The organism is Microcoleus asticus IPMA8, assembly GCF_013179805.1.
Lineage (GTDB): Bacteria > Cyanobacteriota > Cyanobacteriia > Cyanobacteriales > Microcoleaceae > Microcoleus > Microcoleus asticus.
In genome coordinates, this window is record NZ_SRRZ01000045.1 from 1 (window position 1) to 50,150 (window position 50,150).

General features: G+C 46.5%; 41 protein-coding genes and 1 pseudogene. 19 read left to right on the forward strand and 23 right to left on the reverse strand.

Going from position 1 to position 50,150, the window contains the following annotated elements; genetic code table 11:
- Nucleotides 1-421: 421 nt before the first annotated feature.
- On the reverse strand, nt 422-1,099 hold the full coding sequence (locus E5S67_RS33370) for a transposase (protein WP_339382865.1): 678 nt from the start codon (nt 1,097-1,099) through the stop codon (nt 422-424).
- Nucleotides 1,100-1,864: 765 nt separating this feature from the next.
- Here E5S67_RS33370 and E5S67_RS13760 point away from each other — a divergent pair.
- A complete protein-coding gene (locus E5S67_RS13760) occupies nt 1,865-2,644 on the forward strand; it encodes a fumarylacetoacetate hydrolase family protein (protein WP_172188059.1) in 780 nt (259 codons plus the stop codon).
- A gap of 77 nt (nt 2,645-2,721) precedes the next feature.
- On the opposite strand, the gene E5S67_RS13765 is transcribed toward E5S67_RS13760, so the two are convergent.
- Both E5S67_RS13765 and E5S67_RS13770 read right to left on the reverse strand, forming a co-directional pair.
- A complete protein-coding gene (locus E5S67_RS13765; protein ID WP_172188061.1) occupies nt 2,722-3,195 on the reverse strand; it encodes a Tic20 family protein in 474 nt (157 codons plus the stop codon).
- A gap of 142 nt (nt 3,196-3,337) precedes the next feature.
- Entirely contained in the window at nt 3,338-3,535 is a 198-nt protein-coding gene (locus tag E5S67_RS13770; RefSeq protein ID WP_172188063.1) for a hypothetical protein, read from the reverse strand.
- A 168-nt stretch (nt 3,536-3,703) separates the two neighbouring features.
- On the opposite strand from E5S67_RS13770, the gene glyA reads away from it, so the two are divergent.
- The 7 genes from glyA to E5S67_RS13805 all read left to right on the forward strand — a co-directional run bounded on the left by glyA (nt 3,704) and on the right by E5S67_RS13805 (nt 13,220).
- Nucleotides 3,704-4,987, forward strand: a complete 1,284-nt coding sequence (gene glyA, locus E5S67_RS13775; RefSeq protein WP_172188065.1) for a serine hydroxymethyltransferase — start codon at nt 3,704-3,706, stop codon at nt 4,985-4,987.
- Between the two features lie 454 nt (nt 4,988-5,441).
- Nucleotides 5,442-6,497, forward strand: a complete 1,056-nt coding sequence (locus E5S67_RS13780) for a glycosyltransferase family 4 protein (RefSeq protein ID WP_172188067.1) — start codon at nt 5,442-5,444, stop codon at nt 6,495-6,497.
- 137 nt (nt 6,498-6,634) lie between these two features.
- Nucleotides 6,635-7,891, forward strand: coding sequence for a competence/damage-inducible protein A (locus tag E5S67_RS13785; protein WP_172188069.1), 1,257 nt, complete (start codon nt 6,635-6,637; stop codon nt 7,889-7,891).
- Nucleotides 7,892-8,190: 299 nt separating this feature from the next.
- Nucleotides 8,191-8,328: a hypothetical protein gene (locus E5S67_RS13790; RefSeq protein ID WP_006631912.1), complete on the forward strand. Its 138-nt coding sequence runs from the start codon at nt 8,191-8,193 to the stop codon at nt 8,326-8,328.
- Between the two features lie 119 nt (nt 8,329-8,447).
- Complete coding sequence (gene aroQ, locus E5S67_RS13795) at nt 8,448-8,888, forward strand: type II 3-dehydroquinate dehydratase (protein ID WP_172188071.1); 441 nt, start codon at nt 8,448-8,450, stop codon at nt 8,886-8,888.
- A 183-nt stretch (nt 8,889-9,071) separates the two neighbouring features.
- The gene (locus E5S67_RS13800) at nt 9,072-10,220 is read left to right on the forward strand and encodes an ADP-ribosylglycohydrolase family protein (RefSeq protein ID WP_172188073.1); all 1,149 of its coding nucleotides are present in this window, start codon (nt 9,072-9,074) and stop codon (nt 10,218-10,220) included.
- A gap of 444 nt (nt 10,221-10,664) precedes the next feature.
- Entirely contained in the window at nt 10,665-13,220 is a 2,556-nt protein-coding gene (locus E5S67_RS13805; RefSeq protein WP_172188075.1) for an HD family phosphohydrolase, read from the forward strand.
- Nucleotides 13,221-13,589: 369 nt separating this feature from the next.
- Here the strand turns inward: E5S67_RS13805 and E5S67_RS13810 are convergent, their stop codons facing one another.
- Entirely contained in the window at nt 13,590-14,456 is an 867-nt protein-coding gene (locus tag E5S67_RS13810; RefSeq protein ID WP_172188077.1) for a carbohydrate ABC transporter permease, read from the reverse strand.
- 66 nt (nt 14,457-14,522) lie between these two features.
- Here E5S67_RS13810 and rpsF point away from each other — a divergent pair, with 66 nt between their 5' ends.
- The 6 genes and pseudogenes from rpsF (at nt 14,523) to E5S67_RS34745 (ending at nt 20,052) form a co-directional block, all read left to right on the forward strand.
- Nucleotides 14,523-14,858 carry a 30S ribosomal protein S6 gene (gene rpsF / locus E5S67_RS13815; RefSeq protein WP_006631907.1) on the forward strand — a complete coding sequence of 112 codons (336 nt, stop codon included), beginning with the start codon at nt 14,523-14,525 and terminating at the stop codon, nt 14,856-14,858.
- 433 nt (nt 14,859-15,291) lie between these two features.
- Nucleotides 15,292-16,824 (forward strand): right-handed parallel beta-helix repeat-containing protein, encoded by a 1,533-nt coding sequence (locus tag E5S67_RS13820; RefSeq protein WP_172188079.1) that lies wholly within the window; start codon nt 15,292-15,294, stop codon nt 16,822-16,824.
- A 602-nt stretch (nt 16,825-17,426) separates the two neighbouring features.
- Nucleotides 17,427-17,621 carry a glutamine synthetase inactivation factor IF7A gene (gene gifA / locus E5S67_RS13825; protein ID WP_172188081.1) on the forward strand — a complete coding sequence of 65 codons (195 nt, stop codon included), beginning with the start codon at nt 17,427-17,429 and terminating at the stop codon, nt 17,619-17,621.
- A gap of 61 nt (nt 17,622-17,682) precedes the next feature.
- Nucleotides 17,683-17,823, forward strand: coding sequence for a hypothetical protein (locus tag E5S67_RS13830; protein ID WP_172188083.1), 141 nt, complete (start codon nt 17,683-17,685; stop codon nt 17,821-17,823).
- A gap of 313 nt (nt 17,824-18,136) precedes the next feature.
- Complete coding sequence (gene argJ, locus E5S67_RS13835) at nt 18,137-19,378, forward strand: bifunctional ornithine acetyltransferase/N-acetylglutamate synthase (RefSeq protein ID WP_172188085.1); 1,242 nt, start codon at nt 18,137-18,139, stop codon at nt 19,376-19,378.
- Nucleotides 19,379-19,732: 354 nt separating this feature from the next.
- Nucleotides 19,733-20,052: pseudogene (locus tag E5S67_RS34745) on the forward strand (transposase).
- Here E5S67_RS34745 and E5S67_RS34020 read toward each other — a convergent pair.
- Both E5S67_RS34020 and E5S67_RS13845 read right to left on the reverse strand, forming a co-directional pair.
- Nucleotides 20,018-20,152, reverse strand: coding sequence for a hypothetical protein (locus tag E5S67_RS34020; protein WP_281363539.1), 135 nt, complete (start codon nt 20,150-20,152; stop codon nt 20,018-20,020). The pseudogene E5S67_RS34745 and the gene E5S67_RS34020 overlap by 35 nt on opposite strands.
- A gap of 268 nt (nt 20,153-20,420) precedes the next feature.
- Complete coding sequence (locus tag E5S67_RS13845; protein WP_172188123.1) at nt 20,421-21,422, reverse strand: zinc-dependent alcohol dehydrogenase family protein; 1,002 nt, start codon at nt 21,420-21,422, stop codon at nt 20,421-20,423.
- 92 nt (nt 21,423-21,514) lie between these two features.
- Between E5S67_RS13845 and E5S67_RS13850 the strand changes: the two genes are divergently transcribed.
- Complete coding sequence (locus tag E5S67_RS13850) at nt 21,515-22,768, forward strand: RNA-guided endonuclease InsQ/TnpB family protein (protein WP_172188087.1); 1,254 nt, start codon at nt 21,515-21,517, stop codon at nt 22,766-22,768.
- Nucleotides 22,769-22,924: 156 nt separating this feature from the next.
- A complete protein-coding gene (locus E5S67_RS13855) occupies nt 22,925-26,473 on the forward strand; it encodes a sensor domain-containing protein (protein ID WP_172188089.1) in 3,549 nt (1,182 codons plus the stop codon).
- Between the two features lie 113 nt (nt 26,474-26,586).
- Here E5S67_RS13855 and E5S67_RS13860 read toward each other — a convergent pair whose 3' ends face one another.
- The 6 genes from E5S67_RS13860 to E5S67_RS13885 all read right to left on the reverse strand — a co-directional run bounded on the left by E5S67_RS13860 (nt 26,587) and on the right by E5S67_RS13885 (nt 29,749).
- Complete coding sequence (locus E5S67_RS13860; RefSeq protein WP_172188091.1) at nt 26,587-26,952, reverse strand: four helix bundle protein; 366 nt, start codon at nt 26,950-26,952, stop codon at nt 26,587-26,589.
- A 111-nt stretch (nt 26,953-27,063) separates the two neighbouring features.
- Complete coding sequence (gene ilvN, locus E5S67_RS13865) at nt 27,064-27,582, reverse strand: acetolactate synthase small subunit (RefSeq protein ID WP_172188093.1); 519 nt, start codon at nt 27,580-27,582, stop codon at nt 27,064-27,066.
- Nucleotides 27,583-27,738: 156 nt separating this feature from the next.
- Entirely contained in the window at nt 27,739-27,924 is a 186-nt protein-coding gene (locus E5S67_RS13870; RefSeq protein ID WP_172188095.1) for a hypothetical protein, read from the reverse strand.
- Nucleotides 27,925-27,931: 7 nt separating this feature from the next.
- A complete protein-coding gene (locus E5S67_RS13875) occupies nt 27,932-28,744 on the reverse strand; it encodes a carbon-nitrogen hydrolase family protein (protein WP_172188097.1) in 813 nt (270 codons plus the stop codon).
- A gap of 270 nt (nt 28,745-29,014) precedes the next feature.
- Nucleotides 29,015-29,143: a photosystem I reaction center subunit IX gene (gene psaJ / locus E5S67_RS13880; RefSeq protein WP_172188099.1), complete on the reverse strand. Its 129-nt coding sequence runs from the start codon at nt 29,141-29,143 to the stop codon at nt 29,015-29,017.
- Between the two features lie 117 nt (nt 29,144-29,260).
- Nucleotides 29,261-29,749 carry a Photosystem I reaction center subunit III gene (locus tag E5S67_RS13885; protein WP_172188101.1) on the reverse strand — a complete coding sequence of 163 codons (489 nt, stop codon included), beginning with the start codon at nt 29,747-29,749 and terminating at the stop codon, nt 29,261-29,263.
- 331 nt (nt 29,750-30,080) lie between these two features.
- On the opposite strand from E5S67_RS13885, the gene tsaD reads away from it, so the two are divergent.
- A complete protein-coding gene (gene tsaD, locus E5S67_RS13890) occupies nt 30,081-31,154 on the forward strand; it encodes a tRNA (adenosine(37)-N6)-threonylcarbamoyltransferase complex transferase subunit TsaD (protein ID WP_172188103.1) in 1,074 nt (357 codons plus the stop codon).
- Nucleotides 31,155-31,214: 60 nt separating this feature from the next.
- Nucleotides 31,215-31,706, forward strand: a complete 492-nt coding sequence (locus E5S67_RS13895; RefSeq protein WP_172188105.1) for a GNAT family N-acetyltransferase — start codon at nt 31,215-31,217, stop codon at nt 31,704-31,706.
- Between the two features lie 274 nt (nt 31,707-31,980).
- Here E5S67_RS13895 and E5S67_RS13900 read toward each other — a convergent pair whose 3' ends face one another.
- A complete protein-coding gene (locus tag E5S67_RS13900; protein WP_172188107.1) occupies nt 31,981-32,721 on the reverse strand; it encodes an HAD family hydrolase in 741 nt (246 codons plus the stop codon).
- 421 nt (nt 32,722-33,142) lie between these two features.
- Nucleotides 33,143-37,351, reverse strand: coding sequence for a chemotaxis protein CheB (locus tag E5S67_RS13905; protein ID WP_172188109.1), 4,209 nt, complete (start codon nt 37,349-37,351; stop codon nt 33,143-33,145).
- A 714-nt stretch (nt 37,352-38,065) separates the two neighbouring features.
- Here E5S67_RS13905 and E5S67_RS32415 point away from each other — a divergent pair.
- Nucleotides 38,066-38,263: a hypothetical protein gene (locus E5S67_RS32415; RefSeq protein WP_216670437.1), complete on the forward strand. Its 198-nt coding sequence runs from the start codon at nt 38,066-38,068 to the stop codon at nt 38,261-38,263.
- A 57-nt stretch (nt 38,264-38,320) separates the two neighbouring features.
- On the opposite strand, the gene E5S67_RS13910 is transcribed toward E5S67_RS32415, so the two are convergent.
- The 9 genes from E5S67_RS13910 to E5S67_RS13945 form a co-directional block, all read right to left on the reverse strand.
- Nucleotides 38,321-38,479, reverse strand: coding sequence for a hypothetical protein (locus tag E5S67_RS13910; protein WP_172188111.1), 159 nt, complete (start codon nt 38,477-38,479; stop codon nt 38,321-38,323).
- A gap of 164 nt (nt 38,480-38,643) precedes the next feature.
- The gene (locus E5S67_RS33375) at nt 38,644-38,811 is read right to left on the reverse strand and encodes a response regulator (protein WP_246276780.1); all 168 of its coding nucleotides are present in this window, start codon (nt 38,809-38,811) and stop codon (nt 38,644-38,646) included.
- Nucleotides 38,812-38,960: 149 nt separating this feature from the next.
- A complete protein-coding gene (locus tag E5S67_RS13915) occupies nt 38,961-42,692 on the reverse strand; it encodes a chemotaxis protein CheB (protein WP_246276781.1) in 3,732 nt (1,243 codons plus the stop codon).
- A gap of 260 nt (nt 42,693-42,952) precedes the next feature.
- A complete protein-coding gene (locus E5S67_RS13920) occupies nt 42,953-44,362 on the reverse strand; it encodes an adenylate/guanylate cyclase domain-containing protein (protein WP_172188113.1) in 1,410 nt (469 codons plus the stop codon).
- 482 nt (nt 44,363-44,844) lie between these two features.
- Nucleotides 44,845-45,984, reverse strand: coding sequence for a 30S ribosomal protein S1 (locus E5S67_RS13925; RefSeq protein WP_172188115.1), 1,140 nt, complete (start codon nt 45,982-45,984; stop codon nt 44,845-44,847).
- Between the two features lie 832 nt (nt 45,985-46,816).
- On the reverse strand, nt 46,817-47,374 hold the full coding sequence (nrdR, locus tag E5S67_RS13930; protein WP_246276782.1) for a transcriptional regulator NrdR: 558 nt from the start codon (nt 47,372-47,374) through the stop codon (nt 46,817-46,819).
- 194 nt (nt 47,375-47,568) lie between these two features.
- Nucleotides 47,569-47,664, reverse strand: coding sequence for a photosystem II reaction center protein T (locus tag E5S67_RS13935; protein ID WP_083622085.1), 96 nt, complete (start codon nt 47,662-47,664; stop codon nt 47,569-47,571).
- A 142-nt stretch (nt 47,665-47,806) separates the two neighbouring features.
- Nucleotides 47,807-49,336 (reverse strand): photosystem II chlorophyll-binding protein CP47, encoded by a 1,530-nt coding sequence (gene psbB / locus E5S67_RS13940; protein ID WP_172188119.1) that lies wholly within the window; start codon nt 49,334-49,336, stop codon nt 47,807-47,809.
- A gap of 198 nt (nt 49,337-49,534) precedes the next feature.
- Entirely contained in the window at nt 49,535-49,864 is a 330-nt protein-coding gene (locus E5S67_RS13945; protein ID WP_172188121.1) for a hypothetical protein, read from the reverse strand.
- Between the last annotated feature and the right edge of the window lie 286 nt (nt 49,865-50,150).

Here is a 50,150-nt window from a genome sequence, read left to right on the forward strand (position 1 = left end):
AGCAGCTAAAGTACCATAAGACAAGACTGAAGGAAGGTTAGGGTGATTTAAAATCAAATCCCGGTCTAAATCTAACTTATCAATAAAGGTAGAAAGTAGATGCTTATTGAATTCCAACCGTTTATAAGAGACCATTGAAAACACAAAAGACTTGGCAAATGAATGACAACTAGAGAGTTGATGTTTGGCTAAATTTAAGGCAATAAGACTGGCATTAAAATGAAAATCAAGCCGCGGTAAATGACGAGCTTGACAATCAGAGAATCCCGTAAATTGCTTGGCATCACGAAAAATAAATTCAATCTGGAAGCGAGCCTGATAATATTCAACAATTTACTCAGGTGGTAGGTGAATATTAGTGCTAAACAATAAAGCATTTTTGATTTTGCCATTGGCTTGAACCTCAGAAATACAAGCCAAACTAATGTGACAATTTAAACAACAACTCGCCTTCCACCAATGTATATAATGAAACTCCCGGTTTGAGATTTTTCACAAATTTAAGACGACTCAAATCATTAGAGTCAAATTTACCATCATATTTGCGAGGTGCTCCCAGTCTCTTTTGTTCACCTGTATAAAGATAGCGTAGGTTAGCATCAACTATTAACTTGCCAATAAAGTCTAAATTTAACTCCCGCACAGCATCCCAGAATTTAGAGCGGTAGTAATAGCCATCAGCCACCAAATAACGTACAGAAGTGGGGAAGAAATAACGAGTATTCTTTAGATGTTGTGCATAGTCATCAACTCTTGTGATGTCAGGCGTTGAGCTTTGAGGCTCCTGTTTTTTGCGAGATTTCTTAGACCAGCACTTCTTCGGATTTTGTGGCAGTTTTTTCACCGGCTTTATTTGAGGACGTGACGGAGTTTGTTGTACGCTTAAGCTATAAGATAAACGAGTCTCAATTTCGACAATAGAAATCACAGAAATTTCCAAGCCCTGTTCCGATTTGCCAGCTACACCATTATAAAAATAAGCTTTACCGTCAGTTTTTTTGCCACTTTTTCTGAAAAAAGAACAATCAGTAACAGCAATAACTGTGTGTTTAGGATTTAAGGCAACACGCGAAAAAATATTGATTAAATTGTGGAAAATTAAAGCTTTTGAGAAAGTGACGACGGTAGGTTTTTTCGCTCAAATAACTATAATGACTGAGATTCGTGAAGTTGATCTTGCCTTCTTGCTAGCAAAATAGTTGAGAATAAAGTGATTAAAAACTTCTTTTGGGGTTGACTAATCCCTGGCATTTGTTGTAAGATGGATTCCATAATATTCATAAGGCAATCTGTTGAACTTGTGTGTTTTTATAGCTTAACCGAAAAGAGTGCCTTTTTTTCTGTTTATTTTGGGTTCAGATTGCAGTCACTGTTTTCACTTCTCTGCTGTATTGCGTAAGCGTTGCTTGCCGAAGGCATCGCATCCCTCTTTAAAAACTGTCCGGAGTATTGGTATTAACGAGACCCTTATTTGTTATCACAACTGGGTACTTTTCCCCCTCTTGGGAGCTTTGTGTCAACAAGCTCAAATTTTTGTCGCCGGGTCGATCTCGCGAAAAGCTTTGCCTGTAATAGTTCGGGGGCGCTTGTCGCCCCCTGAATTTTGATCGCGTAAATATTGCGTAGGCCAATCGAGGTAATCGCTCAACTCAGTCTTTGCACTGAATTCCCGGTAGAAACCTAATTGTTATGAAACGATGACATAATATCGTACAAGCCGCATCTTAAGGAAATAGGGCAAACGATCGCTCATTACCATGATTTGCCCGTCGAAACCCTGACGATTGTTGAGAGAACATCGTACTGCAAGTCCTATTCCGCTATCCTTTTAATCTAGAATCTAAAACCTAAAATCTAAAATACTATGGCCCAGCGCTACGTTCGAGTTAAAACAACACAAGGACACATCCATTACGGTTTACTGCAACTCAGCCACAGCGTTCAAGTATTTGATGCACCGCCCTGGTTAAAAGGACAACCAACCGATTTGGAACTTTCACCAGATACTTACCAAATTCTCGCCCCGTGCTCTCCCTCAAAAATGGTAGCCGTAGGCAAAAATTATGTCGATCACGCCGCCGAGATGGGAACCCCAGTACCGGAAGAACCCCTGCTGTTTTTCAAGCCTCCGAGTGCTGTAATCCCTGCAGGTGCAGCGATTCGCTATCCGCAGCAGTCGGAAAGGGTAGACTACGAGGGAGAATTGGCCCTGGTAATTGGCGAACATTGTACTAACTGCACTCCCGAACAAGCACACAGCAAAATTTGGGGATATACTATCGCCAACGACGTAACAGCCAGAGATTTGCAAAAGCGGGACAACCAGTGGGCGAGGGCCAAAGGGTTCGATACATTTTGTCCCTTGGGGCCTTGGATTGTCCGCGAACTGAGTCCTGCTGCACAATTGCAGACTTTTGTCAATGAGAGCGAGCGACCGGTACAGTCATCCCAGATCGATCGCATGGTATTTTCCCCAGACTTTCTCGTCTCCTACATCAGTCAAATAATGACTCTAATTCCCGGCGATGTGATACTGACTGGAACGCCGCAAGGAGTAGGGCCGCTACAAATAGGCGATCGAGTCAGAATTGAAATAGAAGGCATCGGCAGCCTTGAAAATACCGTAGTAATTGGTAATTGGTAATTATCACCAACAACTAACAACTACATTGCCCTGAGCGAAGCCGAAGGGTCAACTGCCAACTGCCAACTGCCAATTGACTAACGAACCTGCATATAAACAGCATCCGAAAGCGGAGGAATCTCTGCATAGCGTCCCAAAAGCGACTGAACGACTGCATAGATAAATGCAGCAAAAGCGCCCAAAAACACCATGTTATACAGAGTTTCGGCAACAAATGCGACTTGCAAGCCTTTAGAAAAAATCGGCAAAACTAAACCGCACAGCATCAAAACAATGTCTAAAAGAATCGCCTGCATCGCATTAAAACGAATGAAGTGACTGATGTTTTCGTTTCTAACTACTCCTAAATACAGGGCAAAGAAGATAATCAAGCTAGCAAAGGGCAAACTATAAATTTGCATCAATGGAGCTAGCGGTATCAACAACAGTTGCAGGACAGGAAACTGTGTAAACAGAAACCTGCCAAAGGCAAGCCCGTCAATCAACGGGAGCAAATAAGGCAAAGAAGCAAAAATCCGGTCTGGAACAGTTGTAGATCCGCGCCAAGTCATAATGAACTCTCCTGAGTCGATCGATTAACTATGAATTCCATTAAACTCAGGATAACGCAGCAGCAGGGTTTGTGTTCCGACTCTGCCGGAACTTGCTTTTGACTCAGCGGGGAGTAGCCTCAACTACCCGATGCACGCTTTCTTATTTAATATTGGCAATGACGAAGCCCATTTGACACTCGTACCGATCGGGCAACTTTTCCGTAGGTTTAGCAACTGGATGTCCACAGCGAAGCTCTCCACCGCTCCAACGCGGTTGGCCTGTGCGATCTGCCAGCAAACAACTTTGGCAAACACACTGAGGGGCAAGCATCTGATTTTCCATTAAAATGACTAACATTTGATACCTCCGGCAGGTTTCACACCAGTAATTTCATTGTATGTCAGGAGTTGGGGACAAACCGCTTAACCTGAACACAACGTAATATTTATGTCAATAGTGCGAAATCCGTAGTACGGTATAAGATCCCCAATTCCCAATCCCAAATTTGTCAAGAGGTTGATTATTGTGACGGACAGTAACTTAGAATTCCTTTCCAAAACCGATCCGCTCATTGCCGATTTAATCGGGCAAGAGCTTCAGCGCCAGCGAGACCACCTAGAACTCATCGCCAGCGAAAACTTTACCTCCGCAGCGGTAATGGCAGCTCAAGGCTCAGTGCTGACCAATAAATACGCCGAAGGACTGCCCGCGAAACGCTACTACGGCGGCTGCGAATTTATTGACGGCATCGAGCAAATCGCGATCGACCGCGCCAAACAGCTATTTGGAGCCGCTCACGCCAACGTCCAACCCCACTCCGGCGCTCAAGCCAACTTTGCAGTGTTTTTGAGCCTACTGGAACCAGGAGACGGAATTATGGGCATGGATTTGTCCCACGGCGGACACTTGACCCACGGTTCGCCGGTCAACGTATCCGGCAAATGGTTCAAAGCTTTTCACTACGGCGTCAGCCAAGAAACAGAACAGCTCGACTACGACGAAATTTTGGCACTGGCCAAAGAAAACCGACCGAAATTGCTAATTTGCGGCTATTCAGCATATTCGCGAATTATCGACTTTGAGAAGTTTAGAGCGATCGCCGACGAAATCGGAGCCTACCTGCTCGCCGACATCGCCCACATCGCCGGGTTAGTCGCCACAGGACACCACCCCAACCCCCTCCCCCACTGTCACGCAGTCACCACCACCACTCACAAAACCCTGCGCGGCCCCCGTGGTGGCTTGATTATGACTAATGACCCGGAATTAGGCAAAAAGTTCGACAAAGCAGTTTTCCCCGGCACTCAAGGTGGCCCCTTAGAACACGTGATTGCGGGCAAAGCAGTAGCTTTCGGCGAAGCATTAAAGCCTGAATTTAAAACTTATTCCGGTCAAGTAATTGAAAATGCACGCGCATTAGCTGCACAGTTGCAGCAGCGGGGTTTAAAACTCGTTTCCGGCGGCACGGACAATCACTTAATGTTAGTTGATTTGCAATCGGTAAATATGACAGGCAAGCGAGCGGACCAATTAGTCAGCAGTGTGAATATTACTGCTAATAAAAATACCGTGCCGTTCGATCCGGCATCGCCCTTTGTCACCAGCGGTTTGAGACTCGGTTCGCCGGCGATGACCACCAGGGGAATGGGAACAGCAGAATTTACCGAGATTGGCAATATTATCGCCGATCGACTGCTAAATCCAGATGATGAAAGCGTCGCCGCCGACTGCCTGCGACGAGTAGCGGCGTTGTGCGATCGCTTCCCGTTATATCCGCACTTGTACTTGAAAGTGCCGGCATTAGCTTAATTTTCCTGATCGGCAATGGGGAATTGGTAGTTGGAAGTGTACGGGTAAAAGGGTAAAAGAGCAGGAAAAGATTGAGAGTTGCCGGTAGCGATATTGACAAGAGGTTTTTACCAAAAATATCGATCGCCAAGACGGTTTTTAGTAAAGATATTTGTCGGGCGGGGCTGGTTTGAATAACGGTATTTGTAGGTTGCGAAAGATACCGCTCAACTGGACCCGCTCGCCAAATATCGACTTTTTTGCTCGCGAAAGAGTCGATATTTCAAATCGTTAATTCGAGAGTTATGAATGAAAAACCTGACAATTCGCCCCAGGGCAACTGCCATTGCGGCAAATCTCCGACTCCCAAACCCCCAGTCGCTCTTCAAGATGTTTCCTTGTTATAAGCCATCTGAAATGTAGTAGACTCTGCCTGACAGACTAATTGCCCCGCACTATTTAAAATTGATTTCAGATGCCGTACCAGTATCTGTACCACGTAGTAGCTTTTCTGATTTCTGCGATCGTCGTCCTCTGGAGTACGCCAATAGTCAAAAAAATTGGTCTCAAAAGCGGGCGAGTCGATCGGCCAGGCGAGCGAAAAGTCCACCAGCGCCCGATGGTGCGCTTGGGAGGAGTTTCCATCTTTCTCGGCACTCTCAGTGCCCTCTTATTTGTCTGGCTTTCAGGAGGCTTCATCGATGCTAGCGGACAAGTTCTCAATCCCAAAGACGAATACGAAATTTGGGGAGTCACCCTCGGCGGCATCGGATTCTTCCTCATCGGTTTAGCAGACGACTTATTTTCCCTGTCGGCCTTAAAACGCTTGCTCATGCAAATTGGCGTATCCAGCATCGCTTGGATGGCAGGGGTAAAAATTGAGTTTCTCACAGTTCCCTCCTTGGGACTGACAGATATTGGCTGGCTGAGCTTGCCAATTACCGTGATTTGGCTCGTCGGCATGGCCAACGCCATCAATTGGATTGACGGTTTGGACGGTTTAGCTGCCGGAGTTTCAGGGATTGCAGCAGTTGTGATGCTGATTGTCAGTCTGTCGATGCACCAACCGGCGGCGGCCCTAATTGCAGCGGCTTTAGCTGGCGGGGCCTTGGGATTTCTGCGCTACAACTTCAATCCTGCCCAAATCTTTATGGGAGATGGCGGGGCTTATTTTATCGGGTTTACTCTCGCTGGAGTGGGAGTAATTGGGTTGGTTAAAACTACGGCTGTTACTTCTGTGTTGCTGCCATATTTAATTTTAGCTGTACCGATTTTAGATATGTCGGCGGTGATTCTCGATCGACTTCGCAACGGCAAGTCACCGTTTATTGCTGACAAGCGCCACCTCCACCACCGACTTCTACAAGCCGGACTATCCCATCGATTTGCGGTTTTATTTATTTATTCGCTGACACTGTGGGTAGGAAGTTTAGCCCTAGCTTTTTCGCTTCCGAGCGGCGTAATTTACGCTATGGGTGCAACAAGTTTGCTGGGATACGCTAGCTGGAAAGTTTGGAGACACGCTAGGTGAAGGAAGAAGGAAGGAAGAAGGAAGAAGGAAGAAGGAAGAAAAATAATTTCTAATGCTCCATGCCCAATCCCCAATTCCCCAATCCCCCAATTCCCCAATCCCAAATCTAAAATCTAAAATCTAAAATCTAAAATTGCATGGTTGCTGAAATTATTTGTGTTGGCACTGAATTGCTGTTAGGCGATATTCTTAATAGCAATGCCCAGTTTTTAGCCAAAGAATTAGCGAGTCTGGGAATCCCTCACTACTATCAAACAGTGGTGGGGGACAATCCAGAACGTATCAAACAAGTGTTAGAAATCGCCGTCAGCCGATCGCAGATTTTGCTCTTCACCGGAGGTCTCGGGCCCACACCAGACGACCTGACAGTCGAAACGATCGCCGATTTTTTTGGGGTTCCCTTAATAGAAAAGCCGGAAATTATCGCAGATATCGAATACAAATTTGCCCAGCGGGGACGCACCATGAGTCCCAGCAACCGCAAACAAGCTTTAATTCCAGAAACTGCGGACATTCTGCCGAACCGCAGCGGTTCTGCACCGGGCATTATTTGGCAGCCGGTTTCTAACGTGATAGTAATGACATTTCCCGGCGTACCGGCGGAATTGCACTTGATGTGGCGAGAAACGGCCGTTCCTTACCTGAAAAATGGCGGCTGGTGCAGCGAAACTATTTACAGCCGCACATTGAAATTTTGGGGCATTGCTGAGTCGGCATTGGCGGAAAAAGTAGATAGTTTTCTGAATTTAACTAATCCTACTGTGGCTCCCTACGCCAATCACGGCGAAGTCAAACTGCGGATTTCAGCCCGCGCGGAGTCGGAAGTGGCTGCTAAAAATTTAATTGAGCCGATCGAACAACAATTGCGGCAAATTGCCGGCTTAGACTGTTACGGTGCTGATAGCGATACCCTCGCTTCGACTGTCGGTCAATTGTTGCTAGATGCGGGGCAAACTCTCAGCGTGGCTGAATCCTGCACCGGAGGTGGATTGGGGGCGATGCTGACTGGTGTTGCCGGCAGTTCTTGCTACTTTTTAGGCGGGATTATTTCTTACGACAATCGGGTCAAGGAAGGATTATTAGGTGTGAATCCGCAAGATTTAGCCGAGTTTGGGGCAGTCAGCCACCAAGTGGCCAAACAAATGGCTGCGGGGGTGCGCGCCAGCCTCAATACCAATTGGGGATTGAGCATTACAGGCATCGCCGGGCCCGGAGGCGGCACAGACGCTAAACCTGTTGGATTGGTGTATGTCGGTTTAGCGGGCCCCCACGGCGACGCAGAAAGTTTTGAATACCGCTTTGGCGATGCCCGAGGGCGCGATTGGATTCGGAATTTGAGTAGCTGTACCGCGCTCGATCAGTTCCGGCGTAAATTATTGTTTGCAAAAGCGTAAAAAATATCCAGCGTTTTGTCAATTGTCAACAGTCAGTCGTAAGCTTAAGCTTTATTTAACACTCTGTACTCCGAAATAGTTCGGCAATCTTCCGCTGGCCTATTGATTATCTGTAAAGATTCGTTATGATAATAAGATAGGACTGATTGGCCAATATACTGACTCTCTCCATTGCTCAAAATAACCAGCAAGCGAGAAAGCAAGTTTGACCTTGGGTTTAAAAGTCGTGCTTGCTTATTTTCAGATATTTAGCCATCGGTTTAGCAATCTAGACTATAAAAAAAGGAGCTATCCGTTCAATGGAAGACATTGAAAAGGTGCTGGAACAAATTAAAGAATGGGTTCGCAAGCTGATAGAAGGACTGCTGAGTCCCGAACCTGAACCGGAACTCGAACCGATTCGTATTCCTGTCAACCAACCGAGGAATCGCCGGTAGTCGGGAGTGGGTTTGAAGTTTGAAGTTTGAAGTTTGAGGTTTGAGCTTTGAGGTTACAGACTGGTTGTAAATCCAAAGTCAAAACTCTCATAATTTTTGTTGCGCTGGAAATTTAAAAATTGTTAAATATCCTGGTACTTCACGGCCCTAATCTGAATCTATTGGGTCAGCGAGAACCTGGAGTTTATGGTTCTGCGACTTTAAATGATATCAACAAGTTGCTAGAACGAGAAGCGCAAGCCCTCCAGGTGAAAGTCTCAATTCAGCAGTCGAATCATGAAGGGGTATTGGTGGATGCAATTCACTCGATGTTAGGGCAGCACCAAGGCTTATTGATTAATGCTGGAGCTTATACTCATACGAGTGTGGCAATTAGAGACGCGATCGCCGCGGTGAATATCCCTGCGGTAGAAGTTCATCTGAGCAATATTTACCGGCGGGAAGCTTTTCGGCATCACTCGTTTATCGCAGCGGTGGCGATCGGGCAAATCAGCGGTTTTGGCTCACAAAGTTACCGGCTGGGGCTGCAAGCTCTAGTTAGTTACCTGATGGAAAATTAAAAATTAACTGATTGTTCAGAGGAGGGCAGGTTTTATATGGAAAACCAGCCCTTATATGTTTGGTTGTCATTCAAATTAATCAGAAGAGTTAGGCAAAAAGGGAAACCAATAAAAATTATAAATTGCCAATTATAAATTACCAATTACCAATTACCAATTACTAGGAACTTGAGTTAAATTAAAATGCGGCATTCCCTGTTGAGCAAGTTTCAAGGAACCATCCTGGGCGCAGTTTTAGGAGACTCTATCGGTTTGCAATACCAAAGGCAACTCGTGGGTATTCCCCCCCAAACAGGAGACTTGGCGCCGATTTTACAACTGACGAAACACCAACAATTGACACTGAGTGGGCTAACATGGGGGTTGAATTCTCCCAACAGCAAAATCCCAACTGGCAAACAATCATCAGAATGCGGGAGACTTGCGGTGGCGTGCGCTCAAAGTTTAATTCGGGGTAGGGGTTTAGATTTAAAAGATTGGCGCGATACTTGGGAAGCATTTGCCAATTCCGAAATCCATCATCAGCGAAGCAGTGAGTTTCAAAGCCTGCTTAACCCTTCTGAAGCGGCCGTTGCTGCGCTGCCATCCGCGATGTTTTTTCACGAAAATAAAGCCAAGCTGCGAGAAAAAATCATGCTGGCGATAGAGGTTTGGCCCAACGCCAACAAGCCAGAATGGGAGACAGCAATTTTAGCAGTAGGATATGCGATCGCCAGAACTCTCAAAGATAGACTTGACCCCGCGACAGCAATCGAGCAAACAATTGCCTACGTGAAAACAGATAATGCCTTAACAGAGCTGCTGCTGCAAGTGCAAATACTACTAAAACAGGGAGCCGATTTAGAAACAGCCGCAACTCATCTTTGCAAAAGCGCCACAGCTTTGAGAGAAACACAGGGCAAAAGCGAGAAAAAATTACAAACGGAGTCAATTGTCAACCCAGAAAATTTTATTCCCATTGCCTTAGCTTTCTACTGCTTCTTGAACACCCCAGAAGACTTGCGCTTGTCAGTGGTGCGGGCTGCCCGCTGTGGCATAGCCACACAACTTACCTGCGCTTTGACGGGAGCTTTGTCTGGAGCTTACAACGGTGCTGCTGCGATTCCAGTAGAATGGCGACAGGTATCTTCGGCTACGGTTGAACCGCAGGCGTTGGTCTGTGGCGAAGAACCCTCGCTCTGGGGAACGGGCAGCGATGCAAAAATTGTAGAGTTAGCAAATAACCTGTTTGCTGTTTGGGCAGGAGTTTACAGGCCCGATGCCGGCATGGATTCCGCAACGCTAGCCCGAGCGGTGGCTGCACCTTATGTGATTAGACCTCGTAAAGTATAAATTTTTGAGCTTTTAACAGGGAGGGGGAAGCATTAATTAGCAATTAGCAATTAGCAATTAGCAATTAACAAGTCAAAAACGCAAGCCGAAGGAGAGCGACAATTAAAGATTAAAAAGTAAAAAATTAAATCGGACGCGCTTGCCCCAAAACACCGGGTTTCTACGACAAGATGGGGTTGGGAAACGAATAATCAACGGAGAAACAGGGTTTTTAGCCCTCGCGCGCGAGTTTTGTTCAAGATGGACAAGGGAAGCAAAGAAGCTGCTTGTGTTGTTGGCCAAAGTTAGGAAAACAGTCAGAAAACCCAACTGCAGCCGATAGTCAGGCAAAGTAGCCTGGGCGGTTGAATATTCAGCCACGGTAGTTCGGATAAACTCAATCAAGATGCACCGTCAGAATTTCTGACAAAGCTGCTGGATAACAGTGATATATCTTCGACACAAATGAATACGCTCTCCTCATTGATGCGGCAGATTGAGCAGCTAGGGGCTGCGCGCTCACTGCGCCAACATATTGCTAAAGTGCAAAATGGCGGCAGCAAAGCAGATACCTCACGCGCTAGCGGGCCTCTCCTGAGCCGCTTGTCGCGTCAGAAATTGGTTCTGCCCGAGACTTTTACGAGTTTATTTACCAGTAAAACCTCAAAATCAAGCCTCAAAAATCAAGCTCGTTCCCCAATGTTGGCGCTCGTAGCGGTAGTTTCCCTAAGCAGCACTCTGGGCCACCGCTTCTACAACCAGCCGAAACTGGATGTGGGGACGAAAGCTCCTGAGACGATTAAGGCTCCTGCTAGTGCTAGCATCCCCGATTACAAAACTACTGAAGAACAGCGGAAAGCCGCGCGGATCGGGGCTGTAGCGATATTAATGCTCGATCCTGCGGTCGATCGACAAATTTATCAAGAATTGCAACAATTTTTGCAGCAGGGAAGCGAGCTGCGGGGGGCGGTAGGCCCGTTTCCGTTTGCGAGTCCCTCGGCGCTCTCAAATGCGGCTCAGGTTTACTTGCGGGGCTGTCCCGAGTGGGAGTGGCGATCTATTTTGGCGCAAGCGGGGGACAACAGTGCAACTTCCGAGCGGTTGAGTTTGGATTCCCCCGCAATTGCTGGGCAGACGCAGAACAAGTCTCAGCAAGATGCTGTCGCTCAACTGCAAGCTTACAGCCGATCGGTGCGGGCGGCAGACTTTCAAAGCCTGACAGAGAGTATTTCCTCTGCTCGCCGACGCTATCTCAATGCTGTGGAGGCGCTTGGAAAGCAGTCGGTTTTAGGACTCCCACAGATTTACGATACTTCGCTGTTTGATTTGTCCGAAGCAGCTTGGCAGAAAACCCAAACGGGTATGAGTCGCGCGGCAAAAAGGATGTTGGCTCAAGGTATCTTGCAGGGGTTGCCAAAAGAAATTTTGAAAGAAGCTGTGAAGCTGCAAGTGGCAGATGAAGTGCCGTTAGAGTCCCAAGCTTTGGCGATTGAGGGTTTAACAGCGATTTTGCAGCCAAATCTGGTGAGAGATCCCGAGGAAACCAAACAGCTAGCTGAATTAGCGGCGCAAAAGGTCAAACCGGTGATGATCGCAGTAGAGCAGGGCGAGATAATTGTTGCAGAAGGAACAGAAATCGCGCAGCAAGATTTCGTGTTGCTGGACTATTTTGGTTTGAGCCGGCGGGGGGTGAATTGGCTGGGGCTGGCGGGTTTTGTTTGTTTGGTCGGAGGGGCAATTGCGATCGTACTGCTGGTGGAAAGGCACTACCGCTTGCGCCGGAGAGATCATTTGCTATTGCTGCTGCTGACTTTGAGCGCCCCGGTGCTGGTGAGTTTGGGGCTGCCTTGGACGAGTTTGCCCGCGATCGGGATTTTAGCCGGCGGCTTCTACGGTTCGGCGGTGGGAGTGACTGTGGTGGGGCTGCTGTCGGCGCTGCTGCCTGTGGGCTTAAATGTGGAGTTGATTCATTTGGTGGCTAGCGGGGCGGGGGGATTGCTGGGCGCTTTTATGGCGGGGCGGCTGCGATCGCGCGAGGAATTGGCTCTTTTGGGGGTGGCTGTCGGTTTGACTCAGGGCACGGTTTATCTGGTGGGGACTTTGATTGCCAGCGCGGCTGCCGGTGCGATTTGGTACGTCGTGCTCGGTACTGTGGGCGCGCAAAGTTTGGCCGGTTTGGCTTGGAGCGTTGTGGCGATCGGCATCAGCCCTTATTTGGAACACGTTTTTGACTTGATTACGCCGATCCGGCTTGCGGAACTTGCCAATCCCAACCGCCCGCTGTTGAAGAAGTTGGCTGCCGAGGCTCCGGGGACTTTTCAGCACACGCTGTTTGTGGCGAGTTTGGCGGAGGCTGCGGCTCGGGAGCTCGGGTGCAATGTTGAGCTGGTTAGAACTGGCACATTATACCACGATATTGGAAAAATGCACGACCCGCTCGGGTTTTGTGAAAATCAAATGGGCGGAGCCAACAAACACGATCAAATTAATGACCCTTGGGCGAGCGCGGAGATTATTAAAAAGCACGTTACCGAGGGCTTGGTGATGGCGCGGAAGCATCGATTGCCGAAGGCGATTCAGGCGTTTATTCCCGAACACCAAGGTACAATGTTAATTGCTTATTTCTACCACCAAGCGCAGCAAATTGCTGCAAAAGAATCAGAAGATTTAAAGACGGCTTTGGCAGATGCGGATAATGCAAAGTTAACAATCGAAAGTCGGGAAGTGAGGGAGGAGGATTTTCGCTACGATGGGCCGATTCCGCAGTCGCGGGAAACGGGGATTCTGATGCTGGCGGATTCTTGCGAGGCTGCTTTGCGATCGCTCAAGGATGCTACTCATGAAGAGGCTTTGAATATGGTTAATCGGATTTTGAGGGCTCGCTGGCAGGATAATCAGTTGCTCGATTCGGGTTTGACTCGGGAGGATATGTCTCTAATCGCGGAGATTTTTGTGCGGGTTTGGGAACAGTTTAATCACAAGCGGATTGCTTATCCTAGTGCAGTTTTCACTCCCAGGTAGGAGGAAATTTTGAGTTATGAAAAATAGGCTCGAATTTCAGTTGTGGATTAGATTTTATTGCGATGTATCCCGCAAAGCGCCATGCACTTGAGTATTGTCGCTGACAATAACCACAGTTTGTTTGATTCCTGGGAATTCTGAATAGTCGATATCTATTTGGTCTGCTAGATGCGATCGCAATTTATGCCAGTCTTGGGCATCGATCGCATTAAAAGCGATGATAGTATCTACAACCTCAGCGCGGTCAACAATCCAGCGGATTTCTGACCGTTCCTACATAACCAATAAATTTGGTGAGTTGTGAGTTCAAAATATTTGAATTTTTAACCGCAGATGAACGCAGATAAATGCTGATTGTTTATCTTGATTCTATCCCTTGACTCCGGCGGCTGTTTCTGTCGGCACAATGTATTTTTGCAAAAGCAAAAATAGTCCTAAAACTGGAACAATAGAAATAATGGAACCCGCCGCAACTAAACGCCAATCCAAAGAAAATGTCCCGGCTAAATTGGCTACGCCTAAAGGTAACGTGTAGTATTCTGGCCTGTCTAAAACTAGCAGCGGCCACAGAAAGTCGCTCCAAGAACCGATAAATACGAAAATTCCTAAAGTAACTAAAGCTGGCTTAATTGCCGGAATCATGACGTGCCACCAAATGCCTAATTCTGTACAGCCGTCGATGCGGGCGGCTTCTTCTAGTTCTTTGGGAACTGCTAGGAATGCTTGTCGTAATAAAAAGATGCCAAAGGCTGAGGCTAGTCCGGGAAAGATTACGCCTAAATAACTATTTTTTAGTCCGAGTTGTACAGTCAATATGTATAAGGGAATCATGACTATTTGGAAGGGAATCATGATTGTGGAAACGATCGTGATTAAGATGGCTTCGCGGCCTCGAAATTTGAGTCTGGCTAAGGGGTAAGCGGCGAGGGCGCAAAAGAGGACGTTGATGCTAACTGTGAGGCCGGCAATCAGGGTGCTGTTGAACAGGTAGCGGCCGAAGGGGTTGGTTTGCCAAACTTTGATGAAGTTTTCGAGGGTTGGCTGTTGCGGCCAGAGTTGCGGGGGAAATTGAAAAATGTTTTCGGTGGGGGATTTGAGAGAGGTACTCAGAAGCCACAGTAGGGGAAACAGCATTAAAAGTGCGATCGCGCTCATGATGCTGTACGTCCACAGGGTGCTCCACCGCGAGGGAGTGTTGTTTGGGGAATTTGGTTTTTTGGTTTTGAGATTGTTCATTGTTGGGATATGATTATAAGTCCTTGCTTCGTGAGAAGCCTTGTTGTCCATAAGGGGATTATTGCCATGAAACCGTTTATTTACGAAACTATGTACATTCTGCGCCCAGATTTGGGTGAGGAAATGACAGACCAGGCGATCGCTAAATATCAAACTATTTTGCGCGATCAAGGTGCTGAAAGCATCGAAACTCAGCACCGCGGCAAGCGCCGTTTGGCTTACGAAATCGGCAAGCACCGGGACGGAGTATACGTTCAAATGAACTATACAGCTCCGGGCGCTGCAATTTTTACCCTGGAGCGCGCGATGCGTCTGAGCGAAGAAGTGATTCGCTATTTGACAATCAAGCAAGATGTGCCAGATGCACCGGAAGCGGAAGCGGAAGCGGAAGTCGCCGAGTAGCATTCGTGTCAACTTAACGTCTGATGTAGCACCCGTCTACTGTTTGAGGATTAGGGCAGCTTATTCCCCGGCACGCCTTTCTTAAGGGCTACCCTGTACACACAACTTGAAAAACTAACGTCAGAGCCTTTCGCTCCCCCTGGCATCCTCCTGAAAAAGGGGCTAGGGGGTTCTCTGCAATTGTGGGTACAGCATAGTTTCTTTAGGGCGGGACTTGATGTTAATTGAAATTATAAGTAGGTAAGCGGGATTAAACCGAGCTATGTAGAATTATGTAAACAGGGCTAACTTAGCCACGCTTAGGGCTAATGATACTTTACAATCCTTAACATAAGTGTGTTTTACACCCCCTACCTACTTACTAGATTTACAAAATTACGAAAGTGCTTTAATGTTTAAACAGTGAGGATTAAATGCTACCTAAAAAAACTTCATGATCAGAAAAACCGTTCATAGGTTCATCACCTTAGTATTAGCAGGATTTCTATTGGCGATTAGTGGCGAGTTCTGGACATCGCGAAGTTTATCACAAATCCATCCTCATGGTTTTTATGTTTCACCAAATGGCAGTGATACAAATAACGGTTCACTTGAGCATCCTTGGTCAACAATTAATCACGCAGCGTGGGTATTAAAAGCGGGTGAAACAGTTTATATTCGGGCGGGAAATTATCGCCTCACCGAAAAAATTCAAGCTAAAAATTCAGGGACACAAAAGGCTTGGATTACTTATCGAGCCTATCCTGAAGAACGGGTTATTATTGATGCGGATGCAGTTAAAGTAGAGCCTCCCTCTGGTAAGAAATCCCATTATCCTCACGATCAAGGTGCATTTTTGTTACAAAATGTTAGTTATATTCAAGTAGAAGATTTAGAAGTTATTAATTCTCATAATTCTGGGATTACAGTTAGAAATAGCCATTTTATTAACCTTTATAATAATAAAACAGAAAATACGTTTTCCCCAGGTATTGGTGTTTGGGGGGGCGATCACTATAAAGTAATGGGAAATACGGTTATTAATGCAAACGACCTGAAGATGGCTGACTTTTTAAATGATTTTTCAGAAGCTCCCCATGAAGCAATTTCAATCGGTGGGGTTGAAAATTTTGAAGTTGCTTATAACTTAGTTAAGGATGGGAAAAAAGAAGGGATTGATGTTAAAGAAAAGAGTAAATATGGAACCGTCCATCATAACTATATTCACCACATGGCACGACAAGGATTATATGTGGATAGTTGGTTGGGAGTCTTAGAAGATGTTGAGGTCTTTAATAATGTTGTTCATGATTGTAATGGGGCAGGGCTTGCTTTAGCAGTAGAAGGAGGTTCAGAAGCAAAAAATATTCGATTTCACCATAACTTAATTTATGATAACTGGGGAACCGGAATTCTCTTTGCCCGATGGGGAAATGATGGGTTACGGCATAATATTAAAATTTATAATAATACGGTTCATCATAATGGTTATGGTAAACCGAACCCAGGAGAAAGCTTTTTTTGGATTACTGGAGGGTTATATTTATTTTCTGATAATCTTCAAAATGTTGAAATCAAGAATAATATTTTTAGCAATAATAGGGGATTTCAAATCGGTTATAGCGATCGCTATTTGGCGGCTAACTCTGACATCGAAACGATTTTTCGTCAAAAAGATATTGAGATTAGCCAGAACTTAATCTTTGGAGAAAATAATACCACCCGTCCGATTTATGCTGGATGGCTTCCTGATAACTATGCGAATATCTATGGAACGAATGGAACTGCTGCCGTCAGAGAAGAACCTCAATTTGTTAATCCTGAAGAAGGGAATTTTTACTTAAAATCTCCGGTCAGTAACCCAACCCCATTAACTGCTAATTCTCAAACATCTCAGATGAGAGTTGGAGCTTTTCCCAATGGAGAACAACCCCATTTTTGGTGGCAGGGTAAGTTCCCACCTCAATTTCCTGATTTACCCCAATAAACCCTTCATTAAAATAAGTTGTGTCTGTAATAATTAATTGTTAATAGTTGTATTAAGTACCTAAACAAAATTAATTACACAACTCAATAATGATGATTTAAGCAGGTAAGCGGGATTAAACCGAGCTATGTAACAATCTGTAAACAGGGCTAACTTAGCCACGCTTAGGGAATGTGGATACTTTACAATCCTTAACATAATTGGGTTTTACAGCGCCTACCTACTTAGCTACGTATTAAATTTACTGTTAACTAAGGCAACTTCGACTCCCTTGAGAGGCCAAATTCTGCATCCATAACTTTGAACCAAACTATAAAGTTATTTTTGCCCTTGGCAATTACGTAGTCGCTAAAATGTGGCTCTTAGAAGATGAATATTGTCAAATTTTGCCAACTGCTGCTTGAGGTTGGGCCTGAATCCACTAGCCCAAGCCCGATCGCACTCCCTGCACCCTCGATCGAGATTCTCGCCCCATAGCCCAATTGTAAAGTTTTATGACAATTTTGATTTGGTAGCTTTAGATACAGAATTGTCTGTTATAGTGATAGAAGAGAAGAAAAAAACAGCCCAACATTAATCTAAAGAATACGGAGGAACCGCATATGTCTACCGAAAATCAAGCTCGCTCTCTGATGATGCGCCACCACCAACTGGTGAAGAACCGGCAGCAATCCATGCTCAACCGCACCGCCACCGAAGTTGGGATGGAAGATTCGCACTACTGGGGTCACATTCAAGGCAAACCGCAGCCCAGCTTTCAAGCCAGTTACGATCGCAGCAACGCCACTATGAGCTAGGGCAAGCTCAATTTCGACAATTGTCTACGAAGTTATTACCTATAATTTGGAGAAATTAGTTATGTCAACTCAAGAACAAGCCCGCACCCTGATGATGCGCCATCAACACGTCGTCAAAAACCGTCAGGAATCCATGCTGAGCCGTGTGGCTGCTGAAGTTGGTTTAGATGCTGGCTCTCCAGCGAGTATCGATCGCAAATAACCCCTTTTTTCAACGGCGAGATAGTTGAATCGAGTTTGTTGTTTGCCAGCTAAAAATTAATAATGTCAATTACAAAACCATCGCGACTTCTTCTTGAGTTCTCACTCTAGATTGGAAGCCGCGATTAGTTTTATGGGGAATTAGGAATTGGGAATGGGAAATTGGGTTCAAAAGAATGGAGAATCTAAAATCTAAAATCTAAAATCGTTCGACTGAGCGCTCACGCCGAAGTCTAAAATCTAAAATCTAAAATCTAAAATCTAAAATGGTATAATCCCCTTTCAGCAGATTGAAGGCTACTAGGGAGGTCATCATGTCGGACTGGAAAGAAATTGGCGGCGGAGTTACAGCACCCAGAGGGTATCGAGCATCTGGAATTACAGCGGGTTTGAAGCCTTCAGGCTTGCCGGATTTAAGTTTAATTTTGTCAGAGGTGGACGCAATCGTCGCAGGAGTCTTTACTACATCCACTGTCCGGGCCGCTTGCGTGGACTACTGCCGCCAGCGTTTGCAAGCGAAACCCAGCGCGAAAGCAATTTTGTGCAATGCGGGACAAGCTAATGCTGCTACTGGCGAACAAGGTTTGGCCGATGCCCTCGAAAGTGCCAAATTATTGGGAGAAGCGCTGAATATTCCTCCAGAATCTATTCTTTTGGCCTCCACAGGCGTCATCGGACAGCGGATAAAAATGGACCCGCTGAGGGCGGGAATTCCGCGATTAGTTGCTGAGGCATCGGAAACTGGTTCCGATGCGGCTGCTAAGGCTATTTGTACGACTGATTTAGTGCCGAAAACGATCGCCCTGGAAACTATGTTTGGCGATCGACCCGTCCGCATCGGCGGCATTTGCAAAGGTTCGGGAATGATTCACCCGAATATGGCAACAATGCTAGCATTTGTAACTTGCGATGCAGCAGTGTCGTCGCATTTGTGGCAAGAAATGCTGAGTCGGGCGGCTAACAGAAGTTTCAATCAAATTACTGTTGACGGAGATACCAGTACCAACGATTCGCTAATTGCTTTGGCCAACGGTCAATCTCGCACACCAGCGATTACAGAAATGGGTGCGGATGCTGAAAAATTAGAGGCGATGCTGACAGAAGTTTGCGTACATTTAGCAAAGGCGATCGCCCGTGACGGCGAAGGTGCAACTTGTTTGGTGGAAGTGCAAGTTAGCGGCGCGCTGGATGAAGTTTCTGCGAGTAAAATTGCCAAAACAATTGTCGGTTCTTCTTTGGTGAAAGCTGCTATTTTCGGACGCGATCCGAATTGGGGCAGAATTGCGGCGGCGGCTGGGCGCGCTGGTGTACCTTTCGATCAAGAAAATTTGCGGATTGAATTAGGGGATTTTTTGATGCTGGAAAACGGGCAACCGAAAGAGTTCGATCGCGATGCTGCGAGTAATTACATGAAAGCGGCTGCGGAGGGGGAATATTTGAAAGCTGATACGGTTTTAATTCAGGTTAGTGTCGGGAATGGCAGCGGTTTTGCGAAAGCTTGGGGATGCGATTTGAGTTACGACTACGTGAAAATTAATGCGGAGTATACTACTTAAATAAGTCCGGGCGGTTAGAAGGTCGGGCGGTTAGGAACCGCGCCAATACAAACAAAACCCGACGATAGCGGCTTGAATAAATTTAGAACGCGGGTAGAAGTCCGGGGGGTTAGAAACCGCGAAGTTTACGGGCACAAAAACAAAACCCGACGATAGCGGGTAGAAGGCAGCTTTTACACAGTTTAAGAGGAATGAGAGACAATTCCACGCAGTTATACAGCAGATTGCAGGTTTATGAAGTACACCACCGCCTATCGATCGAGCCGCGTAGGGACAAGGGATTGCCCTGTCCCTACTGCTTCATAAACCTGGGATATGCTGTAGATCGATTTTGTTTGAGCAACTTGGGATAGATTGTCTTTGATTACTCCTGATATTCAGCAAGTAATCTATGCAGCAATTATTGCAAAATGCAAGAAATTGGGCTGCGCGGTGATTATCGTTGGCAGTATAGAATATCACATTCACCTGTTAACAGGTTTTCTGACGGCTTTGGGGTAGCTGATATGATTAAGCAAGTCAAGGACTGTTCTTTTCATTTGGACACCCACCAGATTAAACCGGGTGAATTTTTCAAATGGCAAGGCAGCTAGGGAGTATTTACCAGCCATGATGCGATCGACAGTTTAGCTAAATATATCAGAAATCAAGCTGTTCACTACCCTCAAAAATAAATGATTCCTGATTGGGAATTGACTCGTAAATCACTGGGCGATAGAAATCACTCAGCAACTGCTTCAACCCGCTATCGTCGGGTTTTGTTTGTGTAGGCACAATCCCAATCGCCCAACCAACGTTTTTTAAACACGAAACAAAAAAACAAACGCCAACTTATTCAAGTTTTCATCTTCCTTCTTATTCGTCAAAAAAGACTTCTCATTTTCTGGCGGCGTTTCCAAAAGCAATTGCGGGTTGGCGTTAAAAGCAACTTACGCACAAAAACTCAATAAACCGGGTTTTTTAACCAGGAAAAATGGCCTTAACCCGGTTTCTACGCCCATGACTGCACACTATACCGAAGCTACCAGATTGGGTAGAAAATTTAGGAAATTAGCAAAACTATTTTACCGGTTACTGAGCCTGTTTCTAACAGTTCGTGAGCGGCTTGAGCTTGTTCGAGAGGGAAAGTTTGGCTGACGTGAATTTTGAGCAAGTTGCGATCGCACAAACGAGCACACTTCTGCAAAATATGAGCCTGCTGTTCCTGTTCCTCCACCAAACTTTGCAGCATCGGTGTTAACATTAATTCCAGACTAATTCGCAGATTGCGCATTCTCGCTGTGGTCAAATTGCCCACAGCCGGATCGGGTTCCAAAATTGTTACCAAATCTCCATAAATCTTCACAGCCGGAATAGTTTGATAAAAAGTTTCTCCCCCGACTGTATCGAAAGCCAAGTCAACTCCTTGTCCTTGAGTCCAAGTCAAAACTTCATCGACAACATCAGTATTTTTGTATAAAATTACTAAATCTGCACCTAACTGCTTGACAAAATTGGCTTTTTCCTCAGAACTAACAGTAGTGCAAACCTCAGCACCCTGCAACTTGCCCAACTGTACCGCGACGTGACCGACACCGCCGGCACCAGCTTGAATCAGCACTTTTTGCCCGGCTTGCAAGCGCCCTCGATCGTACAGGGATTCCCATGCTGTAATTAAAACTAACGGTGCCGCCGCCGCCTCAGCAAAACTTAAAGCAGCAGGCTTGAGGGCGAGAAAGCGTTGGTCTACAACGGCAAACTCAGCATAAGTACCCCTCGACCCGCCCAAACCGCCGTTGCAGAAAAACACCTCGTCTCCCACTTGGAAACTTTGCACACCAGCACCTACAGCCTCTACGACTCCAGCACCGTCGCACCCCAAAACGTGAGGAGTTTTCTCGGGGTAAAAAGTGCCGCGCGCCCGTAACTTAGTATCTATCGGATTGATACCCGCCGCTCGCAACCGCACCAAAACATCAGTTTCTGTTTGTATAGTAGGGGCGGGGATATCTTGCAGTTGCAATACTGACGGGCTTCCGGGGGTTTCAAAAACGATTGCTTTCATCATGGGTGTTACACTATATCAGATAATCATTGAACTTTATTGTACATTGCTTAGCAAAGCAATAAAAAATTTTTTATTTTACAAAATAAATTATGATTGTCGTTGAAAGGCATTATATAGATCGGCAGCATCAGTTTTTTAAACAGTTTGATAACTTATCGTTTCTGTCCATAAATCTCTACAATCATGGTAACTATTACATGAGGAAACACTTTTTTAAGTCAGGGTATCAAGTTGGCTGTGCCAGGAGTTTCAAAAATTTATACGCCATCCTAAAACCAACAGCCGACTATAAATCTTTACCCGATCAAATTAGCTATCAAGTTCTCAAACAAGTTTTTCACTATGGGGATGCTTGGAAAAAGTCAATAATGGCTTATTGCCGAGATATCCATCAATTTTCATCCTCCCCTAACATCCAAAAAGACAAACCAAAAACCTGTGGACGTAACTTGTTAATTTATGATAACCAATTGATAGGAGAAAGGGGTGAACATAAAAATAATGGGCTACTTGATTTATCTCAAGGTGACATAATAATTATTACAAAAGCCCAAGACCTCATAGAGGTAAGGATAGTTTCTGCAACAGCGATATACGTTGTTGAGGTTGTTTATGAAAAGCCTGTAAGGTTGGTGGATTTAAATCCCCAACTCATAGCAGGTATAGATTTAGAGATTGATAACCTCGTCGCTTTGACATCGAATCAGCTAACATTTACTCCAACTCTCTCTGATGGAAAATATGTCCCATTAATCAATCAATGTTTCAATAAGCGCCGAGCATTTTTACAATCAAAAATTGACCAAGGGAAATATACCGCGCGCCAAATCCAGCAAATCACCTTTAAGCGAAACAAGCGAGTAAAAAACTACCTTCCTAAAACCAGCAGTTTGATTGTCAAGGGGTTGGTGGATGAGAAAATCGGGCAGTTAGTTATTGGCAAAAATGTGGCGTGGAAACAAAATTTAGCCTTAGCCCAAAAAACTCATCAGACTTTTGTAGTAATTTCTTATGCCAAGCTCAGAGAAATGATTAGTTACAAAGCTGAGTTAGTGGGTATCAAGGTAACAGTTACAGAAGAATCTTATACAAGTAAGTGCAGCTTTTGGGATTTAGAGCCTGTCGGTAAGCAAGAGTCTTACCAGCGTAAGAGAGTTAAACGTGGGTTGTTTCGGTCTTTGAATCAAACCCTGATTAATCCTGATGTGCATCCAGCATTAAATATGATTAGAAAAATAAACGGAAACTCACCCTTTGAGGAGTGTAGCAACTGTATAGAGGTGTTTGCAGTTTCACCTGTACGGGTTGAGCCTGTACGAAAAGAACCACAAAAAGTTCGGTAATGTCAAGTATTGCCCGGTTTTTTGTGAACTGTTAACTCTGTTGTCGCTTTCACTGCGATCCTACCTTGTATTCGTTACCCATCCGTGACGATACTTAGTGATTTTTTAATAGATTGGCTTTAGATAACTACAACAATTGTTGAGCGGTGCTAATCGATGTTCGATCTAGATTTATTTTTTTACTTTGAGATTCTGGCATACCTTCTGGGATTATCAGCGATTTTAGCCTTGGCGTCGGCGATTTATCTCAAGTGGCAGCGAAGACCCCCCAGTCTCCCTCTGGCAGAAGAGAAACGGCCGTTGGCAGAATTAAACCCCGCAGATAAATCTGCGGAATTGAAAATTTGGAAAAACTGTGGGATTTTCTCCAACTCAAATCTGTTGCCGCCAACTGAGAGATTATTGGGTAAAGTTTTAAGTACAGGCGGCGCTCTATTCTTGCGCCAGAAACAGCGCCCAACTGTGAATTCTTCGCCTTTTGTCGGGCCTGGAAGCATCCAAACCCTAAGTGTGAGCATTTCGGGTTCGATGGGGGAAAATCGCGATCGCCCGAAGGCCGATAATCCTCCCAAACTAACTGCTTCCGCCCAACTAGAGGAAGATTTGCTGGGCGAGATCCTAGCAGGTACTGATTCGCCGGCGGGAGCAGAATTCTTTGATGCCTTAGTTCGCCACTTAGCCTCAGCACTCGGAGTTTGCAGCGCCGTCGCTGCCAAATTGATTAAGTCGAAGGAACGCGCCGATGCTGCTCCTGATAGATTGCAAGTTATCAGTTTTTGGAGCGACGGACTGTGGCCGCCAAACTTTGAGTGCGACACCGCCAATACTCCCGAAGCGCTGGTGATCGAGCGGGGAATGTACTCCTGTCCTGACTGCCTCCTGGAAACCTTTCCAGAAGACCGCAGATTGGTAGTTACAGGTGCGCGCAGTTTCCTGGGAGTCTTGCTGAAAAACTCTTACGGCGAACCTTTAGGCATTATTTGTATTTTCCACGATCGACCCCTCCCGGAAGCACATCTTGCCAACTTCCGACTAATTCTCAGCATTTTTGCCGGACGGGCCGCCGCCGAATTAGAGCGCCAGCGCCTAGAAGCAGCACTGTCCACTGTAGAAGCAAAATACTGCGCTCTTGTAGAACAAATGCCGGCTGTCACCTACATTTCTCCCCTCAACCGCACCGCTGCCAAACTTTATATCAGCCCGCAAATCGAGACTTTTCTGGGTTATTCTGTAGCTGAATGGAGGGCCGACCCCGACCTGTGGCTGAAACTCGTTCACCCAGAAGACCGCGATCGCGTGTTAGTTGAAAACGCCACGCAGAAATTTACCAGTGGAGAAGAGATATTTTGGGACGGGCCGCTCGTTTCAGAATACCGCGCGATCGCCCGCAACGGTCGAGTCGTCTGGTTCCGCGATCGAGCGACCGCAGTTCGCGATGAAGCAAGCAAGTCCGTCATCCTTCAAGGTGCAATGTTTGACATCACAGAGACGAAAGTAGCTGCCAGCGCGCTGCTAGAAAGCGAATACCGCTATTACACCTTGGCAAAAATCCTGCCGGTCGGGATTTTCCGCGCCGACGCTGGTGGAGATTGCTTGTACGTCAACCAGCGATTTTTGGAGATGGCGGGGCTGACAGCACCACAGGCACTAGGCGAAGGTTGGACGCAAAGTTTGCATCCCGAAGACCGCGATCGCGTTTTGAGCGTGTGGTATGGCGCTGTCAAAGAGAAGTTGCCTTGTAAGTTAGAGTACCGCTTTTGCAACGGCGACTTCACAACCTGGGTATTTTGGCAAGCAGTGCCAGAAATTGCCAAAAGCGGGGAAGTTCTGGGCTATCTCGGCACCTTGACCGATATCAGCGATCGCAAGCAGGCAGAATTCGCGCTGCAACAGGCCGAAGAGAAATACCGCAGCATCTTTGAAAATGCGATCGAAGGCATTTTCCAGGCAACGCCCGACGGGCGCTACCTCAGTGCTAACCCTGCTTTGGCGAGAATTTATGGCTACGAGTCGCCCGCCGAATTGATGGCGAACATACGCAACATCGATCGCCAACTCTACCTCGATCCCGAGCGCCGCGTCGAGTTTTTGCACGAGATCGAAAAACACGGTTTTGTGTCAGAATTCGAGTCCCAAGTTTACCGCGCTGACGGCACCACTATCTGGGTTTCCGAGAACGGCCGGGCTGTTCGGGGCGCTGGCGACAAATTGCTTTACTACGAAGGCACTGTCGAAGATATCACCGTCCGCAAAATAGCAGAAGAGAAGTTAGTACACGATGCTTTGCACGATATGCTAACGGGTTTGCCCAACCGAGCTTTATTTATGGATCGCTTGGGACACGCGATCGAGCTTTCAAAACGCCGCCCCGAGGTTGTGTTTGCGGTGCTGTTTATCGATCTCGATCGCTTTAAGGTTGTTAACGACAGTTTGGGGCATTTAGTGGGCGATCGGTTGCTGATCGCGATCGCGCAGCGTCTGGGAATCTGTTTGCGCACTGGAGATACCGTTGCCCGTCTCGGCGGCGACGAATTCGCTATTTTGCTGGAAAATATCAAAAGCACCGAAGATCCGATCCAGATTGCCCAACGAGTCCAAGCGGAACTGGCAGAGCCTTTTTACCTTAATGAGTATCAAGTTTTTACCAGTGCTAGCATTGGGATTGTTTGTTCTGGTTTTCCTCCTCCGTATCCAAGGGAAACCAGCGAACTGTCGATCGCCGGAAATCTGGGAAATATCGATCGGGAAACTTCTTTGTCTTGCTTATCTTCCGACTCTCCTGTTCCCAATGTCCCGTTCCCAACATTGTACGATCGACCTGAAGAACTGCTCCGAGATGCAGATGCTGCCATGTATCATGCTAAGGAATCAGGCAAAGCTCGCCACGAAGTTTTTGACTTAAGTATGCACACTCGTGCTGTCGCCCTTTTGCAACTGGAAAACGACCTGCGGCGCGCTTTAGAATCCCAGGAATTTCAGCTTTACTACCAGCCGATCGTCTCTCTAACTAGCGGTACAATCAGGGGTTTTGAAGCGCTGCTGCGGTGGTATAACCCGGAGCGAGGTTTAGTCTGTCCCGGCGAGTTTATTTTAGTAGCAGAAGAAACTAGATTGATTGTACCTATTGGTTGGTGGATGATGCGATCGGCTTGCAGCCAGACCCACCAGTGGCACCAACAATTCCCAGAAAACCCGCCGTTGACTGTCAGCGTCAACCTTTCTAATCAACAATTTAAACAACCGGATTTAATCGATCGCATTCGCGAAATTTTACAAGAAACTCAGCTTGACCCCCGCACTTTAAAGTTAGAAATTACTGAAGGCGTCATCATGGAGAACTCCGAATCAGCAGTCGCTATCCTCGCAGAATTGAAAAAATTAGAAATTCAATTATATATTGACGATTTCGGCACAGGCTATTCTTCTTTGAGCCGCCTGCACACTTTTCCAACTGACGCTTTAAAAATCGATCGAGCTTTTGTCAGCCGCATGACTGAAGATGAAGGAAACGAAGCCATTGTACAGACAGTTTTAATTTTAGCCAGTCATTTAGGCATGGATGTAATTGCTGAAGGAATCGAAACTATCGAACAGCTTAATTTACTCAGAGCACTGCAATGCGAATACGGACAAGGATACTTTTTCTCAAAGCCTGTAGACAGCATCGCAGCCACACTTTTGATAGAAAGTCAACCTGAATGGTAGTTTGACGGTTGACGGTTGACGGTTGACGGTTGACTGTTGACGGTTGACTGTTGACTGTTGACTGTTGACTGTTGACTGTTGACTGTTGACTGTTGACTGTTGGCTGTTGATTATTAACTTTTGGGTTTTTGTTTTAGTGAGTTAAGATAAGCATTAAGTTTTGGTGAAAGTTCATTTAATAAGGGATGCAGGCGATCGCTCTGTTCTTGAGTTAAAAGATTTCGAGCGTAGGCAAGTCTTAACCAGTGTCTTGTTTCGTTTAAGGAACCTCTGGCAATTTTTACAAAACGCTGATTATCTTGGCAGCTATAGCGTCCATGTCCTTCTGCAATATTAGCACCAACACTATCAGCCGATCTCACTATTTGTTTGCCCATCGTATCCTTCGTAAAGTCGTCCCATTTTTTGACAATAAACCATATTTCGTTGGATATTTTTTCAGCTAATTGATAAACTTGTAGCTGTTGAAAGCTTTCCATATTAGCTTCTTTAAATAATTGATAGCCAACAATTAATTGATGACTAATACAAGTCAACGGTCAACGGTCAACAGTCAACCGTCAACAGTCAACAGTCAACCGTCAACTGACTCAAACTTTCGCTTCCAAAGACTTGAGAAACTCAGTATTTACCCCCGACTCTCTCGTTAGGGCAATTTTCCCAGTCCGAGCAATTTCCTTAATCCCAAATCTATTCAGAACCTGGACGATCGCCACCATTTTACCGGGATCTCCCACTACTTCCAATGTCAGCGTATCATCACCAATATCCACCACTCGCGCTCTAAAAATCTGAGCTAACTCAATTACCTCCGATCGCGTCCCGCTAGCAGCATTAACTTTCAGCAACATCAACTCCCGTTCCACACAGGGAATTTCCGTTATATCCTGAACTTTTAGTACGTTAATCAACTTGTACAGTTGCTTGGTCAACTGCTCGATAACCTGGTCATCTCCGGGTACAACCATCGTAATCCGAGATATTCCCACTTGCTCCGCCGGGCCAACGGCGAGACTTTCAATATTAAAACCCCGACGGGCAAACAAACCAGCAATTCGAGTGAGGACACCCGCTTCATCTTCAACTAAAACCGAAAGAGTGTGTTTCATTTCTCCAAAAAAGACGCATTTCGTGCAATTCTACTTTCGCCAATTCGCCTTTTAGCAGAAGTGCACGCCCATTGAACCTGCCTTAGACATTTTATCGCGAGTTATTGGCCGTTCATCTCCGGGAAAAAACAATATATTAAGCTGTCGGGGCCAGAGTCACGCCCGATCGACAATATCAGTCACAGATCGGCGTAAATCCGCCCCTACTGGCTTCTTTTGGTCGATCGCACGCACGCGATCTAAGTTTTTTTGTGTACCGACGTACAAAATTACTTTAGCGAATAAAAACTTTTCAGGTCTTGTTGCTGACGGGACTGAAATTTTGAGACCAATTGGTCTCAAAATTCCTTCACATAAAAACCCGGTGTTGCAGCGACGGCATCTGGCGGCGGACTTGTTCTAGTCGATCGGGATTAATTTCTGCGATCGCCACACCCGGTTCCTCTCCAGCATCCGCCAAAACCACACCCCAAGGGTCGATAATCATCGCGTGACCGTGAGTTTGACGGCGGCCGTAGTGGCGGCCAGTCTGTGCAGGTGCGATCGTATAACAAGTATTCTCGATCGCCCTAGCTTGCAGCAAAACCTTCCAGTGATCCTTGCCAGTGTAAGCCGTAAACGCCGCCGGCACGAACAAAACATCAGCCCCCTTGTACGACAAATGCCTGTACACTTCCGGGAACCGCACGTCATAGCACACCGAAAGTCCCAGCGTCCCCAACTCCGGCGACACATAAACCGGCGGCAAATCTTCACCAGCTTTCACAGTGTTCGATTCCCTGTAAGTAATGCCGTCTGGCACATTCACATCGAACAAATGTACTTTTCTGTACCTTGCCACTTCAGTGCCGTTTTGGTCTACCAGCAAAGAGGTATTGTATACCTTCCCCCCCTCCGTCGGCACTGGAAATCCGCCGCCGAGAATCGTTACCTGGAACCGCTGGGCCATCGTTTTGAGGAATTTTTCGCTCAGGAGTCCGATCGCCTCTGCTGAAGCAATCTTTTCCTCCTCTTCTCCGATAAACGAGAAATTTTCTGGTAAGGAAACTAACTCCGCACCTTGACGCACTGCCAGGTCGATTAATTCCTCTGCCTGAACCAAATTTTTTTGCAGGTCAGGCAAGCTAGTCATTTGAATTGCTGCGGCGAGATAAGACTTCATCGATTCACAATATTAGTCATTAGTCGTTAGTCATTAGTCATTAGTCATTAGTCATTAGTCATTAGTCATTAGTCATTAGCAACTAATTTGATAACTAAATAGTTTAGATTCTTGGCTTTTCCCCATTTATGCGCTGGTCTTGCACCAACCAACTGGTACGGTTTGAGAGTTTTGATCTTTTAGCGCTAAATTAACCTGTAACTCATCACTCAAAAGTCAAAACTCTCAACTTTTCTCTCCTAGGTTTTGCAACCTAATTTCCCTCAAATCTTAAGGCATCGGATGGAAAAGCAGGTCTGGGAAAAAGCGGTTAAATTCAATTAAACCAGCAGCTTGAATAGATATCCAAAGGATAGCCAAGACTGGTGCGGTCGAAAGAAACTTGACAAAGTATTGCATGAATTCTGCTCCTAAAAATTTGAGACAGTTGGTAATTGCCGATCGATCTAGGGCTAATTGCTAATTCTCAGTTAAGTGATTAACTGTTAGCTATTAGCTCTTCTCCCTTTCCCAATTTTAGCGGGGGGAAACAGTAATTTCGTCGTCCTTTGCAAACATTTCACCGCTGGTGATTGATGTCAGAGCTGCCAGAGGCCATAAAACGCCGCTCAGCATACATTTGATTGCCAAAGGAACGTCGATAATAATCTCTTTTTCCTCTGGGGTTGCTGATTTTTTGGTAACTTGCAGATAAGAACGGCCCACCCAACCAATCCAACCTGCGATATACAAGAACAGTATGCTAGGAATCAAAAAGTCCCCTGCTTTGCTCAAGTTGCCGTCTACGATTAAGTGCGGGAATCCTTCGGGGCCGCACATAGCTTGAGAATAGCGCTCGAACCGCGCTTTCGCAGATGCCGGGTCGCCATTAGTAGAACGTGCATTTTTAGCCAGTTCCTTGAATTCGGGAGAGTCTTTGCACGGCACTAAATTGTAAGCCGAAGCAACTGGAGCAAAACTGATCCAGACACTCAACACTAAAATTGCAGCAAACAATCGTCGCATGGAATTGTTTCCTTTTGTTACAAAACAATAAGTTTTTGTACAAGCATTTCAACTTGCCGATCTGGAATCCAGATTACCGTGTTTCTTGACAGTCTCAAGTATCCATCATTGATGCGACAAAGCCCAATAATAAAGAGGGATTCGCGTTTTCATAGGTCAGTGCTGAGCTAGCAATACCGCGAGGATATTCCTTCATTGCATCAGATGATGGCCTTACCTGTCGATCGGGCAAAGATCCCTCAACAATAACCTGAGTACAGGTATAGCGGGGGACTTGCGCCGAATTAGTTAAGCTAGCAATAGCTAACCTATCAAATAAAATTACCAGTTAATGGCAACCATTTTCGCAATCGAAACAAGTTGTGACGAAACAGCAGCAGCAATTGTTAAGAATCGTCAAGTTTGCAGCAATGTTGTAGCATCGCAAATTAAAATCCACGAGCAGTACGGCGGAGTAGTGCCGGAAGTGGCTTCGCGGAGTCACCTAGAAATGCTAAATCAGGTAATTGCCCAGTGTGTCTCGGAGGCAAACCTGAGTTGGTCAGAAATTGACGGCATTGCAGCGACTTGTGCCCCAGGTTTAGTAGGTGCATTGTTAGTCGGGCTGACAGCGGCGAAAAGCTTGGCAATAGTCCGTCAAAAACCTTTTTTAGGTGTCCACCACCTCGAAGGGCACATCTACGCTTCTTACCTTACCGAACCAGACTTGCAGCCACCGTTTTTGTGTTTGTTAGTTTCCGGGGGACACACCAGCTTAATTTATGTCAAAGATTGCGGCGTTTACGAAACTGTAGGACACACGCGCGACGACGCGGCCGGCGAAGCTTTTGATAAAGTCGCGAGACTGTTGCAGCTAGGATATCCGGGCGGGCCTCTGATTGACAAATTAGCCGCCCTTGGCAATCCCCAAGCATATCCCCTGCCAGAAGGCAGAATTTCGCTGCCTGGTGGCGGCTACCACCCCTACGACAGCAGTTTTAGCGGGTTGAAAACAGCAGTTTTGCAATTAGTGCAGAAACTCAAAAAACAAAATAACAATGTGGATGGGGAAGGCTTCTTGCCTGCCTCTACAATTAATGATATTGCGGCTAGCTTTCAGGAAACAGTAGCTAAGAGTTTAACGAAAAGATCGATCGACTGCGCGCTAAATTTCGGGCTTACCACCATTGCCGTCGGGGGCGGAGTTGCAGCAAACAGCGGACTGCGAAAACACTTACAAGCAGCAGCAGCCAAACACAATTTGCGAGTATTGTTTCCGCCATTAAAATATTGTACAGACAACGCAGCAATGATCGGCTGTGCGGCGGCCGAACACTTGCAGCGAGGACACACATCGCCACTGACTTTGGGAGCAAATTCGCGGATGGCTGTCAGCGATATTATGGAACTGTACAATAGTCATTAGTCCTCAGTCATTAGTCATTAGTCAACAGTCAACAGTCAAGAGTTAACAGTCAAGCAAACGATGAAAATACGCGACGCAGAAGAAAGCGATTTGCCAGCAATTGTCCACATATACAACGCAGCAATACCGGGCAGAATAGCCACAGCAGATTTAAAACCAATTTCAGTCGAAAGCCGCCTTCAGTGGTACAGAATACACTCCCCCAATTCCTTGCCGATTTGGGTAATCGAATCAGAACAAAATATTGTTGGCTGGCTGAGTTTTCAGCTTTTCTACGGACGCGCCGCCTATCAGCATACAGCAGAAGTTAGCATCTACGTCGCACCCGATCGCCAGCGCTGCGGAATCGGACAAAAATTATTGCAATCGGCAATTGTGCGGAGTCCAGAATTGAAGCTTAAAACTCTCATGGCAATAATTTTTGCTCACAATCAGCCGAGTTTAAGATTGTTTGAGAAATTTGGCTTTCAGCGGTGGGGATATCTGCCGCAAGTTGCCGAACTTGACGGCGTTGAAAGAGATGTCGTAATTCTGGGTTTGCGTTGTTTGTAGGAACTGAAATATTGCACCATTCTCAAAAACAGGCAAGATGCCTGTTCCACAATAAAATTCATCTCTTGTGGAACAGGCATCTTGCCTTTTCATAAAAGGATTATTGACAATGCTGCAACCTCTCATATCGTTTCCGGTTGCATCGGAATAATCAAATCGAGTCAACAGTTAACACTCAACCATTCAGTTTTTCGACCCCTCCTTCAACAGTCAACAGTCAACAGTCAACAGTCAACAATCATTCCGGTACAACCGGAATTGATGTGATGTTTGCTCAATCTGCTAAAATTGTAATTTCATCCAAAGATGCGATCGCCACATCAGCTTTTTCCAAATGACGAACCTGCGCATTCCCCCAACAAATCCCGATACAGCCCGCCGCGCCCGCATTTTTACCCATCTGAATATCGCCCGCTGAATCTCCCACCATCAAAGTTGCTGCTGGTTGCACTCCGAGTTTCTCACAAGCTTGCAAAAACAATTTTGGGTCTGGTTTGTGAAGGGTTGAGTCAACTCCCATTTCTAACTGAATGTAGTCTGCTAATTCGTGGTGTTTCACAAACTTCTGCACAACCTCCGTCGTAGCCGCCGAAAGAATTCCCAGCTTCAAACCCGCTTCCGAAAGATATTTCAGCACTTCCAAACTGCCGACAAATAAAGGAGAAACAGCACTATTTTTAAACATTTCGTCAGCTTCGTCAAAAGCGCGGCGCGCAATAGTTAAAGATTCCAGCCATCCCCTGCCGGTTTCGGCGATGTATCCCGCTGCAACAATTTCATTTTCCCTGCGGCTGCCCACTGCTAGCAAGCCCGTGGGGTCAATGCTGCCGCTGTCGATGCCGAAAGCCATTTGTAAAGGCTCTCCAACGCCCGGAATTTGAGCGTCTGCGAGGCGCGCTCGCTTCATCCCCAACAGTCTCAAAAACTCCTGAGAATCCTCTAGAGTGCCGTCTTTGTCAAAGATTGCGGCTTGGATATTTGAGAAGGTAATGCCCCGACATTTAATAGTTACCAAGAATCATAACTCCTGAATTTGTATATTTTTTTCTATTTTCTCACGTTGTGTTTTTTTTAGCAATTGTTTTTAGGAATTGTTAATTATAAAAACAATTTGGTGTTTCTATCAAATAAAGAGACAACTATGTTGTGTCCCTCTAAAATTAGGAGACAACCATGTTGTCTCCCAACAAAATCAGGACACAATATTTGTAGGGAAACGGCAATGCCGTGTCCGGCGCGGGACTCTGCGACTTTTAATGATTAATATTAAGATTGAAGAATGTTGTTTTCCTAAAAAATCAGGACACAACAGTGTTGTGTCCCTACAAGATCGGATTGTATACGAGTAGAGAAAGGGCCCAGGCTAAGTCTGGCGCGGGATTCTGCTGCGTGTGACCAGAAGCGGTTAAAACTGCCGAGTCGAATCTCAAAATAAATTAAAAGATCCCTGCTAGATTGGCAATAATTAATCCTAGTTGAACAGGTTTGATCGGCTTAGCAATATGAGTTTGAAAACCAGCTTCGATCGCCCTTTCTGCTTCTCGATCGCTCGCATACGCAGTCAGCGCGGCGGCTGGGATTTTTCCTCCAGCTTCGGCAGCAAGAGCTCGCACTTGCCGAATTAAGAAATACCCGTTTTCATCAGGCATTCCGATATCCGAGATTAGCACGTCATATCTGCCGGGTTTTGCCGTCAAAGCCGCCATCGCTGCTTTTGCAGATTCTACTGTCAAAACATCAGCGCCGTAATTTTCCAGCACAAACTTTAAGAGATCCCGGGTATCAGCCTCATCATCTACAACTAAAACTTGCAAACCATCCAAACAGGGAAGGCGCTCATCGATAATCCCGCCTGTGGGGGACTCTGGCAATGGAGCCGGTTCTGGTAGGCTTGGCGGTGTGAACTCTTCAGGCGAGGCTCTCAACGGCAATCTCAAAGTTATTGTAGTTCCTTGTCCCTCACCCGGACTATCGGCTTGCACCGTTCCCCCGTGCAGTTGAACAAGATGGTACACGATCGACAATCCCAATCCCAGCCCTTGATTCGCCTTAGTCGTGCTGGAATCTCCTTGGCGGAAGCGATCGAAAATATACGGCAACAACTCAGCCGCAATCCCTTTTCCGGTGTCGGTGACTCGAACTTCAGCATAATTCTCGCTCGCCTCCATCACGATTTCCACTCGTCCCCCCACCGGAGTAAACTTAATCGCATTAGACAGGATATTCCATAAAACTTGCTGCAAGCGATCGATATCGCCTAACACATTTACAGAACTCAAACCCGAAACAATTGCAATGTTTTTTGCGGAAGCTGAGAATTGAACACCCTCCAGCGCAGCTTGCACCACTAACCGCAGATCGATCGAACGGGTAGACAGTTTAAGCTTGCCGTTGGTAATCCGAGAAATATCGAGAAGATCTTCGATTAACTGAGCTTGCGCCCTCGCACTGCGCTCGATCACCTCTAGAGCGCGATTAGTTTCTGCTTCTTTCAGTTTCCCCGATCGCAGCATTTGCGACCACGCCAGAATCGGAGTCAGGGGATTGCGCAATTCGTGGGAGAGATTCGCTAGAAATTCATCTTTAGCTCGGTTAGCCCTTTCTGCTTGTTGGCGGGCTGACTGTTCCTGCTCCAATAACTGCGATCGCTCTGTCTCAAACTGCTTGCGATCGGTGATATCCTCGATCGACAGCAGAATCATTGAAACCCTGTCTTCTGGTTCAACTTTACAAGCATTTAGCAGCAAAGTTTTCTGCCCCAGCCGCCCAAAATTCTGCTCGATCTCAAAGTTGTTAACCTCAACATTATTAACCAGAATATCTTCCAAAAGCTCTCGCAGTTCCGGGCTATTCCACGGCCCGGTAGCAAATTCAAACCAGGAATCTTGAGCGGTTTCTGAAGATGAAACTTGAAACGTTTCGTATAACGCTCGATTGGCGGTGTTCACTTGCAAATCAGCATCCAGCACCATTAAAGGCGTTGGCACGCTTTCCACAATTGTTTCCGCATAGTTGCGGGCTGTTTCTATCGTGGCAGCACTGCGTTTGAGAGCGTCAATATCGATCAAAACCATTACCACACCCTCAATCTGGTTTTCCGCTGTGCGGTAAGGGCGAATGCGGAGGGCGTACCAATATCCCGATTGAGTTTGCACTTCTTGTTCTTTGGTGTTGAGAGTCTCGATCACCTCCACAATCATCTCTTCCAAGTTGGGAATCTCCAGATTGACTCGGATGTCGCTAAAGGGACGCCCGACATCCGTAGAAATCAGATTGAACAGCCGCTGTGCCATTGGCGTAAAGCTGCGAATCCGCAAATCGTTTTCCAACATTAAAATTGGAATATTGATACTAGCCAGCAAATTAGTCACGTCGTTATTAACCTGCTGCAAATCGAGATTTCGAGTGCGAAGTTCCTCCACAGTGGTAATCAGTTCTTCGTTAGTAGCTTGAATTTCTTCTTTAGCTGTTTCTAGTTCCTCGTTGATGCTTTGTAGCTCCTCGTTGCTCGATATAATTTCTTCGTTGGCAACTCTGAGGTCTTGCGTGAGATTTTCTTGCTGCTCTACCACCGATTGCAGGTGTGCTTGGGCTATGTTTTTCTCTTGTCTGGCGATGGCAAGTTCTTGCCTCAGCCGCATTACTTCCCGCTCTAAATCGCTTGGTTCTAAGCTATCCAAATTGTCGATTCTCAGGTCGATCGCTGGGGGTAAACTTTCTTCAAACAACACCAAAAAGTAGCGTGTTTCCGAGCTAGCCGGCTGGAACGGAATCAGCTCAAAATTGACGAGATGCCTCTCCTCCCCCTCTTGCACCCTCAGCCGTTCTTTTCTCACCGTCACATTCTGAGTTTGCGCTTGATAAATTGCGGTGCGAAGGTCAACAGACAATCCTGGTACCGCCATTGCGAACAAGTTTAAAGTCGGCGTTCCGGGTGTGAGTCTTAAGTACCGATTGGTGTCTCCCCGGAGTTGCACAATCTCCATCTGCTCGTTGACAACCGCACCCACAGCATTGTACCGCTTTAAAATCAATTGGTCTGTTTCGCGCTGCAAGTCAAAGCTATGAGAAAAATTTGCATTCATGGGCTGCGGATTATCGGGTCGGGTTAGGGGAAAGAAACTTGGCGCAAAGGGCAGCCGGGGAGGAGTCGAAGTTAACTTCTTGGCATAAATTTTAGATGGCCCATCCACTAAAGTAAATAATTCCGAAGATTTGCCCGTACTTTCGGAAGTGCCGAGCATCAGGAAGCCTGTTCTGTTGAGACTGTAATGAAAAACTGACACAACTCGTTGTTGTAAACGTTCTGCCAAATAAATCATCACATTGCGGCAGCTAATCAGATCGAGATTAGAGAAAGGCGGGTCGATGCCTAAGTTTTGTCGGGCGAACACGCACAGTTCGCGGACTACTTTGCAGATGCGATATCCGCCTTCTACGGAGACAAAAAAGCGGCTGCGCCGTTCTTCGGAAACCCCTAACATCTGGTTTTCTAAGTAGAAACCAGACCTCGCTTTTTTGATAGCCGTCTCGCTGATATCCGTAGCAAAAATCTGAATCGGCGGCGGGATAACTCGATCGCTCAAAAACTCTAACAAGCAAATGGCGATCGAATAAACTTCTTCCCCTGTCGAACATCCTGCAACCCAAATCCGAATCGGAGTTTCTACCGATTTATTGTGGGTAATCGTAGGCAAAACGTACTCTTTTAAGCGTTCAAAAGCTTCTAAGTCGCGGAAAAAACTGGTGACGTGGATCAGGATTTCTTCATATAAAGCTTTGACTTCCGTCGGATGGTCGAGGAGATATTTAGCGTAATCTTCCAATCGTTCCATCTTGTACAGCACCATGCGCCGCTGCATTCGCCGGTTCAGGGTGGCCACTTTGTACTGGGTGAAGTCAACGCCTGCGCTCGATTTCAGCAGCCCAAAAATAGTCGCTAAGGCAGACCCCGGTTCTGGCAATGCTTCAGCGATTGTGACGGGAAGCGACCCAGCCAAAAAGGAATGGTGGCTGAGATTTACCAGTTCCCGCGCAATTGCCTCAGGCGGCAGAACGAAGTCTACATTACCTGTAGCTACGGCGGTATTCGGCATACCGTCGAATTTTGCTGTTTCTTCGCATTGAGCAAAAGTCACGCCTCCGGCTGCTTTGATTGTCATCAGCCCCAAAGCGCCGTCTCCATCGGCTCCCGATAAAACTATGCCGATGGCTTTGCTGCCCCGATCGACTGCTAAGGACTCGAAAAACGCATCTGCGGGCATAACTTTGCCATCAATCTTCTCGCGGGGCAGCAGTCTCAGCAGCCCTTCTAATAGCAGCAGCTTGGTATTCGGCACAATGACGTAGACATTGTTCGGCTCTACAGCCATGCCGTCTTGCGCCTCATTCACCGGCATTTGCGTGCTTCTGCGGAGAATCTCGCTCAGCAGGCTTTTATGATCGGGCGCTAAGTGCTGGATCAGCACAAATGCCATGCCGGTATCTGCGGGTAAGTTGCTCAGCAACTCGATGAATGCTTCCAAGCCTCCGGCAGAAGCTGCAATCCCGACGACGGGAAACGGGGCATCGGTTTTGGGTTCGACATTTAAGTCGATCGCGCTGGGGTCGATCGGAGTCAATTTATTGTTTTCAGATAAGTTCATAACAACCCACTTAAGTAATGCAGATTAACAGCTAACTAATCTTGCCAACCTGGGAGTAACTAATACGGATGATCTTTCTTATATACCACCTTAATTTGCCCGCTTGAGGCAACCGCCTTAAGGATTAAGTACAGTATTACAATGATTAAAGAAATTAAGCAAAAATACTAAAAAAAATCGGTTTGTTATACTCTCAACGGCGGATTTTTTTTTTTGCTTAAAACGCACGGTTCGTAAGTAAATGCCAAATACTATGTCACTGTTCGCGAGCGTCAAGCAATCGCCGAGAAGACCCTCACTTTACCTTTTGTTACTTAAGGCTATCGGCTTAAGTTGATAACAATTAACTATGTTCTTTTCCTGCAAAATCAGATTGTACGCGATATTTGTAAGGACAGGGAATTGTTGTGTCCGGCGCGGGACTCTGCGGCTTTTAATGGCTGGTATAAATCGTTTTTTTTTTTTGAAAAGTAAAACTTTGTCAGGTATGTTTCCGGCAAAATTAAGACACAATACTTGTAGAGAAAGGGGATTGCCGTTTTCGGCACAGGACTCTGCGATTTTTAATAGTTGGTATAAGATTAGACCTCTTGCAAAAGTCCTTTTCATCAACGATAGCACGGGTTCTCCCGCCCGTGCCACAAGAAAAAAATAATTCTTGTGGCACGGGCATCTTGCCCGTCCTAATTATTTTTGCAAGAGGTCTATTGAAGAATGTTGCCTAAAAAATCAGGAGACAACATTGTTCGTTGGTGTCAACTTAAACCTAAAGGCCGCCAGGGAATCAGTTCCACGGGGCTGATAGCTAAAGTCCTCTCAAAGAGGACTCAAGAATTCATTAGTCCTATGGGAGAGGAATTTAGCTTTGAGGCAGGGGTTTCACCCCGTGCCGGACAATTGGTTGTACGTTAAGTTGACACGCTTTGGGCCCAGGCTAAGTCCGGTGCGGGGATCTAATTCGTTTGACTCTTAAGCGGTTTCAACCGCCGAGTTGCATCTCAAAAAAGTTAAAAAGCTCCCTGCTAGATTGGCAATAATTAATCCTTGTTCAATCGGCTTAATCGGCTGAGCAATATGAGTTTGAAAACCAGCTTCGATCGCCCTTTCCCCGTATGCTAGCGATCGCATACGCAGTCATATCAAATCCGGTAGCATCGGAATTAATATAACCCGCAATCAGGACACGGCAGTGCCGTTTCCCTACAATAAATCTGGCGCGCCAGAAACGGCACTGCCTTGTCCTCTATATTATTCCGGCGCAGCCGGAATTGATATCAGGCGGCTGGGATTCGTCATCCGGCTTTGGCAGCAAGAGTTCGCACTTCTGGAATTAAGAAATACCCGTTTTCATCAGGCATTCCGATATCCGAGATTAGCACGTCGTATCGATCGGGATTCTCAGTCACAGCAGCGATTCCCTGCGGGATAGCCTCGCTCGCGCGTACTTTTGGCAGATGCAAGTCAAAACCTCCGCTCCGTAGCCTTGCAGCCCAAATTGTCAGGGATGATGCGTATCGATCCGATCGTCCGCAGCTAAAACGTGCCAGCCTTCGAGAGAGGGGACAATATCGCTAGAGGCATTCAAAGGCGCAGCCAAAACAGTTGGCGTTCAATCCACCGTCGGTGTCAACTCTTCAGGCGAGTTTAGCAGCGGCAATCTCAGAGTTATTGTAGTTCCTTGTCCCTCACCCGGACTTTCGGCTTGCACCGTTCCCCCGTGCAGTTCGACAAGATGATACACGATCGACAATCCCAATCCCAGCCCTTGATCCGTCTTAGTGGGGCTGGAATCTCCTTGACGGAAGCGATCGAAAATATACGGCAACAACTCAGGCTTAATCCCTTTTCCAGTGTCGGTGACTCGAACTTCAGCATGATTGTCGATCGTCGAAACCGCGATTTCCACTCGTCCCCCCGCCGGAGTAAACTTAATCGCATTAGATAGAAGATTCCACAAAACTTGCTGCAAGCGATCGGTATCGCCTAAGACAGTTGCAGAACCCAAATAGGAAACAATTTGAATGTTTTTTGCTTCGGCTGATAATTGAACGGTCTCCAGCGCAGCTTGCACTACTACCGGCAGATCGGTCGGACAATTGCACAGTTGAAGCTTGCCGTTGGTAATCCGGGAAATATCGAGAAGATCTCCGATTAACTGAGACTGCGCCTTCGCGGAGCGCTCGATCACCTCTAGAGCGTGATTAGTATGTTCTTCCTTAAGCTTCCCGGAGCGGATCATTTGCGACCACGCCAGAATCGGAGTCAGGGGATTGCGCAATTCGTGGGAGAGATTCGCTAGAAATTCATCTTTAACTCGGTTAGCCCTTTCTGCTTCTTGGCGAGCGGACTGTTCCTGCTCCAATAACTGCGATCGCTCTGTCTCAAACTGCTTGCGATCGGTGATATCCTCGATCGACAGCAGAATCATTGAAACCGTGTCTTCTCGTTCAACTTTACAAGCATTCAGCAGCAAAGTTTTCTGCCCGAGTTCCTCAAACAGGTGAGTCAACTCAACGTTTTGAAGCTGAACATCACTAACCAGAATATCTTCCAATATCCCTCGCAATTTGGGGATATTCCACTGCCCCTTCCCTAGGTCAAATAGCGAAGATTTCGCTGTGTCTGAGGATGAAACCTGAAAAGTTTCATAGAACGCTCGATTTGCTTTGTTCACTCGCAAATCAGCATTTAGCGCGACTAAAGGCGTTGGCACAGCTTCTACGATCGCCTCAGCATAATTTCGGGCTTCTTCCAAGGTTCTAGCACTGCGTTTAAGAGCATTAATATCGATCAAAAGCATTACCACACCGTCAATCTGGTTTTCCGTGGTGCGGTAAGGATGAATGCGGAGGTTGTACCAATATCCCGATAAAGTTTGAACTTCTTGTTCTTTCGAGTAGAGATTATCAATCACCTCCACAATCATCTGTTCCAACTCAGGAACGTCAAGAGTCGATCGGATATCGCTAAAAGGTCGTCCAATATCTGTGGGAATCAGATTAAAAATTTTCTTCGCCGTTGGCGTAAAGCGTCGAATCTGTAAATCGTTTGCCAGCATTAAGACTGGGAGCTTGATACTAGCCAGCAAATTTGTCAGATCGTTATTGAGCTGGCTTTGTTCGAGATATCGGCTGCGAAGTTCCTCGTTCGTGGTGATGAGTTCCTCGTTCGTGGCTTGAATCTCTTCTTTGGCAGTTTCTAGCTCCTCGTTTGTGCTTTGCAACTCCTCGTTGCTGGATAGAATTTCTTCGTTGGCAATTTTGAGATCTTCGTTGAGATTTTCCTGGTCGTGAATCAAGGATTGCAGGTGCGCTTGAGCCGCATTTTTTGCTTGATTCGCGGAGGCAAGTGCCTGCCTCAGCCGCTCATTTTCCTGCTCTAAATCACATTGCTTGCTGTTTTCAGGAGTGACGGTGCAGAAGTTGCTCGCGGTCGGTAAAACCTGTTCAAATACCACCAAAAAATAGCGTGGTGTGAAGGCGTGCGGCTGAAACGGCAACACCTCAATATTGACGATACTCTGTCGCCGGTCCGCGTCAATAAATACCCCTTCTTTCCTAAAGGTCGCGTTCTGCATTTGTGCCTGATGAATCGCGGTGCGAAGCTCAACAAGCAATCCTGCCCTTGCCATTGTCAGCACGTTTAAGTCCGGCGTTCCCGCTGCCATTCTCAAGTAAGGATCGATGTCTCCCCGCACTTGCAGGATTTTCATCTGCTCGTCCACAACCACACCGGCTGGGGCATAGCGCTTCAACATCAGTTGGTCAGTTTCTCGCTCTAAGTCAAAGCTCTTCATCAACATTTGACCCTCTTTTTGCCGTTCGCCTATTTTTTTAGCGGCGGAATAGAAACTAGGGGTAAACGAAATAGCGGGAGGTTTTTCACCTAACTTTTTTTCATAAATTTTATACTTTTTATCCACTGAATTAAACAAGTATGAAAATTTTCCGGTACTCTCAGAAGTACCTAACATGAGAAAGCCTGTTGGGTTAAGGCTGTAATGAAAAATCGACATCACTTTCTGTTGCAATGACTCTCCCAAGTAAATCAGCACATTGCGACAGGTAACTAAATCGAGATTGGCAAAAGGCGGGTCATTACTTAAGTCTTGTCGGGCAAATACACACAGTTCGCGGACTGCCTTGCAGATTCTATAACTACCTCCTTCTTGGAGAATAAAGAAGCGAGCACGCCGCTCTGGTGAAACGTCTATCATCTGGTTTTCTGAGTAGACGCCTGACCGAGCTTTGCTGATTGTCGCGTCGCCAATGTCCGTGGCAAAAATCTGGATCGGCGGGATAACTCGATCGCCCAAAAACTCTAACAAGCAAATGGCGATCGAATAAACTTCTTCACCAGTCGAACATCCCGCCACCCAAATCCGGATCGGAGCATTTGCTGATTTATTTTGGGTAATCCTAGGGAAAACGTAGTTTTTTAAGTTTTGAAAGGCTTCGGTATCGCGGAAAAAACAGGTGACGTGGATCAGGATTTCTTCATACAAAGCTTTGATTTCAGCCAAATTGCCTCGAAGGTGTTTGGCGTAATGATCCAATATCTCTAACTTATACAATACCATCCGCCGCTCTATGCGTCGGTTCACGGTAGCCGGTTTGTACAGGGTGAAGTCAACGCCTGTGGTCGATTTCAGCAGCCCAAAAATAGTTGCCAGGGCTTCTCCCGTTCCGCGTGATTCCTCAACTTTTGCCAGTAGAAGCGGGCGAGTGAAAAACGAACTGCGACTATACTTTGCCAGTTCCTCAGCAATTTTTTGCGGTGGTATAACAAAATCGACATTGCCTGTCGCAACAGCGGTATTCGGCATACTATCGAATTTTGCCGTGCCTTCACATTGAGCAAAAGTCATGCCTCCGGCTGCTTTGATTGCCATCAGCCCCTGTGAACCGTCTCCGTCTGCCCCGGATAATACTACGGCGATCGCTTTGTATCCGCGATCGATCGCCAATGATGTAAAAAACGCATCTCCCGGCATATATTTGCCATAAATCTTCTCGCGGGGTGATAGTTCCAGCACGCCTTTAGACAGCACCATCTTGGTGTTAGGCGGAATGACGTAGACTTGATTCGGCTTTACAGCTACGCCGTCTTGTACCTCATTAACAGGCATTTGGGTCGTTTTGCCCAGAATTTCGGCGAGGAAACTTTTGTGATTGGGGTCTAAATGCTGAATCAGCACAAACGCCATACCCGTATCGGTTGGCAAATGAGTCAGTAACTCGGTGAATGCTTCCAACCCTCCTGCAGAAGCCGCAATTCCGACGATCGGAAACGGGGCATCGGTTTCAGCTAATTGTTCGCTGTCAAAGGCGACTGTTGCCATGGCTATAGATTCGGGTGTATTTTGTGGAGATCGTTGATGAGAGTCATGGTGCGCAGTCTTAGCTTCAGTTATCTGACAAGTATAAGGCTGAGTAATTCCGACTATTTTTATCCGACTTTACTTAAGGTATCAGCCTTCTGCAACTCCCTTAAGAATTAGGTAGAGTTTTGGAGCGACGATCTGAGCGCTATAGAAGAACTCTATCTAATGTTGTGGCGAGCGCAACAATAGGGTGGCAATAATTTGGTATATCTGCTTACTTAACTTCTTCCAGGGATTGGTGTAGCAGACAGCGCGATTACAGATTCCGTGTTAATTCTAGCACTATAAGCAACTTGTGCGCCTTGTATTCCCTTTAAATCTTCAACACGTTTTTGAATTTCGGACACTCCAGCAGCTTTTAATGCTGTTAAAAATGGTTGGTCGCTGTAAACCTCTTCGGAAAACGAAACTTCGTCACTTTTAGAAAGATTTTGAAGGCGGGCGGTTTTGTTGACTGTGGAACCAAAATAGTCGATCGAATTATTAAGATTTACGAGCAAAGCCGTACCTCGGTGAATGCCAATTCTGACTTGAATCCACTCTGCTTGTTCGCGAGTGGAGTTGTATTCTCTGAAACAAGCCACAGCAGCGGCCGCTGCCATAATTGCTTGTTCGTTGCTGATAAAGGAAGCCATGACGGCATCGCCGATGGTTTTGATGACTTTACCGCCAAATTTCTCGATCGACTCAAAGAAAATTTCAAAATGATCGCGCACAATATTGTAAGCTTTAGTATCTCCCAGTGTTTCGTACATTCTGGTAGAACCGGTAATATCAGTAAACATAATAGTAATCGCCCGAATCTTGACTCGCTCTCTTTCCGATATTACGCGATCGCCGAACAAACGCTTGTAATCCGGGTGATGAACCAGTTGGATTCCTGACAGCCGCAGGGGCAGTTGTTCTAATGTCAGTTCATCGGGCAATTCCTCTGAATGCAAAATCAGCCCGGACAAATTGTGATCGGTATTAGTTAATTCTATCTTCACTTTTCCCGGACGCACGGTCAGCTCTATTTTGTCAAAATCTCTGCCGGCTAACTGCTTGAGTTTAATTTCTTGTATCTCTTCTGTTTTTTCGCCTTCAACCTTTAAAATCCCTTTAGCTAAAGTCAGGGGACAGCAGTAGCGGTATCGACCTTCTTCTAAGGTGACAGTCTCGGATTCGGTACAGTATAAAGGTGTTACCAGTTGCAGTTTGTTTTGGAGTACGGGAGGGGGTGCGCAGACGGGCCGCAGTTGCGGGTCTTCGATTTCTTTGTTTAGGGAAAAAGTAACTTCAACGCGATCGAGCAAATCAATGTTAAACTCGCGCTCGCACATCGGGCAAAAAGACATTTCTGATGTGTCTGCCAAATCATTGAATTCGTCTGTAATCATGTTGCAGTGCGGGCAGTGAATATCCCAGTGCAAGTCGAAAGCGCCGGCTGTTACTCCGTGCAGAAATTCCGAAGTAATTCTTTTAACATTCTTGACTGTATCGCCTGCTACGTAGTAAGGGTTAATTCTCAATCTCTGCAAAATGTGGGAACCGATTAACCATTTTCCGATTTGGTCGATCGTTCCTTTGCTGGAATTGGGACGTTTTTTGAGCTGTTCTAGTTTTTCTTTTAATAGTTCGATGTTCATTATCCGCTTGCCTCTGAGCGTCAGGGCAAAAAATTTATAAGCATTTTGTTGTATAGTTTGCTTGTCTGCTTTGTTCTTGCCTAAGAATTAGGATGAGTTTGCACCTGTGCGGATGTCCCTGATGTATATAAATCTTAACAAATTAGCAGCATGAAGACCATGTTTATTTAGGCAGAGCTATCGGCTGCTGGTATTAATTCAAAGAGCGATCGCTGCATCTGTCTGTAGCAAGATGTTATAGCATTTGATAATTGAGCTTCCGGCGCGATCGCTGAGTCGAAGGATTTTAGATTAAATAATTGGCAATGACTGATTCTGTAAGCATTTAGAGCTTGCTTACAGTTGCATTTTTTTGGACGGTGGTATTAAATGGTTGCTAATTGGTACTTGCTAATTGCTAGTTGCTAATTGAGGCGTTGAAGGCAAAAAAAAGAGGGAAAATACCCTCTTTTAATGACAGTGACTTGCGATGACTTGCGATGTTATTCTACCGTCGCAGGAGGGATTGCTTCCTCTACATCTAATACTGCTTCCGGTGCTGCTTCCGGTGCTGTTTCCGGTGCTGTTTCCGGTGCTGCTGCTTCCGGTGCTGCTGCTTCCGGTGCTAAGTCTTCTGGCAGATCTTCTTCCATTGCTGAGGGCACGTCTTCGAGTATTTCGTCGGAGATGTCATCATCAGCATCGATCGAGTCTACAGGAATGTCTATGCCTGCTTTAGCTTGCTTTTGAGCGAGCATTTTTTCGCGGAACTTAGCTGCCATTTCCTCAGCTTTTTCGTACACCAATTCGCGATTTTTGACCATCGCGCCCGGTTCCGGTTCCAACTGCTTGGTGGAGAGAGAAATCCGGCCCCTCTCAGCATCCAAGTCAATGATCATCACTTTCACTTCGTCGTTGACATTGAAAACGCTGTGAGGCGTATCGATGTGATCGTGCGAAATTTCCGAGATGTGCAGCAAGCCGCTGACGCCGCCGATGTCGATAAAGGCACCGTAAGGCTTGATACCGCGTACTGTACCGATGACCACTTCCCCGACTTCGAGGCGGTTCATCTTGCGCTCGACTAAGGCGCGACGGTGGCTCAATACTAGGCGGTTGCGGTCTTCGTCTACCTCTAAGAATTTTAATGGTAATTCTTCGGCGACTAATTCTTCCTTCGGTTTGCGGGTGCTGATGTGAGAACCGGGAATAAAGCCTCGCAAGCCTTCTATTCTCACGAGTGCGCCGCCGCGGTTGGTGGCAAATACTTGCGATCGTACTGTGGCATCTTCTGCTTGCAGTTGTCGCACTCTTTCCCAGGCCCGCATATACTCGATGCGCCGGATGGACAGAGTTAATTGTCCGTCTTCATTTTCATCGGTTAGAATGAAAAATTCTCTGGTTTCGTTTGATTGCAATACCTCTTCAGGGCTTTCGACTCGATTGATCGACATTTCCTGAATGGGAATGTACGCTGCTGTTTTAGCACCGATATCAATCAGAGCGCCCCTCGGCTCTATACTAAAAACTGTACCCGCTACTACATCGCCCGGGCTAAAGTGATAGTCATATTTATCAAGTAGGGCTGCAAAATCTTCGTGAGTAAAGCCGATGTCTTTGACTGTGGTTTTGAGATTGACCATGCGAATAGTTTCCTAGGATTTCTCTCCTTCATGTTTTTCGTTTGTGCCGGCAGATATTAGAGATTTTGGTGAAAAAGCGGTTAACTTCTTTCAAAACCTTTTACTAAAGTCAGTTTTTGCTAACTTTTTCCCTGTGCAACTGCACGTCCGGGCTTGCCATTGCTATTACTCGAAACTCTGCGTCAAAAGGTTTAATCTTAACATTCAGAGTCCACTGACACTCTCAGGTATAAAGAAACTGAGATTCTTCATTGAACGAGCCGACGCCGCTTGCGACAGGATTGCTCCAGTTTAAGTAGAGGTCGGTTTCTCCAGAAGCCTAAATTCCGGTATGCTTTACCGTATTTAATTAGTTCTTCACCTGTAGTTAGGTTTAGTTCAAATTTAGCTTTCCTAAACTGCAACACCGTCAGGTGTGACGCAGCACTTAACCAATTGAGTTAAGTTTTTACGTTGTTTAGTTATACTCAATTTTAGACCGATGACGATCATAACACACCTAGCACAAAGACCCAGAAAAAAGAACACGGGGACTCTTCGTCTCTTGAGAGCTTCGGCGAAGCGCTCAGACTTCCGCAAGTCGCCGAGCTGTTGCTTGGAATCCGGGGCCTAAACGGACGGGGTTTTTAATCTCAAGAGAATATTTCTCTAACTTGCCCCGCCCAAAAACGGATACCGTGCCACGTACTCCTGTCGCGGACAGATAAAAATTTGAGACTCTTGTTCAAGCTCCCAGATTGCATCTGTCGAGTAAATCTAAAATCTAAAATCTAAAATCGACAATCTAAAATTGACTGACCCGCCTACTGTTTTTAAATTAATTTAAGCGATTTTAGCTGGGAGTAGCGCAGGATGCGGGGCTTTCTCGATCGACTGCATCAGGCTGTGGCGAATCTGCGTCAAAATCTGGCTTTCTTTCTGGCTCTTGAGCTTCGTCGAGCGGATTCTGAAGGTGATTTAGAGTATCTACAAAGTCTCGGATGCCTCGAAATTGGCGGTATACAGAGGCGAAACGGACGTAAGCGACTTCGCTGAGCGGCCGCAGGTGCAACAAAACCAGTTCCCCAATTTCTGAACTGGCAAGTTCTCGGAGCGATCGACCTTGGAGTTGCGCCTCGATTTCTTCTGCCAGGGTTTCGAGATGCCCGGAAGACAAACCGGTTTTTTCGCAGGCCCGAATCAGTCCCCTGACTAATTTTGACCTGTCAAAAGATTCGCGCTTGCCGTCCCGTTTGATCACCGTAATCGGCACGAATTCTATGCGTTCGTAAGTTGTGAAGCGGTGCTGGCAGCTCAAACACTCGCGCCGCCGGCGGATGCTTTGACCGGATTCGGCTGAACGCGACTCTAGAACGCGGCTATTTGTGTGTTGGCAGGAGGAACAGCGCATGATTGCTGATTTTAACAGGCATTGCCAGCAAATTGCCATTCATCTAACCGCTTGGGGTCTGATGAATGGCTGGACTAGAAAAATGACTTAGCACACCGCCGGTGCAATAGTCCCGCACCAAATTCGATGCAATGGTGCGGGCTGACCGCAGTCCGGTTCAGGAGATTTTGGACTTGCTGCAGGCGTCTAGCTAATTATTTGCCAATCCGGGGAGGTTCCCGAAAGGCGATCGCAAAAAATAGTACACCTAAGGCTAAAGCCAGAATCAAAATGTAAGCAACACTTTCCATGTTAAATTTTCCCTATCTTCCCTTGCCGTATTATTTTATCTTAATTACTGGTTTTATTATTAACTAAAAAAACCCGGTTTCTTGAAGAAACCGGGTTTTTGTGTACCGGGGAAGTTCCCCGCTACCCAGAGGCTGGAGAAATCTAGAGAGATTCTTCTCTTCTTGTGGTCAAGTCGCCCACTTTTTGGAACAGGCCCCACTCGACTTGTTCTTCCATGTCGGACTCAACTCCAGCAAACACGTCGCGGAAAATAGTCCGAGAACCGTGCCAGAGATGGCCGAAGAAGAATAGCAAAGCAAAGCAAACGTGTCCGAAAGTGAACCAACCGCGAGTCGAAGTGCGGAAAACCCCGTCAGAATTCAAGGTTTCGCGATCGAATTCAAATACTTCACCTTTTTGGGCGGCGCGAGCAAACTTCTTAACATCTAGAGGATTATTAAAGGTTTGACCGTTAAGTTCGCCGCCGTAGAAGCTGACGGTAACTCCGCTTTGTTCAAAGCTGTATTTTGATTCAGCGCGGCGGAAGGGGATGTCAGCGCGAACGACCCCATCTTTGTCAGTCAAAATTACTGGGAAAGTTTCAAAGAAGTTGGGGAGACGGCGCACCGACAAAACCCGGCCTTCGCTGTCAGTAAATACTGGATGGCCTAGCCAGCTTTTAGCAATGCCGTCGCCGTTGACCATTGCGCCGGCGCGGAACAAACCGCCTTTAGCAGGAGAGTTGCCCACGTAGTCGTAGAAAGCCAATTTTTCGGGAATTTGTTCGTAAGCTTCTTGGAAGCTTTGGCCCGCGGACAAGCTAGCTTGAGCTCTGCGATCGATTTCTTGTTGGAAGTAGTTTCCGTCCCACTGATAGCGAGTCGGGCCAAAAAGTTCGATCGGAGTAGCAGCAGAACCGTACCACATCGTACCCGCAACCACAAAGGCTGCAAAGAACACGGCAGCAATACTGCTAGAAAGTACAGTTTCGATATTCCCCATCCGCAGGGCTTTGTAAAGACGTTCCGGCGGCCGCACTGTCAAGTGGAACAAACCGGCAATTACGCCGACTACGCCCGCTGCAATGTGGTGAGCCACGATGCCGCCCGGATTATACGGGTCAAAGCCTTCAGGGCCCCAAGAAGGTGCCACTGCCTGGACGTGACCGGTCAGGCCGTAGGGGTCGGACACCCACATTCCCGGGCCGAAAAGTCCAGAAAGGTGAAATGCGCCGAAGCCGAAGCAGAGCAAGCCGGAGAGGAACAGGTGAATGCCAAACATTTTTGGCAAGTCGAGGGCTGGTTCGCCGGTGCGAGAGTCTCTGAAAAGTTCTAAGTCCCAAAATACCCAGTGCCAGACTGCTGCTAAGAACAGCAGGCCCGAGAGGATGATGTGAGCGACAGCGACGCCTTCAAAGGACCAGAAGCCCGGATCGACGTTACCTTCGCCGGTGATGCTCCAACCGGCCCAAGAACCCGTGACTCCCAAGCGAGCCATGAAGGGGAGCACGAACATCCCTTGACGCCACATCGGGTTCAGAACTGGATCTGTGGGGTCAAAAACTGCTAATTCATAAAGGGCCATTGAGCCGGCCCAACCTGCCACGAGGGCAGTGTGCATTAAGTGTACAGAAATCAATCGGCCTGGGTCATTTAAGACGACTGTGTGTACGCGATACCAGGGTAGTCCCATTGACTGCGGTTCTCCAAGGTGTAAGTGATGATGTCTATTTTGACGGCAAAATCAGATTCTGAATCCCTAGCAGTTACCTGCGGGCTTTAAACTCTGCCTTTTGCCGAATGCCCTCTACCTTCAAAGGTGGAAGCATAAAAATGAAAGTTATTTAAAGAAGTGTATCGAGTGTTAGAACCGATTGCAATATGTTGGGCGTTATATTAGTTGCGGGTTGCCCATTTCGCAGCGGGCGGCGATCGTCCCGAGGCGTTCGAGGACTTGCTCCGCATCGATGAGTCTGGTCAGCACGACGTTGCCGATGTTTTTGGCAGGATCGTTCGGGTCGATCGGGGCTGTCGGTTTGACTTCTACCATGAGTACAGCGTCTTCTACGCGGTAGAGCCACATTTTTTCTTTTTGATCCCAGAGACAGAGGTCGAGTTGTACAATATCGGGGTGGCGTCTCCAAGCGGCGTAACTCCACTCGCCGCCGACTCCCCAGACGCGCCCCACTTTCCAGCCGTCGGATAAGAAGAAGTATTTCACTTGTTGTGTACGCTTGTTGAGATTTTTTTGTCTAACATAACGCAAAACTGCAAGATTACCGAATTATTGAACCGCGAAGACGCGTTACGCGAAGCGGCGCGTAAGCGTTCTTGTCGCGAAGGGAGATGTGGGAAGTAGTAGGCAATCTTCTAGCTGTTGGGGATAAATCTACAGAATTGTTAAATAAGTTTCTGTCAACAGTCCGGACAGTTTTTTACAAGGGTAGTGGCGAGGAAAGCTATCCAGGGCTTAAAGTACAGTCAGATTCAAAAAAGGACTGCGCCAT

Excerpts from the sequence above, each read along its gene's own strand:
- E5S67_RS13760 (WP_172188059.1), top strand. The coding sequence starts at position 1,865 with ATGGCCCAGCGCTACGTTCGAGTTAAAACAACACAAGGACACATCCAT.
- E5S67_RS13765 (WP_172188061.1), bottom strand. The coding sequence starts at position 3,195 with ATGACTTGGCGCGGATCTACAACTGTTCCAGACCGGATTTTTGCTTCT.
- E5S67_RS13770 (WP_172188063.1), bottom strand. The coding sequence starts at position 3,535 with ATGTTAGTCATTTTAATGGAAAATCAGATGCTTGCCCCTCAGTGTGTT.
- E5S67_RS13780 (WP_172188067.1), top strand. The coding sequence starts at position 5,442 with ATGCCGTACCAGTATCTGTACCACGTAGTAGCTTTTCTGATTTCTGCG.
- E5S67_RS13785 (WP_172188069.1), top strand. The coding sequence starts at position 6,635 with ATGGTTGCTGAAATTATTTGTGTTGGCACTGAATTGCTGTTAGGCGAT.
- E5S67_RS13790 (WP_006631912.1), top strand. The coding sequence starts at position 8,191 with ATGGAAGACATTGAAAAGGTGCTGGAACAAATTAAAGAATGGGTTCGC.
- E5S67_RS13800 (WP_172188073.1), top strand. The coding sequence starts at position 9,072 with ATGCGGCATTCCCTGTTGAGCAAGTTTCAAGGAACCATCCTGGGCGCA.
- E5S67_RS13805 (WP_172188075.1), top strand. The coding sequence starts at position 10,665 with ATGAATACGCTCTCCTCATTGATGCGGCAGATTGAGCAGCTAGGGGCT.
- E5S67_RS13810 (WP_172188077.1), bottom strand. The coding sequence starts at position 14,456 with ATGAACAATCTCAAAACCAAAAAACCAAATTCCCCAAACAACACTCCC.
- rpsF (WP_006631907.1), top strand. The coding sequence starts at position 14,523 with ATGAAACCGTTTATTTACGAAACTATGTACATTCTGCGCCCAGATTTG.
- E5S67_RS13820 (WP_172188079.1), top strand. The coding sequence starts at position 15,292 with ATGATCAGAAAAACCGTTCATAGGTTCATCACCTTAGTATTAGCAGGA.
- gifA (WP_172188081.1), top strand. The coding sequence starts at position 17,427 with ATGTCTACCGAAAATCAAGCTCGCTCTCTGATGATGCGCCACCACCAA.
- E5S67_RS13830 (WP_172188083.1), top strand. The coding sequence starts at position 17,683 with ATGTCAACTCAAGAACAAGCCCGCACCCTGATGATGCGCCATCAACAC.
- argJ (WP_172188085.1), top strand. The coding sequence starts at position 18,137 with ATGTCGGACTGGAAAGAAATTGGCGGCGGAGTTACAGCACCCAGAGGG.
- E5S67_RS13845 (WP_172188123.1), bottom strand. The coding sequence starts at position 21,422 with ATGAAAGCAATCGTTTTTGAAACCCCCGGAAGCCCGTCAGTATTGCAA.
- E5S67_RS13850 (WP_172188087.1), top strand. The coding sequence starts at position 21,515 with ATGATTGTCGTTGAAAGGCATTATATAGATCGGCAGCATCAGTTTTTT.
- E5S67_RS13855 (WP_172188089.1), top strand. The coding sequence starts at position 22,925 with ATGTTCGATCTAGATTTATTTTTTTACTTTGAGATTCTGGCATACCTT.
- E5S67_RS13860 (WP_172188091.1), bottom strand. The coding sequence starts at position 26,952 with ATGGAAAGCTTTCAACAGCTACAAGTTTATCAATTAGCTGAAAAAATA.
- ilvN (WP_172188093.1), bottom strand. The coding sequence starts at position 27,582 with ATGAAACACACTCTTTCGGTTTTAGTTGAAGATGAAGCGGGTGTCCTC.
- E5S67_RS13875 (WP_172188097.1), bottom strand. The coding sequence starts at position 28,744 with ATGAAGTCTTATCTCGCCGCAGCAATTCAAATGACTAGCTTGCCTGAC.
- psaJ (WP_172188099.1), bottom strand. The coding sequence starts at position 29,143 with ATGCAATACTTTGTCAAGTTTCTTTCGACCGCACCAGTCTTGGCTATC.
- E5S67_RS13885 (WP_172188101.1), bottom strand. The coding sequence starts at position 29,749 with ATGCGACGATTGTTTGCTGCAATTTTAGTGTTGAGTGTCTGGATCAGT.
- tsaD (WP_172188103.1), top strand. The coding sequence starts at position 30,081 with ATGGCAACCATTTTCGCAATCGAAACAAGTTGTGACGAAACAGCAGCA.
- E5S67_RS13895 (WP_172188105.1), top strand. The coding sequence starts at position 31,215 with ATGAAAATACGCGACGCAGAAGAAAGCGATTTGCCAGCAATTGTCCAC.
- E5S67_RS13905 (WP_172188109.1), bottom strand. The coding sequence starts at position 37,351 with ATGAACTTATCTGAAAACAATAAATTGACTCCGATCGACCCCAGCGCG.
- E5S67_RS32415 (WP_216670437.1), top strand. The coding sequence starts at position 38,066 with ATGTTGCCTAAAAAATCAGGAGACAACATTGTTCGTTGGTGTCAACTT.
- E5S67_RS13910 (WP_172188111.1), bottom strand. The coding sequence starts at position 38,479 with ATGCGATCGCTAGCATACGGGGAAAGGGCGATCGAAGCTGGTTTTCAA.
- E5S67_RS13915 (WP_246276781.1), bottom strand. The coding sequence starts at position 42,692 with ATGGCAACAGTCGCCTTTGACAGCGAACAATTAGCTGAAACCGATGCC.
- E5S67_RS13920 (WP_172188113.1), bottom strand. The coding sequence starts at position 44,362 with ATGAACATCGAACTATTAAAAGAAAAACTAGAACAGCTCAAAAAACGT.
- E5S67_RS13925 (WP_172188115.1), bottom strand. The coding sequence starts at position 45,984 with ATGGTCAATCTCAAAACCACAGTCAAAGACATCGGCTTTACTCACGAA.
- nrdR (WP_246276782.1), bottom strand. The coding sequence starts at position 47,374 with ATGCGCTGTTCCTCCTGCCAACACACAAATAGCCGCGTTCTAGAGTCG.
- E5S67_RS13935 (WP_083622085.1), bottom strand. The coding sequence starts at position 47,664 with ATGGAAAGTGTTGCTTACATTTTGATTCTGGCTTTAGCCTTAGGTGTA.
- psbB (WP_172188119.1), bottom strand. The coding sequence starts at position 49,336 with ATGGGACTACCCTGGTATCGCGTACACACAGTCGTCTTAAATGACCCA.